Below are 57,671 nucleotides of genomic sequence, written 5' to 3' on the forward strand. Positions count from 1 at the left end.
TTCAACAATGCAAAGCATTGATAAATCTGGTGATTATGGCGTAGAGGAAACACTCCTTTCCATTCCGAACAGGACAGTTAAGCTCTATAGCGCCGATAGTACTGCATGGGGAACTGTGTGGGAGGGTAGGACGTTGCCAGGTAAGATTATGTAAGACATAGACTATTGTTTATGTCTTATTTTTTTATAAAAATTGCATTATAAATCTATATGTTAAAAATGTAAATGGTATCATAGAAAAATTAATTAAATTTTCACAATTATATTGATTTTTGTAAAAAAAAAGAGTATGATAAAAAGGTGCAAAAAATAAGAGATAGAGGTGCATTATTTAATAGTAGTATTATGGAGCAAAGCAGTGATGAAATAATATGAAAGGAAATATTGCCGAAGGATAAGATTAAAGCTTTAATATTTTATTCTGGGTATACATAAAATATATGTATAACTGTCACAATAATGTGGGGTGCTATCCGAGTTTACTAATAAATATGTAATATTATATTATGTAATTTAATAGCCTTGGATATAACCAAGGCTTTTATTATATATAAAAAATTGTTTTAATAAAATTCTAGGAGGATTGTATATGGAAAAAAAATTAAGAGTTGGGGTTCTTGGAGCTACAGGCTTTGTTGGGCAAAGATTAGTTACATTATTAGATTCACATCCATATTTTGATGTTACAGTACTTGGAGCAAGTTCAAGAAGTGCTGGTAAAATATATGAGGATGTAGCAGGACCAAAGTGGAAATTAAAAACACCAATGCCTGAATATACAAAGAAAATGGTTATAAGAGATTTACATAATATAGATGATATAAAAGATGATGTGGATTTCGTATTTTGTGCAGTAAATATGGACAAAGAAGAAATTAAAAAAATAGAAGAAGCTTATGCTAAAGCAGAAGTGCCAGTTGTTTCAAATAATTCAGCACATAGAATGACAAAAGACGTACCAGTAATTATACCAGAAATTAATTCTGATCATTTAAAAGTTATCGAATCACAAAAGAAGAGACTTGGAACTAAAAAAGGATTTATAGCTACAAAGCCAAATTGTTCAATACAATGTTATGTTCCACAATTAACTGCATTACTTGAATATAAGCCAACTAAGGTTTTAGTTTGCACATATCAAGCTATTTCTGGTGCAGGAAAGACATTTAAGGATTGGCCTGAAATGGAAGATAACATAATACCATTTATAGGTGGAGAAGAAACAAAGAGTGAAGTTGAACCATTAAAAGTGTGGGGTAAAGTTGAAGGAGACGAAATTAAGCTTGCTGATGATGTAGTTATTACATCACAATGTTTAAGAGTTCCAGTATCAGATGGTCACACAGCAGCTGTTTTTGTATCTTTTGATAAAAAACCAACTAAAGAACAAATACTTGAAAAATGGAAGAACTTTAAAACAGTTCCTCAAGAATTAGGTTTACCTTTAGCACCAAAACAGTTTATAACATACTTTGAAGAGGAAAATAGGCCACAAGCTAAGTTAGATAGAGACATTGAAAAAGGAATGGGAATTACAGCAGGAAGACTAAGAGAAGATACATTATTTGATTACAAATTTGTAGGATTAGCACATAATACTCTAAGAGGTGCAGCTGGTGGAGCTGTTCTTATGGCTGAACTTCTATATAAGAAAGGATATTTATATTAATTTGAATTGGTAAATTTGAATAATAATAAATAGTTGACTAAAATTTAACAAAGAGTTAAAATTACATTTAAGTACAAATAAAAAATAAGAACATAAATTTTTAAGGGGGCACAATAAAGTGGGAAGAGTTTACAATTTTTCAGCAGGTCCAGCAGTTTTACCAGAAGAGGTTTTAAAAGAAGCTGCAGCAGAAATGTTAGATTATAATGGCACAGGAATGTCAGTTATGGAGATGAGTCATAGATCTGATGCATTCAAAGAAATAATTGAAACAGCAGAACAAGATTTAAGAGATTTAATGAAGATACCTGATAATTATAAAGTATTATTTTTACAAGGTGGAGCATCTCAACAATTTGCAATGATTCCAATGAATTTAATGAAAAATAGAGTTGCAGATTATATTATCACAGGTCAATGGGCTAAAAAGGCTTATAATGAAGCTAAGAAATATGGTAAGGTAAATGCTATTGCATCTTCAGAAGATAAAACATTTACTTATATTCCTGATTGTTCAGATTTACCAATATCAGAAGATGCTGATTATGTTTATATCTGTCACAATAATACAATTTATGGTACAACATATAAAACTGAACCAAATACAAAAGGTAAGATATTAGTTGCTGATATGTCATCAGATATATTATCTCAACCAGTTGATGTATCTAAATATGGAATGATATACTTTGGAGTTCAAAAAAATGTTGGACCAGCAGGTGTTGTTGTATGTATTATAAGAGAAGATTTAATAACAGAAGATGTTCTTGAAGGAACTCCAACAATGTTAACTTATAAGACTCATGCAGATGCTAAATCATTGTATAATACACCACCAGCTTACGGAATATACATTTGTGGTAAAGTATTTAAATGGTTAAAGAAACAAGGTGGTCTTGAAGCTATGAAGGAAAGAAATGAAAAGAAGGCAAAAATTCTTTATGATTTCTTAGATTCTAGTAAATTATTTAAGGGAACAGTAGTTCCAAAAGACCGTTCATTAATGAATGTACCATTTGTTACTGGAGATAAAGATTTAGATGCTAAATTTGTAAAAGAAGCTGCTGCTGCTGGTTTTGTTAACATTAAAGGACACAGAACTGTTGGTGGAATGAGAGCTAGCATATACAATGCTATGCCAATTGAAGGTGTAGAAAAATTAGTTGAATTTATGAAAAAATTCGAAGCTGAAAACTAATATTAAACGGAGGCGTAAATATGACTAAAATTAATTGCTTAAATCCAATTTCAAAAGTTGGAACAAATCTTTTAAAGAGTAATTATGAAATTACAGATAAATTTGAGGAAGCAGAAGCAGTTTTAGTTAGAAGTGCTGCAATGCATGATTTAGATTTGCCAGAATCTCTACTTGCAGTAGGAAGAGCTGGAGCTGGAGTAAACAATATTCCTTTAGATAAGTGTGCAGATAAAGGTATAGTAGTATTTAATACACCAGGTGCTAATGCAAATGGTGTTAAGGAAGCTGTAATAGCTGGACTTTTACTTGCATCAAGAGATTATATTGGAGGATATAATTGGGTAAAATCTACAAAAGATGATCCAAATCTTAAGAAACTTGTAGAAAAGCAAAAGAAACAATTTGCAGGGTCTGAAATAATGGGCAAAAAATTAGGAGTTATTGGACTTGGTGCAATAGGTGTTAAAGTTGCTAATGTTGCTAATAGATTAGGTATGGATGTATATGGATATGACCCATATTTATCAGTAAATTCAGCATGGAATTTATCTAAGCATATAAAACACATATCAAATGTAGAAGATATTTATAAGGAATGTGATTTTATTACAATACATGTTCCATATATGGAATCTACTAAGTATATGATTAATAAAGATGCAATTGCTTTAATGAAAGATGGAGTTAAAGTATTAAATTTTGCAAGAGGCGAATTAGTTAATGATGATGATATGATAGCAGCACTTGAAAGTGGTAAAGTATCAAAATATGTAACTGATTTCCCAGATGATAAAATTGCAAAAGCAAACAATACTATAACAATTCCTCATTTAGGTGCTTCAACTGCAGAATCTGAAGATAATTGTGCAGTAATGGCTGTAAATGAATTAATGGATTATATTGAAAATGGTAATATTAAAAATTCAGTAAATTATCCTGCTTGTGATATGGGTGTTTGCCAAAACGTAGCTCGTATAGCAATTCATCATAAAAATATTCCAAATATGCTTGGTCAATTTACTTCATTATTTGCCAATGAAGGAATAAATATTTCTGACATGATTAATAAGAGCAAAAATGATTATGCATATTCATTATTAGATTTAGGACAAGCTCCATCAGAAGATGTAGTAAATAAAATAAAAGCTATAGATGGTGTTTTAAGAGTTAGAGTAATTAAATAATTTTCACATAAAAAGTTCCCCAAAACTTATTGTTTTGGGGAATTTTTTTATATATTATCAGATATTTACGATATTGTTATACTTGATATAATGATTCCCAAAATGAATGGGCTTGATGTATTAAGAAATGTTGGTTACAAATTAGAATTTGAAGATGGTAATGCCTATTTTTAAAATATTCTGATAATAATTATGTTTATGCTTTTAGAAAGACTCCTTTTGGAACAGATATTGTTTTTCAAGAGTGTAATAGCTATAATTCATATTTAAATAAACTTATAGTGGAGTTTATTATAATTGGTGTTATAAGTCTAGTAATATTATTTGCATTAAGTGTTATTATAGCAAGAAAATCAATAAAGCCTGTAGAAGCTGCTTACAATTCTCAAAAGAGGTTTATAGGTGATGCATCTCATGAACTTAAAACTCCTTTAGCAGTAATTAAAACAAATATTGATGTATTAAAAGCTAATGAAAATGATACAATTAAAAATCAAGAAAAATGGTTTAATTATATATCATTTCAAACTGATAGAATGTCAAAACTTGTTTCTAATTTACTATATTTGGCTAAGTCTGATAATAATGAAGTACTTGGCAAGGAATCATTATTTAATGTAGGTGATTCTATAATGAATCAAATATTGTCTTTTGAAGCTATTGCATATGAAAATAATTTAGAACTTAAATGTGATATTGATGAAAAAATAAATTTTTATGGGGATAAGGAAGCAATTAATCAGCTTATAGGTATACTTGTAGATAATGCTATAAAGCATTCTTTTAAAAATACAATTGTAAGAGTAAAATTAGAAGAAATTAAACAAAGAATGTGTATAAGTGTGCAAAATACTGGTGAGACAATTCCTAAAGAAGATATAGACAAAATCTTTGAAAGATTTTATAGGGTAGATAAATCAAGAGAAAGAGAAAGAGGAGGATATGGTCTTGGCCTTTCAATTGCAAAATCTATTGTTACAAGATATAAAGGTAAAATATATGTACAAAGTGAAAATAATTTAACTAAATTTAGTGTTGAATTACCAATAAAATAAAAAATAATAGTATAAAATTTTTTGAACGGTTAATAATATTAGTGAAAGAAATTTACTTTTTTTAAATATCAAGGAGGCCTTTTTTAATGGAAGATAAAACTATTAAGTGTAAAGATTGTGGTAAGGAATTTGTATTTTCTGTTGGTGAGCAGGAATTTTATAAGGAAAAAGGTTTTACAAATGATCCAGTAAGATGTCCTGAATGTAGAAGAGTTAAAAAAGAACAAAATAGACGATAATTAAACTATTATATAAAGGTTCCTTGTGACCTTTATATTTTTATAAATATATACATGCTTATGTATAAGAATGTGAAATTAAACTTCTACTTTAATAAATTTCATTAATGTGGTATAATTCATATGAAAGTTTAGATGATAGGAGAAGATATCATGAAACATATAAAAACAATTAATAAAACAAACATCAAAAACAGTTTATGTAAACCAGGATGTAAAGAATGCGCTAACTCTTGCCAATCTGCTTGCAAGACTTCTTGCACAGTAGCAAACTTACAGTGCGAAAACTAATCAAAGCTTAAATAAGCAGTAACTATAAATGTTACTGCTTATTTAAAATTATGGAGGGAATAAAAAAAGTGTCATTAATACATAAATTTAAACAAGGTGATAATTATTTTGTATTAGATGTTAATACAGGAGCGGTTCATGTAGTAGATGAACTTGTTTATGATATATTAGAAGATGAAAAAATAAGACCAAAAGCTGAGGTTATGAAAGCTTTAGGAAATAAATATGATAAAGATGAACTTTCTGAAGCATATGATGAAATTCAAGAGTTAGCAGAAGAAGGAGTACTATATTCAGAAGATCAATATGAAGAAATTGCAAAAAGTTCTATGGATGATAGAGATTATATTAAAGCCCTTTGTCTTAATATAATACATGATTGTAATTTAAGGTGTAAATATTGTTTTGCTGATGAAGGTGAATATCATGGACATAAGGGAATGATGTCATATGAAACTGCTAAAAAAGCAATTGATTATGTAGTAAAAAGAAGTGGTCCTAGAAAAAATATTGAAATAGATTTATTTGGCGGTGAGCCAACATTAATGATGGAAACTATTAAAAAGATAGTTAAATATGCTAGAGATAATGAAGAAAAATGGGGCAAGAGTATAAGATTTACTATGACTACTAATGTTACCTTATTAACTGATGAAATGATGGAATACTTAGATAAAGAAATGGTAAATATTATTCTTTCATTAGATGGTAGAAAAGAAGTAAATGATAAAGTTAGGGTTAAACCTAATGGAAGTGGTTCTTATGACGATATTGTACCTAAAATTAAAAAGATGATTTCAAAAAGAAGCAAAGGAAAAACATTTTATGTAAGAGGTACTTTTACAAGAAATAATACTGATTTTTATGAAGATGTAATGGCAATGATTAATGAAGGATTTAGGCAAATATCAATTGAACCAGTTGTTTTAGAAGATGGACATCCTCTTGCAATTAGAAAAGAAGATTTACCTGAAATTTTTGCAAATTATGATAAGTTATATGAAGAAATGGCAAGAAGAAAAAAAGAAGGAGATGAATTTACCTTCTATCATTTTAATATAGATCTTCAAGGTGGTCCTTGTGTATATAAGAGAATATCAGGTTGTGGCTCTGGATTTGAATATGTAGCAATTACACCACAAGGTGATGTTTATCCATGTCATCAATTTGTTGGAAATGAAGATTTTAAATTAGGTTCAATATATGATGATTCTTTTGATACTGAACTTAGTAGAAAGTTTAAAGAAGCTAATATATATAATAAACCTAAATGTAGAGATTGCTGGGCTAAGTTCTATTGTAGTGGTGGATGCCAAGCTAATAATTTTAATTTTAATGGTGATATGAGAGAACCTTATGAAATTGGATGTATAATGCAAAAGAAGAGAATTGAATGTGCTATTGCATTAAAAGCAATTGATTTAAATAAATAAAATATAAAGAAAAGCCTAGTGCTTTTCTTTTTTTATGAAAAGGAATAGAAAAATGAAATATGTATTTGATAATGGATTAACTTTAATATATGAAAAAAGACAATCAAAAATAACATCAGTATCTATAGCACTTGAGGCAGGTGCTTGCGCTGAAAAAAATATGTTTGGTGTAGCTCATGCTACAGAACATATGGTATATAAAGGAACATTTAAACTAACAGAAAACCAAATAAATAAACAGTTATCTGAAATTTTTGCATTTCAAAATGCTATGACTAATTATCCTTATGTTATATATTATGGAAGTCTTTTAGAAGAAGATTTTAATAAATCAATGGAATTATTTTCTGATATATTAATAAATCCTGCATTTACTGAGGTTGGATTTAATGAAGAAATTGAAGTTATAAAACAAGAACTTAGTGAATGGAATAGTGATTTAGAACAGTATACAGAAGATAAGCTTTTTTTTAATGCATTTAAAGGAAGGCTTAAAAATCCTATTATAGGAACAAAAGAATCATTAGATAATATGACTGTAGAAGATGTAAAAGAATTTTATAGTAAGTATTATTGCCCAAACAATACTACTATAGCTGTTGTGTCAAGTATAGAATTTGATAAAGTTGTAAAAATAATAAATGATTGCTTTAGTAAATGGAAAGTAAATAAATTAATAACAATTAATGAATGTGTAGAAAAATTAAGTGAAAAGATTTACACTAATTATAAGTATGGAATATCTGTATCTAGAGCGGAAATAATTTTTTCACTTACAGATTTTTCTGAAAGAGAATTAAAAAATATAATTATATTTGATGAGTTATTTGGAAAAGGTGTTAATTCAATATTATTTGATTGTTTAAGAACTAAAAATAGTCTTGTATATGATGTAATTACAAATGTATCCTATGAAAAAAATATAAAACTTTACAAAATTACCTTTAATACATCTAATAAAAATATAGATAGAGCAATTAAGTATGTACAAGAAATAATAAAAAATATAGATACTTATATAGAAAAAATAGATAATAATTTTATTTCTAAGGTAATAAAAAAAATTAATCTAAAGAGAATGTTTATGGAAGAAAAAAGCATTAATTTGGCTAAAAGTCTTTCGACAAACAATGTTATGTTTAAAAATGAATACATGTGTAGTTTTACTAATGATGACAATGAAGTATTTAGCATAGAGGAAATTAAAAATACAATAAAACTTTTAGTGGGTAAATATGAAATACAAAAGATTATTTGTAAATAGGGGGTGCAGTTTATGAGAAAAAAGCTTCCACTTTTAAATGCATTACTTGAATATAGTAAGGAAAATAATACTATATTTTCTATGCCAGGAAATAAATGCGGAAAGGCATTTTTGCGTGATGATATTGGAAAAGAATTTAAAGAAAATATGGGCAGTTTAGATATTACTGAGGTTGATCCTTTAGATAATCTTCATCATCCGCAAGGAGTAATAAAAGAAGCACAAGAACATTTGGCTAATCTTTATAAGGTTAAAAAAGCATTTTTCTTAGTTAATGGAAGTACAAATGGTAATTTAGCTGCAATATTTTCTGCTTTTAAAGAAGGAGATGAAATTTTAGTAGAAAGAAATTGCCATAAATCTATTTATAATGCTATTATATTAAGAAAACTTAAGGTTACATACATAGAACCATGGATATTTGAAAAAGGTGGACTTTTTTTACCTCCTAATGAAAGTAATATTTATGAAGCATATAAAAAAGCTAAAGATCCTAAAGGAATAATACTTACATATCCTAATTATTATGGAATATGTTATGATATTCAGGACACAATAAAAGATTTAAGAAAAAAAGGACTTAAAGTTATTATAGATGAAGCTCATGGAGCTCATTTTGGAGTAAGCAGTAAATTGCCTAAAAATATGGCATCTATTGCTGATTATACAGTAGTTAGTGCTCATAAGACACTTCCTGCATTAACAGGAGGTTCTTATTTGCTTGTTAATGATGATTCAAATGATATAGAATTTTATGTTAGTGCATTTATGACTACATCTCCATCATATTTAATAATGGCTTCTTTAGATTATTCAAGATACTATTTAGAAATGTATGGCAAAACTGATTATGATAAGTTAATAACGAATTCAGAGGAAAAGAAAAAAGTAATTAATAGTTTTAATAAGGTTAAAGTTTTATCTGAGGAAGACCTTCCGGCTGGATATACTATAGATAAAACAAGATATGTATTAGTTTTAAGAGAGGGTTATAGTGGTGAAAAGCTTCTTCAATATTTAAAATCTAAAGGTATTCAATGTGAAATGAGCTTTTATGGAGGAGTAGTATTGATTCTTTCTCCATCTAACTGGGATGAAGGAATAGAAAAACTTATTATAGCTATAAAAGATCTTGATATTGAAACTTTAAAAATGCATCAGACAATTGAAAATGTAATAATAGATAATCATGATAAAGCATTAGAACCCTTTGAAGTATTTAAATTTGAAGAAGAGAAATGTGAACTTGATAAAAGTGAAGGAAGAATATTAAAAGAAAATATAGTGCCTTATCCACCAGGAATTCCACTTGTTTCAAGTGGAGAAATAATAAAGAAAGATCATATAAAAAAAATAAAAGCATTAATAGAAGCTGGTATAGAAATTCATGGTATAAATAATAATAAAATAAAAGTAGTAAAAATAGAATAAAATACTTTTTAAAATAATTTACAGTAAAGTTAATTAAATATATAATTAAAGTGTTGTAATTTTTATAATTCTTTAATTATATATTTTTTTATATATAATTAATTTTAATATATTTTATGAAGGAAGGGAAATAGCATGATATCAAAGAAGATGGAGGCTTTAGTAAAAAACAGTTCTGTTATTAGGGCGATGTTTGAAGAGGGAAAACGTTTATCAGATATATATGGGGAAGAAAATGTGTTTGACTTTAGTATAGGTAATCCTAATGTTTATCCTCCAGATGAAGTTAAGGAAGCAATAATTGATATTGTAAATAATGAAGATCAAAATTTAGTACATGGATATATGAATAATGCTGGTTATGAGGATGTAAGACAAAATATAGCAGAATTTTTAAATAAGAAAAATAATAACAATTTGTCAATTGAAAATATAGTTATGACATGCGGTGCAGCCGGTGGATTAAATGTAATATTAAAAAGCATATTAAATCCAGGAGAAGAGGTAATTGTAATAGCCCCATATTTTGGAGAATATAATAATTATGTAGCAAATTACGATGGAAAAATTGTAGCAGTTAAAGCTGATACAAAAACATTCCAGCCAGATATGTATAAACTTGAAAAAGCTATAAATAAAAATACAAGAGCACTAATAATAAATAATCCTAACAATCCAACAGGTGTTGTATATACACAGGAATCAATTAAAAAGATGACAGATATATTAAAAGAAAAACAAAAGGAATTTAACACAGATATTTATTTAATATCTGATGAACCTTATAGGGAAATAGTATACGATGGGGCAAAGGTTACTAATTTACTTGACTATTATGAAAATACTTTTATAGGCTATTCTTACAGTAAATCATTATCATTACCTGGTGAAAGAATAGGATATATTGTAGTAAATAATGAAATGAAGGATTTTGAAGATGTTGTATCAGCATTAAATGTTGCAAATAGAATACTTGGTTTTGTAAATGCACCTTCATTGTTTCAAAGAGTTATTGGTAAGACTTTAGGTGCGGAAGTAGATGTTAATATATATAAGAAAAATAGGGATCTTTTATATAATCATTTAATATCTATTGGTTTTGAGTGTGTAAAACCTGAGGGAGCATTTTATTTATTTCCTAAAGCGCTAATAAGTGATGATGTAAAGTTCTGTGAAATAGCAAAGAAGTTTAATTTACTTCTTGTGCCTGGAAGTTCTTTTGGATGTAGTGGTTTTGTAAGAATATCATACTGTATATCTTATAATAAGATAGAAAAGTCATTACAGGCATTTACAAAGTTGGCTGATTATATTAAAGAAAATAAATTATCATAAAATAGAAATTATATGAGGTGAGAGATTATGGAGGAAATTCTTGAAATTCTTGAACAAAATAGTAGATATACAGATGAAGAAATAGCATTAATGGTTGGAAAAACAAAAGAGGAAGTTAGAAAAGCTATAGATGAATATGAAAAGAGTAATATAATAGCTGGATATACTTCTTTAATAAATTGGGAAAATACAGGAAAAGAAACTGTAACAGCTTTAATAGAGGTTAAAATCACACCACAAAGAGGTGTTGGTTTTGATAAGGTTGCAGAAAGAATATATAAATTTGATAAAGTAAAGGCATGCTATTTAATGTCTTCAGGAGGATTTGATTTAACTGTAATAGTAGAAGGAAAATCAATGAAAGAAGTGGCATTATTTGTATCTGGAAGTCTTGCATGCCAAGAATATGTAACAGGTACTGCAACACATTTTGTTCTAAAAAAATATAAGGATCATGGAAGAGTATTTAAAGAAGAAAAGAAACCAGATATGGAGGCTATTTTTGTATGATTTTAGAAAACATGATAAATGATAATGTTAAAAATATGCCTCCTTCAGGAATAAGAAAATATTTTGACATTGTAAATGAAATGGATGATGTTATATCCTTAGGTGTTGGAGAACCTGATTTTTTAACACCTTGGAATATAACTGAAGCTGGAATATATTCTTTAGAAAAAGGACATACACATTATTCTTCTAATGCTGGATTTGTAGAACTTAGACAAAGAATATCAAGATATTTAAAAAGAAGATTTGATTTAAGTTATAATCCAAAGGATGAAATAATAGTCACAGTAGGTGGAAGCGAAGGAATTGATATAGCTTTAAGAGCATTAGTAGGACCAGGTGACGAGGTGCTTGTGCCAGAACCAAGCTTTGTTGCATATAAAGGTTGTACAAGCTTTACAGGGGCTAAACCTAAAATAATTAATTTAAAAGCAGAAAATGATTTTAAATTAACTGCAGAAGATTTGGAAAAAGCAATAACTGAAAAAACAAAAGTAGTTATTATACCATTTCCTAACAATCCCACTGGTGCCATAATGACAAAAGAAGAACTTAAACCAATAGTAAATGTGTTAAAAAATAAGGATGTAATAATAATTTCAGATGAAATATATGCAGAATTAACTTATGATAATAAGCATGTGTCTATTGCAAGTTTTGATGAGATTAAGGAAAAAACTTTAGTAGTAAATGGATTTTCAAAGGCATATGCTATGACAGGCTGGAGACTTGGATATATTTGTGGCAATTCAGTTTTAATTAGTCAAATGAAAAAAATACATCAATATGCAATAATGTGTGCACCGACAACAGCACAATATGCGGCTATTGAAGCCTTAAAGGAACATTGTGATGATGATATTGCTAAAATGATAAGAGAATATAATAGAAGAAGAAGAGTTCTTCTTAATGGATTTAGAAAAATGGGGCTTGAGTGTTTTGAACCTAAAGGTGCCTTTTATATGTTTCCTTCCATTAAATCTACAGGTATTTCTTCTGATGAATTTTGCGAAAGACTTCTTAAAGAAGAAAAAGTTCTTGTTGTTCCAGGAAATGCCTTTGGTGAATGTGGTGAAGGTTATATAAGGGCTTGTTATGCATCATCAATGGAAAGTTTAATGGAAGCTTTAAAGAGAATTGAAAGATTTTTAAAGAATATAAAAAAATAAGGCTACTAGATGTGTAGAAGGCTACTAGGGTGTAGCCTTATTTTGTGACACATCTAAAGGAGATGAAATTATGACGAAAATAAACAAAAATGAAGATAATCAAAGTGTTGATGAAAAAAAAGATAATAAAGCTAGTGCTATTTGCAAAGTTAAAAATTATATAAACTTAGAAACAACACAAAACACCATATATGATTTTATACAATCATTATTATTAGTGGTTATGATTGTAGTTCCATTTGTAGTAATAAAGTATGGTCAAAGATATTACATAGATGCAAAGGTAACATTACTTTATGCAGCTGCTTTTATTATATTTGTAGCTATGATGTTTTCAAAAAGAATAAAAATAAGGCGAGAAATTGAAGTGGCACTGATTTTTTTAGGAACCATTTGTATATCAGCAATTTTTTCTAGCTTTTCTTCTACAGCTATCTGGGGAAGTATTGAAAGAAGAGAAGGCTGTGTAATGTTTTTTGTATACATAATATTATTTATTGCTGCATCATCATTTTTTTCTGTAGATAAAAGAACAATAAACGTAATGCTTATAGCAGCAAGTCTTATGTCTTGTTATACTATATTACAGATGTTTAAAATAGATCCTCTTCAAGAGTATTTATATGGTAAGATAGTAACTCCGGACACGTCTATAGCTACTATAGGAAATAGCAATTTTGTTTCCTCCTATTTAAGTATGTTTCTTGTAATTGCTTTAGGACTTTATATTTATAGAAAAAAATTAATATATCTTTTATATTCAGGCATTATTTTCCTTGGATTTTTAGCAGCAAGAACTAGAGGGGGATGGATTACTTTTGTATTAGTTGCAGTGGTTGCATTAATATTTATTATTAAAAGTAAGGAAAAACTCATAAGAGCTGGAATTGTGTTTGTTACTTTTGCAATACTTGCTTTTTCATTAGATGTAGCAACAGATGGAATGATATACGGTAGGGCAAAACTAAGTAACATTTTTGAAAGAACCAATACAGAATCTTCAGAAGTTACAGAAAATGTACAAGAAGAGAGCAAGAGCTCTAATGAAGAAAGCAGTAATGATGAGAATACTAATAATAATCAAGATAAAATTGAATCAGATAATAGCAGCTTGTCTAATGAACAAACAAACAATAATGAAGAATCTAATAGCAGTATAAAACTTTTGGGGTCATTTTCTTCTAGAGCCAATATATTAAAGATAACCTTTAAGGCATTTTTAGATAAACCTCTTTTAGGTGAAGGACCAGATACATTAGGACAAAGATTAAAGAGAGATTATAGTAGTGAATATTATAATCATGTCAAATTATATAATGAAGGAATAGATAAAGCACATAATGAATATTTAGAATATGCAACAAGTTGCAGTATATTTACTCTTATAGCTTATTTAGTTTTAGTAGGAATGATATTATTTAAATTATTTAAGGAAAGAAAAAATGATAAGAAGGTAATATTATTTCTTACAATATTAATGTATTTATCACAAGCTTTCTTTAACATAAGTGTTATTATGGTAGCACCAGTATTTTGGATAATTATGGGGTATGCAGTTAAAGTTATATATAATGATGATAATGGAAACTGTGAAATGTTAGAAGAATAAAAAATGTATATTTTTGTTGAAATTTTAACAATAATATGATAGTCTAGCATAGATTGCATAAATATTATTAGGGGGATAAAAATGAAAAAAATTAAAAGTAAAATTATTTTACCACTTTGTATGGCAATACTTATGTGTATGTCATTTATGGGGTGTGGTACAGAAACAGTTAAGGGAGATAAAGTTGCTAATGCATTTTACAATATGTTTGTAAAGCAAGACCTTTCAGAAATAAAAAAAATTGGAATAACTGATGAAAATGGTCAAAAGGCTATTGAAACATATAAAGATGAAATAAAAAGTCAAACTAAATTGAATTTTACTAAATCTTCTCTTACTATATCTGATGAGGATCTGAATAGAATTGTAAATGCTGAGCTGGATTTATTTAAAAAGTTAAGTTCTGAAATTACAATAGAATCAGAAGATAAAGATTCTTGTACAGTTAAGGTATCAACTACTTATGCTGATATAAATACATTAGATGAAAATGCAGCAAATGAAGCAGCAAATGAAGTACTTGCAATGAATTTAAAAAGTCAGAAAGAAATTAATCAAAAGCTTGTGTCAACTTATATAGATAAGCTTGTATCAGCCTTTGAAAATGCTGAACCTTCAACTGAAAAAAACGAAAAAACTTTTACATTTAAAAAAGAAAAGCTTGATTGTAATGGAACAGTAAAAAATGTATATACTCCAGAAGATTATTCTTCCTTTGGTGAAGCTCTTGGAAATATGATTACATCAGCACAATAAAGTATAATAAGTTAAAAAAATGTGGCCTAGGTCACATTTTTTTTAAATAAAAGCTAAAAACATTAAAAAATACGGTGTTATATAAAATGTCGAATTACCAAAAAATGCTGATATTAAATAGCTTAGTGAACATAAAAATCCAAGAAGTTCTATATTAGATAATTGAGTTAATTTTTTTAATTTACTAGCTAATATTTTTACAAGCCATGTAATATAAAATATAAATGCTGGAAAACCAGATGAGGCTAATATATAAATATATTCATTAGCTGGTTTTGTTTGAATAAATCCTAAATTTTTATAGTAAGGTGCAAGTTGTTCAAGACCTGAACCTAATATAGGGTTATTTAGTGAAAATTTTATAGCAGCTTTCCACAGTTCTATTCTAGCAGTTCCTGTACTTTCTTCATTTTTTTTATAAGATGAAGTGTTAAATCCAAATATTTTCGAAAATAGTGAATTTATATCTGAAAATAAACTAGAAAAGTTATCTACAAAATGACCAATGCCTAATATATTAAAAAATACTGTAACTACAATAAAAATTAAAATTGGTATAAATATAATAAAATTGCTTTCACAAGTATTTATAAAATCTTTATTAAGTTTAAATATCAATATTAATAAAAATAGTGAAATTAAAATAGCAAGATATGCCCCAAAGGTATCATTAATTACAAGGGCTGAAACTTGTATTGTCATTAATATTGAATAAAATATAGATTTTTTTGTGTCATTATTTATAACAATTAATACAGAAGTTACAATTGTAGAAATTGAAAAATAGTATCCAAGATGATTAAAATGAAAAAATACACCAGTTAAATTAGTAGATACATATCTACCATTAAAAGGATTAATATATTGATAAATTACCATAATTGATATTAAAGTTGCACATATAGAAATTATTTTAGCTAAGTTTAATTTTTTTTTATAATCTTTAATAGATAAACTTATTAAAAAGAAAACTGTATAATAAATATACATAAAGAACCCTTCATGACGGTAATCAGAGCCATGAAAAGCTAAGGATAAATCTTTTGATAAAATTGAGGATATAAATACACAAATTAGAAAAAGTGTTAAAAATATTAGAGATTTGTTATTTTTTATACAATTAAAAATAAATTTTTTGTCTTTATATGTATTATATAAAATAAAAATAATAAGACAAATTAAGGAGATTTGTGCAATTGACGCTATAAATAAATTATAATTAAGATACCAATCAAAATTAGAGATATAGTATATGGGTATTTGAAGTATTGGAACAAATATAAGTGTTATAAGTAAAGCATAAAACAATTTTTTAAAGAAATTTTTGTAATTACATGTAATGTTACGATTTTTCATAAAGAAATCCCCCCTATATAATATTAAAATACAACAAATTACAAATTAAAACAATATAATTATCTTTTAATAAATTTACAATAAAAAAGGAAGAAATTGAAAACAAATATATATACATAAATATTATAAAAAAGGTTGATTTTTACTATGATATCAATTACAATGATATAAGCAAGGAGTGGAATTTATGGAATATTTGTTAATTTTGTTACTAGGATTAGTAATTGGAAGTTTTTTAAATGTTTGCATATTTAGGATTCCCAGAGAAGAATCTATAGCGTTTCCAGGTTCTCATTGTATGAAATGTGGATACGAACTTAAATGGTATGATTTGGTGCCTGTAGTTAGTTACATAATATTGCATGGTAAGTGCAGAAAATGTGGTGATAGGATATCACTTCAATATCCCATAATTGAAATTGCAAACGGTTTAATGTATATAGCCCTATATTATAAGTATGCTTTAAGTCTAGATTGCATTAAGTACATGATATTATGCTCTTTAATGATAGTTATTGGTGTAATTGATTTTAAAACAAAATATGTATATATACAAACTACTATTTTTGGAGTGACAGCAGGTATTGTTTTTATTGTATGTGATTGGGTTATTAATAAATCCTTTCCTTTAGATAACATACTAGGTGGTCTTTTGGGTTTTGTATTTATTTGGCTTATAGTGGTTATTACAAGAGGCATGGGTGAAGGTGATATAGAAATTTCGTTAGTTGGTGGTTTGTTCCTAGGATTAAAAGGAACAATATTTATGCTTTTTTCAGCTATTATTTTAGGTGGAATTGTTTCTGGAATTATATTGTTACTTAAATTAAAAGACAGAAAAGCAGAAATAGCTTTTGGACCTTATTTAGGCATTGGTGCAATAATTTCTGTGTTTTTTGGGACTCAAATAATTAATTTATATCTAACTAAATTTATAGTCTAGTTGTATTATAAATACATTTATTTCGAATATTACAAATATAACAAATATAGTGGAAATTTATATAAAAAAGTTATATAATCTTTATATAGGTAAATCTATAGTAAATTTGGGGGCGATAGTTAATGGCAATAATACAAAAAAGAAAGCTTGGTGAAATACTAGTTGCAGCAGGCAAAATTACACCAGAGCAGCTTCAAGATGTTTTATCTAGACAAAAACAGCTTGGAAAGAAAATAGGCCAGATATTAGTAGATGAAGAGATTGTTACAGATTCAGATATTATTGAAGCAATTGAAACACAAACAGGTATAAAGAGAGTTGATTTAACTGAAACAGGATGTGATAAGAAGGCAATAAAAATGGTGTCACAAAAAATTTGTGATAAGTATGACTTAGCACCATTTGGCTTTGAAGGTAGTAAAATTAAAGTTGCTTTAGCAGATCCTTTAAATATTTTTGCTATAGATGATATTTCAATATCAACAGGGCTTGAAGTTCAGCCTTATATTGCAACAAGAAGAGAAATAAGAAGATTTGTAGAAATTCATTACAGTAATGAACAAATGTCAAAAGCTGCAGAAGAACTTAAAAAAGAATCTTTAGAAACAAAAGCTCAAGCAAGTAATATAGTAGATATTGAACAAATAGATGATGTTAAGAATGCTCCAGTTGTAAAAATGATAGACAGATTATTTAGAAATGCAATTGAAATGAGAGCATCTGATATTCATATTGAACCATACGAAAAAATTGTAAGAATTAGATATAGAATAGATGGTAAGCTTCAAGTAGTAAATACACTTGATATTGAAAGTTTAGGACCATTAGTTACTAGAATTAAGATTCTTGCATCATTAAACATTGCAGAAAAAAGAATACCACAAGATGGTAGAATAATTACAAGAGTAGGGGAAAAAGAAGTTGACCTCAGAGTATCAATACTTCCAATTGTATATGGAGAAAAAGTTGTTATAAGAATTCTAGATAGAGATGGATTTAAGTTTGGTAAAGAGCAGCTTGGAATGAGTCCTGAAAATATTAAAAAGCTAGAAAGAATGATTTCAAGTCCATATGGAATTATACTTGTAACAGGACCAACAGGTAGTGGTAAGTCTACAACTTTATATACTGTATTAAGCGAACTTAATGAATCAAATGTTAATATTGTAACTGTTGAAGACCCAGTAGAATACTCACTTGACGGAATTAATCAGGTAAACGTAAACAACAAAGCTGGTATGACTTTCGCAAGTGGACTTAGAAGTATACTAAGACAAGACCCTGATATTATAATGATTGGAGAAATTAGAGATAATGAAACTGCAGAAATAGCAACTAAGGCCGCTATAACTGGTCACCTTGTATTAAGCACATTACATACAAATGATAGTGCTTCATCAATTACAAGACTTGTTGATATGGGAATTCAACCATATTTAGTTTCAACTTCAATTGCAGGAGTAATAGCACAAAGACTTGTTAGAAGAATTTGTCCACATTGTAAAGAAGAATATGAAGCAGATGCTCATGAAAAGAAAATATTAGGTATTGATCCAAATTCGTCTGTAAAACTTGCTAGAGGCAAGGGATGTGGTCATTGTAACAATACAGGTTATATCGGAAGAATTGGTATATATGAAATAATGGAAATTACAAGAGAACATAGAGATTTAATAAATCATTCAAATGATGCTAATGTATTAAAAGATTTATCAATAAAAAGTGGAATGACAACACTTGGTGATGAATGTAAGTCCTTAGTATTGCAAGGCACAACAACAATTAATGAACTTGCTAATATTACTTTAATAAAAGAAGCTTAAGAGGGGTGAAAGTAAAACATGAATACTTATAGTTATAGGGCTATGAAAGATGATGGGAAAAAGCTAGAGGGGATGTATGAAGCTAATTCTCGTGATGAAGTAGTTGAAATGATTACTGCAAATGGATTTTATCCATTAAAGGTAGAAGAAGTTACTAAGGGGAAAAAAACAGAAATTAGATTAAACAACAGAGTTACTACAAAGGACTTGGCTATTTTCTGTAGACAACTTTATACAATGCTTGATGCAGGTGTATCTATTACTAATTCATTAAATATGCTTGCTATGCAGCTTCCAAGTCCTAGATTAAGAACTATTCTTTCTGAAATTGAAGAATCAGTTAAAAAAGGTGAAATGCTATCAGTAGCAATGAAGAGATATAAGGAGTTTCCACAACTTCTTATTAGTATGGTAGAATCTGGTGAATCAACAGGTAATATCGATACAATGATGCTTAGAATGGCAAGTCACTTTGAAAAGGAAACAAAAACAAACAATAAGGTAAAATCTGCAATGATATATCCTATATGTTTAGCAGTAGTAGCAGTGGCAGCAGTAATGTTTATTTTAACATTTGTAATGCCAACCTTTGCAGAATTATTTGAAGAAAATGGCGCTGATTTACCATTTATTACAAGTGCTATGATAGGCGCTAGCGATTTCTTGAAAAGCTATTGGTTTATAATAGTAGCAATTATTGCAATAATTGTAGTAGCAATTAAAGCTTATGCAGAAACTGAAGATGGAAAAGTAAGATTTAGTGCACTTGCACTTAAATTTCCTATAGTTGCAAATCTTAACAAAAAAGTTATAGTTGCAAGATTTACAAGAACACTTGCTACACTATTATCAGCTGGTATATCACTTGTACAAGCACTTCCAATTGTTTCAGCCGTACTTGGAAATAAAATAGCACAGCAAGATCTTGATAGAATAAGAGAAAGAGTTGTAAGAGGTGATGGTTTAAGTGCACCAATAGCAGAAAGTGACATTTTTCCAGATATGCTTGCTTCAATGGTAAGAATAGGTGAAGAATCTGGAGCATTAGACGATATATTAAATAAGACAGCAGATTTTTATGAAGAAGAAGTTGACCAAGCTATTACTCAAACAACAGAACTTATGCAACCAATAGTTATAGTTATAATGGGTATAGTTGTTGGAATAATGGTTATGGGAATTATGCTTCCAATGTTTGATATGTACACAATAATGTAAAAAAATTAACCAATAATTTAATTATTGTTAATACCTAGATTACAATTAATTATTACAATTAATTTATAATAAAAAATAACAAAAAGTAACATTTTGGGAGGGGTCTTTATGATTACAAATTTAAGAAAAAAATTACAAAACAAAAGTAAAAAATCAGGATTTACTCTTATAGAGTTAATCATAGTTATTGCTATTATTGCAATACTAGCTGCAATTGCATTACCAAAGTTTGGACAAGTTAGAGAAAATGCAAACAAGAAATCAGATATAGCTAATGCAAAGGATATTCAAAGTGCAGTTTTATCATTAATGAATGATGATAAAATCAAAGTTTGGGATTCAACTAAAAAATATGATTTAGATGAAAATTTTGGTAGTGATAAAACAGTTAAAGATTACATGCAAACAGTACCAACAGGAAAATCAAAAGCTATCAAAGGAAAAAGCTTCTATTATCAAATAAGTCCTGAGGGTGATGTTACAGTCTATGCTGGTGAAGGTGGAAATACTAAAGTATATCCTGATCCTGATTCAGAATTAGAATAACATAATAGTAAAATTATATTAATATTGACATAAAGTGTAAAGCTAAGATTAGCTTTACACTTTAGCCATTAATTTAAAGAGGTGAAAGTATTGGCAAAGGGGAATTCAGTGCTAAGCCAGGACATTACAATGGATAGCATAAAACAATTATTTTCAAAAACAAAAAATGGGGCAAAAAAGGAAAAACCATACAAACCAAGAGATATAGTAGCATTTGATATAGGAACAAATACAATAAAAGTTGTTGAGGGGAAATATACAAAAAGCAGATTACAAGTTTATAAAATGTTTGAATTTGCTACACCAGAAGGAACTATTGATGATGGTAAAATTGTAAATGAAAAGGACTTAGTAAATGTAATTAAGGCTCAACTAAAGAAAAATCAAGTAAAAGCAAAGGAAGCAACTATTACTACAAATTCATCTACTATTATTAGTAGAGAAGTAACAATACCAGTTGTAGCTGATGATGAAATGGAAACCGTAATAAGATATGAAGTAGAACAATATCTTCCTATTAAACTTGATGATTATATAGTACAATATGTAGTACTTGATAGAGTTACAGAAAGTGATGGACCTAAATTTAAAGTTAATGTTGTAGCTTATCCTAAGATTACAGCAAGATCATATTATGATTTATTAGTAGAATTAGATTTAACTCCATTTGTACTTGATGTAAATTATAATGCACTAAAGAAAATTTCAGATTTTACTGGATTAAATAGTAATGCAGGTACTGTTGCTTTTGTTGATATGGGGGCAACATCATTCAATGTTACAATCTTTAAACAAGGTAAATTTGATTTTACAAGAATAATCAAATATGGAGGAGATAGCATTGACTATGCATTAAGTAATAAACTTAATATGTCAGTGAAATCAACAGAATCAGAAAAAATACAAAAAGCTAATCTTTTAAATGTTGGAGAATATGATGAATTAAACATTACAATAAAGGAATCAGTAGATGAAATATTAGGAGAACTTGAAAGAATTCTTCAATTCTATAACAACCAATCAGTTGGTAATAGAATCCAAAAAGTTATGATATATGGTGGAACTTCTGATATTAAGGGTATGCAAGAATATATGGAAGAAAAAATAGGTGTTAAGACTGAAAAAGTTAAAAGACTTAACAATGTAGAATTTGGTCAAAGTGCTAGTTCTATAGGAAAATATATTAATGTATTAGGATCTTTTATAAGAGTATAGGAGGGAAACCATGAGAAGAGACATGAACTTCTTTAGTGAATTTTCACTAAAGAAAAAAACACAGGACGATGGAAGTTCTATATTAATAAAAACATTGATAGCAATAGTTGCTGCATTTGTTGTAATTACTGCTATATACCTTGGTGGTAATATAGCATATTGTTCAGTTAAAATAAAAAGTACTGAAAATAAATTAAATGCATCTGATGTTCAAGAAAAGCTAAAAGAATCAGATGTTGTAAAAGCTAGAACAAGTGCTCTTACAGAATATGATACAGCTATTTCAACAATAGTTAAATCAGTAGCTACAAGAAGTGTTGTAGATACAACATTAATTAATGAAATATGCTCTACTTTACCTACAGAAGTAGAAGCAACAAGCGTAAATATTGATCATTCAGCAATAGTAATTCATGGTACATCAACTAAGAGAGAAGCTATAGCTGAACTTGAACATAATTTAGGCGAAAAAGTTGAAAGAATAGATACTTGTCAAGTTACATCAGTTGCAGGTGATCAAGTATTAACTTTCGATATAAAATGTGTGTTAAAGGATGTTGAATAATATGAGTAATGGAATGAGTAAAAGAGAAAAATCATTAGTGGCAGTTGCTTTAACATTAATTGTAGGTGTAGGATATTATACTTTAGCTTATGAGCCATTAAGTGAAAAACTAGATCAAAAACGAAATGAAAAGACACAAATAGAAGCTAAATATCAAAAGGCAATGGATGATATTCATAATTTAGAAACAAACAAGGCTAATTTAAGAGAGCTGTTAGGTTCAACTACAGTAAAATCTTCAGGATTTTATCCAAAAATAATACAAGAAAAATTAATATTAGAACTTGAGAGCATGATATCTACTTCACAACTTAAGGTCACTTCAATGACTTGGGGTGAACAAAAAACTCAGCCTATTGAAGCATTTAAACAGGAAACTGAACAACAAACTGGTGTTACATTAGATAGAACAGTTGATTCATATAAAGGCGATAAATCATCTTCAAGTACAGATAGTAAAAGCACTAATAAAACAACTACTAATACAGCATCTAGTGATAGCCCAGCATGTGAAACTATATCATGTACAATAAATGTACAATCAAGTTATGATAGCATAAAAAAATTCATGCAATCTATAGAAGCTAGTGGAAGAAACATTGCAATAACAAATACAAATTTAGCACCAATAAATGAAGGAACAATAAATGGAACAATTGTATTAGAATTTTATGGCTTACCAAAGGTTGACGATTCTGATGATAATTATGATTTATGGTCATATAATAAGGATGTTAAATATGGTAAGGATCAATTATTTGGAAAAGGTGCTGCAACAGGTGCCTATGAAAATTCAACATCTGATGCTACAGCAGCAGCTTATGATATTATAGGAATATTAAAGTCATCAAGTTCAGAATTACCACCTGTAACACTTGGTAAAGCTGGTGATGATACATTTGCTAGTTATCTTTACGGAAAGGAAAATGATTCAAAGGAGGTTGAAATTGAATTTACTGAAGAAGATGGTAAACTTTATTACTCACTTAAAGTAGGCTCTGAGAAGTATCCAACTGATTCAACAAAAGGAAAGGAATTTGTACCATATGGAACAGATATCTTAATTGCAATTCAAAGTGAAGCCAGATCAGGATCATCTGATACATCAGAAATTTCTTTAAATGTAATAAACAATACTTCAAAAACTGTAAATGTTAAAATCATGGGAGATGATAAGAGTAATCCTAGAGTTCCAAAGCCATCAAGCGAAGGCTCAGGTACAGTAAACTGGATAAACGAGTAGGTGATAAAAAATGTTTTTTAAAGCCAAAAAAAAGAAAGGTGTTACATTAATAGAAGTATTAGCAAGTTTGGCTATATTAGCACTTTTAATAATACCAATTGCAAATCTTGTAATTAATTCTTCTAGTACAGCTAAAAGATCTCAAGATAAGCAAAAGGCATATTTAGCAGGGCAAAGCGTATTAGAGCAAATTGGAAATATTGATAATTCAAAAAAAATAGATTCTTATGATCTTAAGTATACAAATATGTCAGGAGATTTGGTAACAGGGGATAAAATATCTTTTCCTAAGGGTAGCGATGCTGTAACTAGTGAATTATCTAATGCTGGAAATGCAAGATATAAAATGTTTGTTACATTAAAAAAGGAACTTACAAATGAAAGCCCAGAAGAAAGGAGAATATCCGTTGATACTGGAGAAGACTTTATGACTAAGTATCCACAGTCAGCATTAGCTCTTCAACTATCAAAAACAAGTGAAAGTGCTCCAATTGATGTATATAACCCTAATGATCCAACTAGAAGTTATTCATTTGTTAACAATGAATCAAAAGGTTATGTAATATATATTGCTAGTGATGGCACTTGTGATTTATATGAAGATAGAAATTACGGAACAGGTAGTCCTGAAATAGGAACTAAATTAATGAGTGGTATTGGTACCATAAATAATTCTTATAATAAATTAAGAATTTATCTAGCAGGCAACAAGAAATTAAATACTTCTAATGGTACAGTGCCAAGTATTCCTCTTAGTGGAAATTTAAATTTATCAGTAGTATCTGATTATGCTGGAATAAATGATCTTGAAGTAGAAGTAACTAAGGGAGAAGATGTTTCAACTATTCTTTCAATGCCAGTAAAATTAGGTGATTCTGTTCCAGGAAGCATACATGTAAATGAATATTCTGCAGAAGGAGATTTAAGCAAGAAAATAGGAGATTTATATAAGGTAACAGTTGAAGTAAGACCTATAAATGGTAAAGATGCAGGTGATGATATTTTTTCAGGTTCTACTACATGTAATGTATTAGTAAAATAAAATTAATATTTTATTCTGCAAAAAAATGTTATAATTATTATAATGTAAAATTAATAGGGGTGGTGAATAAAGTGAAGAGATTTAAAAAGAAAAAAGGTTCATCATTAATTCTTGTAGTTTTTATAACAGCAATTGTGTTTACATTAGGTACTACAATGGTTGCTGTAGTTACAAATGATTATAAAACAAGGGTGAATGAAAGCAAAAAGTTACAAAACTTATATCAATCAGATGCTCAGCTTGATGTTGTTTATAATGTTATTGCTAAAAATGCCGATGTAGCAACAAAGTATGCTTATAATGTTGCAAAATATGATTATAATAATAACAATGTAAAATCTAAAAGTGATTTAGAAAAAGTTTTTAAAAAGGCTTTTATTAATTTCTTGATGAATGACTCAATGCTAGAAAATGCTATAAAAGAAAGAAGATTGATAAAGTTTGATAGCACTAATAATACTTGTGAAGGATACAAGACTTTAAGCAATTACAAAATAGATACTTCTGATGCTGCTACAAATTTAAATGTTGATACAGGTAAAAATGATTTACAAAAAAATGATTTACAATTAACAGTAACTCCTAATGAAGCTAAAGGTAATATTGTAGTAGAAGTTACTTCAACATTTACTAGTAATAATCAAGTAAGTGACACTAATCCTACAGAAATTAATGGTAAATTAAAGAACAAAAAACAAATAAAAACTAAATTTACTGTTGAAGCACCAAGCTATAATAACGACAAAATTTCAGCATCTGTAAGTAATAAACAAACTAATCAATATGCAGTTGAAAAAGCTATTACTGCTGATGGAAACTTAAATATTGAAGATGGTGCATCACTTGATATATCTGGTAATAATTATGATGATAAAGATAACTTTAAATCTAATGGAAATGCAGATATATGGATAAAAGGTAATGACAAATCAATACAATCAAAATATAATGTTGAAAATGATAAATATGCTTATGGTGTAGTACTTGGTAATGCTACATTAAATGTTAAAGGTAATGTATACACAAATGGTTCACTTTCATTAAGTAATGGAAGTAATGCAACTATTTCAAATGACCTTTATGCGTATAATGCATATTTAGGACCAATAACATTTAATCAAAAGTATAATGCTGCTGGAAACAACAATTTACAAGCTAATGGAATTTATACAAATAATGATTTAGTTATGAATTCAGTTTCAAGTAGTATTAATGCAAATGATTATGTTGGAATGAGTGACTTTAAAGAAGACGAGAAAGACAAAGATATGAGTAAAAATGATGCTGCTAAAAATTCAAGTAGTATAATTGTTAACTCTAATAAAAATACTGATGGTACTAATACTGCATATAATTCAACTATTAAATTAAATAATGCTACTGTAGCAGGTATTGCTTATATGAATACAGATGGAAATTCTTATTATAAAACTGGTGAATCTGTTGCAGTTAAAGGTAATTATGTTGCATATTCAGATACATTAGGTAAAAATACTACTGCATATAATTTTGAACAATATGATCCATGGCAATTAATTAATGGTAATAAAGATGATAAAGCTAGCTATTTTGAACAATATTTTAATGTTAATTCTTCAAAAATAGAAGATGGCGGTATTGAAATTAAAAACTTATTATCAACAGGTGCAGGAGTAAATAATGGAGAATTATCAAAACATGCTACTGCTGAAGAACAATATCAAATTACAAAAGTTCAAAATACTTCAAAAACAAATTATGGTAGAAATGTATATGCAATGGGCAATTCATCTTATTTAGCAGAAATTAATAGTGATGAAGATACAGCTGCTTTAACTTGCTATAATGATACAAAAAATATGATAACTGTATCACATCAAAATCCTATGGTTGAATTTAGTAAATTAAAAGATAACTTAGGTACTGATGGTATGGATGAGTTATATAAGAATATAAAATTAGGTACTATATATAATAACTATAATGGTTATGCACTTTTAAATACAGAATCTTCTGATGACTTAACAATTGAAAGAGCAGATAATGGAGTTATAATTACATTAGGTTCTAGAAGCTTTGTTATAAGCGAAGGTGATATGCCTACAGATCCTGCAACTTCAGAAAAAACACTTAATGCAGTTATTATTACAAATGGAAATGTTACATTAAAATCAACTGGTTCTAAAACTTTAAATATTAATGGTACTATTATAAGTGGTGGCGATGTTAATGTTGAAGCTGGTTCAAAAGTTTCTGTTAAACATGATACTACTGTAATTAGTAAAACAGTAGCTCAAAATAGTAAATATTTTGATGGATTATTAAATGGTAAACCAATTGAAAATTCAACTAAGGTTGAACCTGTTGAAGTAGGAGTAGAATATAAGGATCAAGATAGTAAATCTGCTAGTGATGGATGGTATGATGCAACTAAATATTTAAAGAAAGGTTTATGGAAATTAGAAGGTGAAAATGGTGGAGTTCTTGGAAAATAATATTATAAAAAACGATCATAATATTAATAATAAATACAAGAAAAAAGGATTCACTTTAATAGAAGTCGTAGTAGTACTTGCTATCACTGTAATGATAGCAGGTGTTATCTACACCTTTTATAATTCCAATAACCGAACTTTAACAGCTGCAGAAGCTAAGTCTATTTTACAAACAGAAGCTAATCAAATACAAAAAGAATTAATTAATATAGGAACTCAAGCAACATCTGTAACCATTAAAGAAGGTACTGCAGATGATTTGAAAAAACTTGAATTTACTGTTTATGATGATATGAATAAACCCAATATGACAACATATGTTTTTGATTCATCAAATGCAAATTCAGAATTGTCAAGAAGTGGTCAATTACATGATATGTATATATATAAAGACGGCTCAAGCACAGGACAAGCAAAATCCAAACATGTAAAACAAGTTAAAATTGAAGCGCTAGATAGTAGTGCTAATATTAATGATTCTTCAAATGTTCAAATAACTGTAAATTTGTATATTAAAAAAGGATTAAATGAATATGAATATCCTATAACAACAATTGTTAAGCTTAGAAATAAGAATAAGTAATAAAAGGGGGATAGATAGAGATGAAATTTAAGATTAAGAAAGATTTATTTTTAAAGAAATCTACTTGGGTTGTACTTGGAATTTTTGCAATTACTCTTGTTAATATTCCAAGATTTAAAACTCAAGCAACAGGTACTAAAGATTCGCTTAATTTTGAACCTGATACCTTAAAAATCTTAGAAATTGTCCCAGGTGATGCCTATTCGTTACTAAATGGTAATGAAGTTGCAGAAACTGAATTAAAAGGTCAAAAAATTCAAGTTACTCATATGAATATGTCAAAATTCATAAGTACAGTTGATGATATAACTGGTGAATATGATGTTGTAGCATTAACAAATGAAAAGAGCAATAATATGGCAGCTGATGGCAATTACTGGGTTGATAGAACATACAGAACATATACTAGTCCTTTTAAACAAGAAATGGGACATGCTGCTTATACAAATGATAATGGATACAAAGATGGGTATAGTGAATACTACCCAGAAAATGATATTACTTACAAAAGGGGTAAACTTATTGTTGATATGATAAATAAAGGTCAACTAGTTTATGTGGATAATACAGCTACTCAAGTTTCAGGAACTAAACTTAATGCTATTTTTACTGGAAATGGTTCTAGTGATAATGGAACTAAGATAAATAATTTACAAGCTAGCAATTTGAAAATAGTATCTGGTGATAATATTACATTAGATAAAATTGTTGATGATTTTAAAGCATTATCTACTGATAATAAGAGAGTTAAAGTTGCAGCTGCTAAAGGTCCAAAATCTGAATCTATAAATTCAGATGGAACTGTAACTAATGAAAGAACATTAAATTTCTCTGTTGAAGCTAATGCAGAATTAAATGAAGAATTAACATTTAATGTTTATTTAGATTTTGATGGTGATGGATTATTTACTGGTAAACCATATGAAACATTTACCAGAACCGGTAAAGCTGACTATGATACTTATAATTTTAGTGTAGAAATTAATAATGGATTTATTGGATATCTTGGATGGAAAGTTGAAGTAGTACGACCAAATGGTGTTAAAACTAATATTCAATCATATGCTACTTACCATGCACAAAAAGGTAAGAAGGACATAAGGGTATTACAAATATATCCAAATGATGATAAATGTACTTTCCATGATAATATTAAGAAAAGACCAGGTACTGGTATTACTAAATTAACAGATAATAGTACATTTATGGATATGTTATCAAGTTTACAAGATTATAATGTTACAATAGATAATATTAGTGCAAGAGAATTTAGTGACCAATATGGACAAACTAAAACTTTAAAAGATAATTACGATATGGTTATTGTTGGATTCTCAGATTCATATTCTGATGCTGATATTGATACTGATACTGCTTTAGCAGATTTAGATGCATTTATAGCAGAAGGTAAAAGCGTAATGTTTACTCACGATACTATAGGTCTTGGAATACTTGGAGAATCAAGTGGACCTACTAAATTTGCACAGCATTATAAGGATTATGTAGGACAATCTAGATATTATGATCATTTTAGAGGTGGAGAAACTACAAATCTTTATACAAATAAGTATGATGATGGTACATCTGCTAAAACTTCAATTCCTCATGATAATACAGGAGGTATAAAGACTTTAGGTCAAACAGCACTTGCAACAAGTGGTGATTCTAATAAATGGATTAGTACACAATCTAATCAAATTAAAAATATTAATGATGCACAAATTACTACTTATCCATATGATTTAAGGGATTATAATAATGGTACTGGTACTTTAAATGTAAGTTTAACTCATACACAATGGTTCCAATTAAATTTAGAAGATCCAGATGTAGTACCATGGTACAATCTTGTAAGTAACAGTGCAGTTGCTGGCGAATTTAAGGGATATTTAGATAGTAATGATTCTAGAAACTTCTATTACACTTATTCAAAAGGTAATATAACTTATTCTGGTACTGCTCATAGCGGTGTTGCTACAAGTCAACAAGAACTTGAATTGTTTGTTAACACTATTATTAAAGCTGAAAGAGGTGGAAATGCAACACCAACAGTTAAAAACTATACTGATTCATCATTATCGGACGAAAATTTTGTGGAAAATGGTTCTACAGTAAAAGATAAAATAAATACTGATAATGATTATGCATTCTATACTTTACCAGAAGATGCTGATGGTGATAAAGTAACTGTTAAGGTTACTGTAAACGGAACTGTTTTAGATAATAGCGCTATTGAAATAGCTGAAACTGGGGCAACTTATGATGGTAGCAGAATTAATTCTGATACTAAACTTAAAGTTACTATTCCATCATCTGTATATAATGCAGTACCTAAAGGAACTGGAATTCCAGTAGAAGTAACTGCCGTAGACCCATTAAAGAAAGAAGGTAAATCATCATTTAATTTATTATCAGATGGTAACCAAGCTCCAGATATTACAAATATGAAGGGTGATACTATAATTGATGATAACCAAGAAGTTAATGCACCTAGAACAGCAGAATATACATTTACTACAATTCCTACAGATCTAGATGATGAAGATAAGGATAACTTAACAGTAAGTGTTAAGGTAGATGGACAAGATGTTGCTACAGTTAAAGATGAAAAAGGAAATGAAGTAAAGGCTGATACTAAGGTTTCTAAGGATAGTAAATTAAGCGTTACAATTCCAGAAGATTATTTACTTGGTAAACAAACTGGTGATAAAGTAACTGTAGAAACTACAGTAAATGATAATCATACAGCTGTAAATGAACCTAATGGTAAGTCAGCAACTAAGAAGTTTGTAATAGTTATTGATGCTGAAACACCACATGTTAATTTATCAATAGTTAATACTGTTGATGATAAAGGAGCTTTCGTATATAATGCAACTACTTTTGACAAAGATGGTAAGGAAGTTGGTACTACTGTTTTAAATGAAAATACTGTATTTACAAGTACAACTTCATTATTTGATGGATCTAATATTTGGACTGGTTATGGTCAAGATCCTATATTCTTAAAAGCAAATACTATAAATATTGCTGGTAAAATTACTAATGTTTATGATAATTCAGGAACTATAAGTCTTGATATTCCAGAATATGAACAAGTTCAAGGTAATGTTACAGTTCAAAGAATTGTAGATGGTAAATTAGCTCAAACATCATGGAATATGACTCCATCTACAGATGGCAAGAAGTATACATTAGATTTAGCTTCTGTAAATCCAATATCTCTTGGAGCAGTAGAAAAAGAAGGTATGCAATTTGTTGTTAGATATAGTGTTGTAATTAATAATCAAAATGATCCAGGTTTACAAAATGCAGTTAAGAATCCAGAGACACAAACATTACTTGGAGAAACTCAAAAGAAAGTAGTAGTAGATGGCAATAAGATTATTACAACTATAACTACTCCTAAAATTATCATAAAAACTTATGATTACTCTAGCATTCATATTAATAAATTATCATTTAATAATATTGAAAGAACAATTAATGTAAATACTAGATTTTATAAGAAAGACAAAAATGATGGTGAACCTGATAAGAGTGAAAATATAGATATTATTCCAAAAAAGAATTATGGATATCCAAACTTATTCTAAAAAATGATAAAAAGCAGTTTCATTTTATATGAAGCTGCTTTTTATTTTTATTTAAAAAACTTACTAAAGGCTAAAAGCATAAGCAAAAATCCAGATAGCCAGGAAAGGTCTAAATTTGTTTTTTCTGATAATTTTGTTCCTATAAATACTCCTACATATATAAGAATTATTCCCATTACAAAACATAGAAATATAGTTAATATATAGCTATCTATTAAAGCACTACCTGCTATACCAGTAGCTAAACTGTCAAAGGAAAGTGCTATAGATAAATAAAAGGCTTCTTTAAGTGTTAAGGTTTTTGATTTATCAAAATCTGCCTTTACTTCATCTGCATATACTTGAAGTACAAAATTTATATCAAATATTTTAAATTTTATAGGTCTGTCAGTTTTTCTTCCCTTACGTATAAATGCTTTAAAAAGTCCTTCAAAAAGTTTATATATTCCTATTATCATTAATACAGAGAAACTAAAGAATATTGAAATTTTCTCTGGAAGAAAATCTTTTAAAAAACTTCCAAAGAAAAGTGAAATTCCAAGCATAAAGCTTCCAATAAAGCTTATTAAAAGTGATGATGTAAATGGAATTTTAATTTTAGATGTTCCATAGGCCATACTTGCTATAAATGCATCGATACATACGGAAGCAATAAGTAAAAAGGCCGGTATCATTAGTTTTTCACATCCTATTTAATGTTTTATATAGTATATTCATTACAAATCTTTATGTTTCTACAAAAATATACTTTTATGAATGGATAAACCTTAATTGTAAATTTGTAAATATAAAAGTGATTATATGGAATTTGTCAATAAAGTGTAGCATATTTAATAAAATATTAACATAATAAAATTATAAAAAAAATTATATGTGTTATAATAAAGATAATATAAAAGGCATTAATAATATACAAGGAGGATTAAAATTGAAATATAAAATAGTTGCATTAGATATGGATGGAACGTTACTTAATGAACAAAAGGAAATAACAGAGGAAACAAAAAATGTGATTAGTGAAGCTAGAAATAAAGGTGTTAAAATTGTTCTATCATCAGGAAGGCCACTTGACGGACTTAAGAATTATTTAAATGAATTAAATTTAGTTGATGATAATGAATTTGTTTTAAGCTATAATGGCTGCCTTGTGCAAGAAACTAAAACTTCAAAAATAATACACGAAGTTGGACTTAAAGGCAGTGATTTGAAATATATGTATAATTTAAGTAAAGAAATAGGGGTAAATATACATGCATTCTCACCGAATATAGGACTTATGTCACCTAAAATAAGCAAGTATACAGAAGTAGAAGCAAATATTAATAAAATAAACATTAATATTATTGATTTTAATAAAATAAATGATAATGATGATATTGTTAAAGTTATGATGGTTGATGAACCTGAAATATTGGATGAAGCAATAAAAAAACTTCCACAATCTATTTATGATAAATATACTGTAGTAAAAAGTGCTCCATTTTTTCTTGAATTTATTAATAAAAATGCAGATAAGGGAAAAGGTCTAGAAGCTTTAGCAAAGTATTTAGGGGTTAAAAGAGAAGAAATAATAGCTATGGGAGATGCTGAAAATGACTTAGCTATGATTAAATATGCAGGGCTTGGTGTAGCTATGGGAAATGCGGTAGAAAAAGTTAAAGAGGCTTCTGATGTTGTTACATTAACAAATGAACAAAATGGTGTCGCAAAGATTATAAAAGAATACATACTTAATTCATAGATTTTTTATAATGTATAAAAATTAAAAATTTTGTATTTAAATTTTAATTTTGTACATTTTAAGGTTAAAATTGTACATTTTAAGATAATTAGTAGTTGTAAATGTTTTATATGTTATAATAACTTAATAAAAGATTGTTAAATTAAAGTGGGGGATATCATGGAGAGATATGGAGAGCGAAGTGACGAATTTTTGTATAGTGAAGAAGATGAAACTACAAATAACATTACATATAAGTTTATAAAAAGAACAATTGACATTATTGGGTCATTATTTGGGCTTATAATACTTAGTCCTATTTTATTAATTGTTATGGTGGCAATAAAAATTGAGTCTAGAGGTCCTGTAGTTTTTGCTCAAGAAAGAGTGGGATATAAGGGAAAAAGATTTAAAATGTATAAGTTTAGGTCAATGGTTGAAAATGCTGAGGAACTTAAGGAAAAACTAAAAGATCAAAATGAAATGAATGGACCAATGTTTAAAATGAAAAATGATCCAAGGGTTACAAGGGTTGGTAGAATAATAAGAAAAACAAGTATTGATGAAATACCACAATTTGTTAATGTATTAAAAGGTGATATGAGCCTTGTAGGTCCAAGACCTTCTCTTGTAAAAGAAGTAGAAGAATTTGATGATTGGATGCTTAGAAGGCTTGATGTAAAGCCAGGGCTTACATGTTACTGGCAAGTTTCAGGAAGAAATGATATTAATTTTGAAGAATGGATGAAGCTTGATATAAAATATATAGAAGAACAAAGTATACTAGTAGATATTAAACTTATTTTAAAAACAGTATTAGTGTTATTTGGGGACAAGCATGCCTCTTAATACTTATAATTTTTCATAGGAATTATAGGAGGAAAAATAATATGTTATGTGCATTAATAATGGCAGGGGGAAAAGGAACTAGATTTTGGCCTTTATCAACAGAAGAGAAGCCAAAGCAGTTTTTGAATTTAATAGGTAATAAGACTATGATTCAAATGACTGTTGATAGAATACAAAGAGAAATTCCAATTGAGAGAATTTTTATATGTACAGGTGAAAGATATGTAGAACTTGTAAAAAAACAACTTCCAAGTTTACCTGAAAGAAATATTATAGTAGAACCAGAAGGCAGAAATACAGCACCATGTATAAATTTATCTGCACAAGTTATAAAAAGATATTATAAAAATTCTACAATGGTTGTTTTGCCTTCTGACCACTTAATTAAAAATGAGGAAAAGTTTATAGAAATAGTAAAAGAAGGCAGTAAATTTTTAAATGATAATAAAGAAGCTATAATTACATTAGGTATGACTCCAGATAGACCAGAAACAGGCTACGGATATATAAAGCAAGGAAATGTAATGAAGCTTATTAATGAACATTACATTGTTAATGTTGATAAGTTTGTAGAAAAGCCAAAGCTTGAGATTGCAAAAGAATACTTGCAAAGTGGTAATTACTTATGGAATGGTGGCATATTTATGTGGCAGATAGATGAAATATTAAAAAAGATAAAAGAATTTATGCCTAAAACTTATGAAGCTTTAAAGAACATTTCAAAAGTGCCTGAGAGTAAACTAAGGGAAGAGATTAATAATAATTATAAAAATACAGAAGCTATTTCCATAGATTATGGAATACTTGAGAAGTCAAAGGATATTTATGTTATACCAAGTGACATAGGCTGGGATGATGTTGGAAGCTGGGAAGCTGTAGAAAGATATAAAGATAAGGACTCAAAGGGAAATATACATATGGGAAATATCAAGACATTAAATGGAAGTCAAAACCTTGCTATATCAACATCAAGCAAGGTAATAATTGATGGATTAAGTGATATTTATGTTATAGAAAATGATGGAAAAATAATAATAGGTAAAAAAGAAAATGTAAATAAAGTAAAGGAATTACAAAATCTTGTTTAGTAAAGAGAGTGGCATATTGGCCACTCTTTTATGATATTATAAATTCTTTTTTTGTTTGCTTTAGTATATGTGAAGAAGATTTTTCTATTAAAAAACCTTTAGATGTTTTAAATATATTTCGTTTTATGATTTCATCCATAAGATTATTAATTTCTATATCATTAAGATTTTCTTTTACTCCCTCAATATATAAAGAAAATTTTTTCCCACTTGAAGTTTTAAATATCATAACTAAAGTATATTTCATAAGAAAACTCCTTTAATTGTTAGTAAGAGTGTAATGCTCTACTATTTCGGAAGTGATAATAGTGCCTTCTAATACAGACTTAAACAAATTGGATATATATATAATATCATCTTCCTGTGCCTTAGGATAAATATTATTTAGATGTTTGTTCTTTATAATTGCAGAACCATCATCATTATATCCAATTTGAATTTTAAAATTAAGCGAAAGACAATTTAATAATTTTCGTGTCATAAAATCACCTTCTTAATTATTTGAAAAATTTTTAATGAGGCATTGTATTGAATTATTAAGATTGTTAAATGATAGTGATAAACTAGACATTTGTTTTTCAAGTCTGATTAAAACATAAGAAGTAACAGCAACAGGAAAACCAACGTTAGCAATAAGATCAAAAAAATCTTTTAAATCCATATAACTTCAACTCCTTTTTTATTCTTCAATATAAATAGACGTATTTTAAAAGAAAAAAGCACCTATAAAAAGTACTTTTTTAATTTAATTCTTCTATTTTATCTTTAATTAGGTTGCAGTATAAGGTACTTTTTTTACTCTCTGTAAAGCCATTGTTTTTTATAATTTCTATATCAGTGTTTTCTGAATCTAAAAGATCTTTTCTCATATCCATAAAATAAATATTTTTATCATCAGAAATGTCTTTTAATTTATTTATTTTAGTTTCATTTTCACCCGTTTCAACTGTAATAAATATTATGTTTTTATCATTTAAATATTGAATGTTTTCTATTAAATTTTTTAAATCTTGTATATCATAATCCTCAGCATATTTATTAAAGGAAATAAGAAATAAATTGCAAGATTTTATAAGGTTTGAATTTTGATTATTTTCATTATTATCAGTTTCATTTATTAAGTTATTTATGTTTTCTAAATTTATACTATTAAATTCATATATATTAGAATTAGAATTATATTTTCTTATGTATGTATATAGTGTGTTAAATGGATAGAAATTTGCTGTATCTTTATTACGTATAGAACTATTAATTATGGCAATATTAATTTTTTCACCATATATTAATTTTTCATGAAAGGTATAATTTTGTCTTTTTTCTTCTAATTCTTTTTGAAATTCTTCTTTTGCCTTTATATATTCTTCATCTGATATGTTAGATTTATTTGTTAATATCTTTTGATACATTATTCCAATGCATAAACAAATTAGTAAAATTACAATAAGTACTAATATGTTTTTTGACCATTTATTATTTTTAGTATTGTTCCAATTATTATCGTCTGTGTTTTTATTATCCATGTTATATGCCTCCAACATTTTTATATACTTATTATACAAAATTTAAGTCCTAATTAATATTTATATTTTGAAATTATAATATTAAATGGACTTTAAAATATAACAATAAAATTTTAAAAAAATAATTATATACATTATGGATGAAATAGCATTCTCTTTTATCAAGACTAATAGAAAAAAATTTTTTATTAGGAGAAAAAATAGGTAGGCATACTTATTATAAAAAGCTTATAGGAAAAAAAGATTATGCAGATTTTGAAACAATGGAATTTATGAAAAATATTCATAATAATTCTATTGATAGTTTAATTTCTTCATTGAAAAAAGATAAATATTTATCAAATAAGGATTTAGATAAAATTATTATTTAGGCTGCTTTTACGAGTAGTCTTTTTATTTGATGTAAAATACATGAATAAAATGTTAATAATTGATTGAAATTCTTTACATTTGTTATATAATATAAATATAGAAATTAATAGGGGGAGATTAAATGAAGTATAAAAAGATAATTTCAACAATTATCACTGCAACAATGCTTGCAACAACTTTTGTATCATTAGCAGATCCTTTTCAAAAAATCGCTTTAGCAGCTAGTACAAGTACTACATACTCAGGTGATGATTTAGGATGTACTTATACAAAGGAAAAAACAACTTTTAAAGTATGGGCACCTACAGCTAGTAAGGTAACATTAAAAAGATATGCTACAGGAAGTGATAATGCAAGTAAAGAAGCAGTAGAACCAAAATCACTTGGAAATGTTCAAATGACTAAGGATGATAAAACAGGAGTTTGGACTGCTGTAGTAGAAGGAGATATTAAAAATACTTACTATACTTATGATGTAGATGGAAGGGAAACACAAGATATTTATAGTAAATCTACTGGAGTTAATGGTGACAGATCTTTAGTAATCGATTTAGATTCAACAAATCCAGAAGGATGGGAAAATGATAAAAGAGTAGATTCACCTAATCAAACAGATGCTGTTGTATGGGAAGTCCATGTAAAGGATTTTTCTTATGATAAAAATTCTGGTATAAGTGATAAAAACAGAGGTAAATATTTAGCATTTACTGAACAAGGTACAAAATATTCTGGAACAGATATAAAAACAGGTATTGATCATTTGAAGGAACTTGGAGTAACACATGTTCAAATATTACCAATGTATGATTATGCATCTGTAGATGAAGCTGGAAGTGATGATCAATTTAACTGGGGATATGATCCTAAAAACTTTAATACGCCAGAAGGTTCATATTCATCTAATCCATATGATGGTAATGCAAGAGTTACTGAATTAAAAGAAATGGTACAAGCTCTTCATAATGCTGGAATTGGTGTAATAATGGATGTGGTTTATAACCATTCTTATGCACCTTTTGGACAAGGCGGTAATCAAAATGATTTCCAAAAGAGTCAAAAATCAGCTTTTGATATGACAGTACCAGGATATTATTATACATCAACTGACTGGTCTGGATGTGGAAATTCATTTGATACTACTAAGCCTATGTATAGAAAATTTGTTGTAGATTCTATGAAATACTGGGCAGAAGAATATCACTTAGATGGATTTAGATTTGACCTTATGGGAATAATTGATAATCAAACTTTAACAGAAGTAAGAAATGAATTAAATAAAATAGATCCACAAATAAAAATATGGGGAGAACCATGGTGTGGTGATGGATCTAAGAATTCTATGGCTGGATATGGAAATAAAGCTAATATTAAAAATTTAGATAGTAATATTGCAGTATTTAGTGATAATGCTAGAGATGCCATAAAAGGTAATACATGGGATGGTAAATTATCAAATAATGGATGGGTTGAAGGAAATGCTGCAAGACAAACTGAAGTTATTGCTGGTATAAAGGCTATGTGTGGTGACTATGACAATGTAAATAAAAATGTTTGGTCTAAGCAACCTTCTCAAGTTGTAACTTATACATCATGTCATGATAATCATGCATTATATGATATGTTATGTATGGCTACCAATAAATCTCAAAACGGTCAAAGAGATGATAAAATAGTTAATATGAATAAATTAGCAGCTTCACTTGTGCTTACATCACAAGGTGTTTCATTTATGCAAGCTGGTGAAGAATTTGGTAGAAGTAAACTTGGAGATCATAACAGTTATCAATCAAGTCCTAATATAAATAAACTTGATTGGTCAAGATTAGAAACATTTAGTGATTTAAATAGCTATTATACTGGTCTTATAAAAATAAGAAATAATTTTTCTGCTTTTAGAGATCCAACATATAATGCTGCTAATAGAATACAGTGGCTTTCAACACCTAGTACAAGTCAAATAGGATATTCATTATCTAATAATACAAAAGGTGAATGGAGTAAGGTTGTATGTTTATTTAACTCAAATACAAGTGAAAGTTCAACAATAAATCTTCCAAGTGGAAATTGGACAATAGTTGCAAATGATAAAAAGGCTGGTACTGATTCTTTAGGAACTGCATCAGGTTCAGTTACTCTTCCAGCTAGTTCTGCAATGATTCTTGTAGATAAGTCAAGCTTTGATACAACTGTTATAGCAGATAAGGGTACTGTAACTGTTAAATGTGTAGATGAAGATGGAAATTCTATTGCAAAAGATACTACTATGTCAGGAAAGCAAGGAACAAAATTTGAAGTTACTGCACCTGAAATAGAAGGTTATGATTTAGTAAATGCAAAAGAAAATATTAAAACAGGAACTTATACTGAAAAAGATCAAACTGTTACATTTACTTATAAGAAAGATACTACTCCAAAAGGTACAGTAACAGTTAAGTGCATTGATGTTGAAACTAATAAAGAAATTCAAGCTGATACTGTAACAACAAAGAAAGTAGGTACATCTTATAAAACAAATACTCCAGAAGTGGCAGGATATACTGTAGATGATACTTATATGCCAAAGAATGCAGAGGGTACTTATACAGATTCTAATATTGATGTTGTTTACTATTTCTTAAAAGCATCAGAAGCTGAAACTTCTGATTCAATAACAATTCATTATTATAATGCTAATAATTGGGCTACACCTTCAATTTATGCTTATTTAGATGGCAAGACTGCAACTGAACTTACAGGAAAATGGCCAGGTACAGCTATGACTAAGGATTCAAAAACTGGTTGGTATACATTTACTATTAAAGCAAAAGATGCGAAAGTAATAATTAATGATGGTACAAAAGCTGGAGAAAAAGAACCAGCAGGAGCGAGTGCTCCAGGATATCCTTGTCCTGCAGGGGATATTAATATTGAAAATGGTAAGGTAACTGAAAATAAAATATCTGTACAAGATAAATTTATTGTAAGATCAATTTATGTTGATGCTGAAACAAATGAAGAAATATCTCCATCAACTGCTCAAGTTCTTGAATCAGATAAAGAATATACTACTAAGGCTTTAGATGTTGATGGATATAAATTATCAGAAGCTCCAAAGAATGCAGAGGGAACAGTAAAAGATAAAAATATTTTAGTAACATATAAGTATAGTAAGGATAAACAACCACCTGTAGAGGAAAAAGGTAAGGTAATTGTATCTTATGTAGATGAAGATGGAAATGAAATTAAAAAATCAACAACTATTACAGGAAATGTAGGTAAAAAATATACAGTAACACCAGCAGAGATAGATGGATATACTTTAAAAGAAACTCCAGACAATATTAAGGGAAAATTTACAAAGGAAGATATTAAGATAACTTTTGTATATTCAGAAGATCAAATAATTGATCCTGTTATAGGAAAGGTAACAGTTAAATATTTAGATAAAGACACAAAGGAAGCTATTGCTGATAATGAGATATTTGAAGGTAATGTAGGAGAAACTTATAAAGTAAGTGCTAAGGACATTGATGGATATAAACTTGTAGAAGTTCCTGATAATGAAGAAGGAATTTATGAAGAAAATTCTCAAACTGTAACTTACTATTATACTAAAAATTCTACAAAGCCAGATGAACCTGATAAGCCAGATGAACCTGATAAGCCAGATGAACCTGATAATCCAGGAACTACAACTCCAGGTGACAAGCCATCTAAACCTGATGTGCCAGATAGTGGTGATATTACTGAACCAGATCAACCAGGTGAAGATAAACCAGGTGAAGATAAGCCAGGCGAAGATAAACCAGGTGAAGGTAAACCAGGTCAAACATCTGATACAAGTTCAGTTATTATGATACTTGTAATTATGTCAACAGCAGTAGTTGTTTTAAAAAAATTTGCAAGAAAAACAATTAAATAAAAAATAATAAAATGTCCTTCTTAATATAATTTATAACATTATTGAGAGGGACGTTTTTTTGTTAAAAAACCATAAAAATAATAAAATTTTTGTGTAAAGAATGTTACAAATATGTAAATAAAATATTGAAATTGTATACATTTTCATTTATAATAATATTAATGATAAATTGTAATTATGTTATATAAATGTAATTTTAATTATAATAATTAAAACTAAAAACTTAAAGGGGAGATTACATTGAAAAAATCAATAAAGAGATTAAGTAGTATTGTATCTATGGCTGCAATTATTTCAACTACTTTTGGGGCTAATATGGTAAGTGCACAAACTACACTTTCACCTTATAATGAAAATTCAAGACTTGAAGCTGCTGGTACTGCAGCTGAATCAGCAGGTATTTATGCAACAAATCCTAATAACGGTGTTGGTAAAGAAGCAACAATTAAAATTGATGGAGATTTTTCAGATTGGTCTGAAGATATGCTTATAGCACAAGGTGCAGCTGGTGATACTGCAACTAGATTTAAAGGATGCCATGAAAACTGGGTAATGGATACTTATTCAGTATATGGTGCATGGGATGATGAAAATGTTTATATAGGTTGGCAAAATGTAAATATTTATGATACATTTTGGAAACAAGATGGTAATGGACCACTTTCAGATAATGGAAAACCTGGTGATGCACCAATATTTATTGCATTAGATACAGGAAAAGGAAATCCAATGAATGGAAAGGTAGTAGATAAGGGGTCTGAAGTTAATATATGGGGAATGGATGTAGGATATACTACAAGAGTTGATGCAGTTGTAGGAATTAAATCTAATTTATCTGGTGTTCCTAGTATATTTAAAGCTGATTCAACAGGAGCTAGTGATTACACAAATACTGATTTATGTAAAACAATTAAAGAAGCTGGAATTGAAGTAGCTAAGGTAGATGATTGTTTTCCATCTAAGATAATGGGAGTTTGGAATCCAGGTGATGATAATGAATTAGCATCTTATGATACTGCATCTGATTGGATTGATTATAAAACAAAAACTGCGGACATGGTAAGAGCACATGATACAAAGTATGATATATTTTATGAAATGAAAATTCCATATTCAGCTTTAGGAATTACAAAGGCTGATTTAGAACAAAATGGTTTGGGTGTTATGCAAATTATAGGAAGAGGAGAATCAGGAATGGATTGTGTTCCTCATGATCCATCAATGCTTGATAATGTGCATGGTGATTATGCAGCTGATCCATCAAGCTCACATGAAAAGGATGATCATGATGACATTACAGTACCACTTGCAAGTGTTGGTAAACTTAGACAACAAGGTACAGGTCCAGTAGATCCACCAGTTTCTAAAGATCCTAAAATTACAAAATTTGAAGCAGATAAAGAAGATGTTAAAGCAGGAGATGAAATTAAATTCACATGTACAGCATCAAATGCTACATCATATGAATTTACAATAGATGGCAAGGCAGTAGATGAATCAGAAGTATCTAAAAATGTATTAACACATGCATTTGATGAAGCAGGTACTTATGAAGTTGAAGTAACAGCCAAAGGAGCATCAGGAACTAAAGATGCAACAGAAAAATTAGAAGTAAAGGTATCAGAAGTAACAGATAATCCACCAATAGAAAATCCAGAATTTGAAATAACAAAATTTACAATAGCACCAAAAGATACATGCAAAGTAGGAGAAGAAGTTAAACTATTAGCAAGAGCAGATGGTGAAGATTATTATGCATATAAATTTACAGTAGTAGATGAAGATGATAATGAAACAGTAATAAAAGATTATTCATCTAAAGAAATAGCAACATGGACACCAGAAGAGGAAGGAACTTATACATTAAGAGTATATGCAAAAGTAGATGGAGCAGATGATAAAGATGCAAAAACAAAAGAAGTAAAAGACTTTAAAGTAACTGCTAAATCAGAAGAAGAAGATAAATTAACAATGGACAGCTTTACAGCAGATGTAAAAGAAGGAGAAATAGAAACAGGAAAAGAAGTTAATTTTAAGGCAGAAGCATCAGGAAGTGATGATATAACTTATGTATATACAGTATCAAAAGATGGTGGAAACGAAGAAAAAATAGAATCAGAAGATGGAGAAGCAACATGGACACCAGAAGAAGAAGGAAAATATACAATTAAAGTAACAGCATCAGCAGATGGATTAGATGATGTTACAGAAAGCAAAACTTATACTGTTAAAGATAAGCAATCAGAAGATGAAAATGAATTTACAGCTAATATAGCTACAAAGTCATCATTAGAAGAAACAGTAGGAAACAAAGTTAAATTCACAGCTTCATCAGAAAATGGACAAGGTGATGTAACTTACAAGTTTATAGTAAATGATGAAGATTCTAAGTATTCAAATAAAGATTTTTCATCTAAGTTATCATATACATTTGAACCAGAAGAAGCAGGAGAATATGAAGTGTATGTAATAGCAAAGGATAAAGAAACAGGAGAAGAAAAAGTTTCAAATAAAATAAAAATAACATTTAAAGATAATAGCAGTACTGAAGAAAAAATTTCAACAGAAATAGATTTATCAAATAAGACACTTACAGTAGGAGATACATTAACAATTACACCATCTACAAAAAATGCAAAGGGCAGTGTTACTTATCAATTGTTAATAGATGGAGAAGAAACAGGAAAAGTAGTAGTAGATGATAAATTATCATGGACAGCAGAAAAGGCAGGAAAATATAAAGTTTCAGTAAAAGCTACAGATGAAGAAGGAAATGAAGCAGTATCAGATGAAATATCAGTAACTGTTAAGGAAAAAGAAAGTAAACCAGATACTCCAGGAGAAAATCCAGGTGATAAACCAGGAGAAGATAGTCCAACAGCAGATAATACACCAGTTAAGGCTCTTGGAATATTAGGGATTTTAGGATCAGCAATAGCTGTATTAAGCAGAAAAAAACAAAATAACTAAAATTTTAAGTTAAGCTCTGGCGTAAAGTCAGGGCTTAATTATTAATTAACCAAATTTAAAAGTGATAAAGAATAAAAAGTGAAATGAAGTAAATAATTGAGACCACATTTAAATAGTAATAAAGCAAGAAAAAATTAATATAATTAAATATAGTAAGTGTGGAGAGAATTTTATGGCTTATTATAAAAATAATTATGAAGCTTATTACAGAAGGATAAAAAGTAATTATAATGTAAAAGATGTAGAAAATAGAAAAATGAGTTTATCCCCAAAAAGCAGTATGAGTAATATAATATTTTTTGATATTATAGCAGCACTACTTTTTTTAGCAATATTAATTGGGGGTAAAAATATACAAAATAAAGAAATAAATAATATATACAATAAAATTGAAAATATGATAAAGGAAGAAAATAAATTATTAGAAAATTATAATAGGGATTTTTATAATGAAGTAGTAAATTTTTATAATAATATAATAGAAAATGAATAAGATAATTAATTAATAGGAGCTGTTATTTTGAATAAGCAATTAAAGATATTTTTATTAGAGTTTTTATTGCTCTTATGTTTATGTACTTTATTTAAAAAATTAATTATCGGATATATTTTTATTATATTTCATGAAATTGTGCACATTATAATTGCCCATATGTATAAAATTAAAACCACAAAATTTAATCTGCATGTAACTGGTTCAAGTTGTAGTTTTTCTGATTTTGCAAATCTTAATTATTATGAAAAAATTATAATATATATATCCGGACCTATGTTTAATTTATGTGTTTTTATTATTTTCTTTTTTATTAATAATTTTATATATAACAGTCAATTAATAGGTGATATATCACTTATTAATTTATTTTTATGCATATTTAACTTATTGCCTGCATTTCCACTTGATGGAGGAAGAATATTTGAAGCTTTTTTAAGCAAAGGGCTTTTATATAAGTCTGCAAAAAAAATACTAAAATACACTAGTTTATTTGTATCTTTCATGTTTGTATTTTTATTTGTTTATACAATATATATACATAAAATTAATTTTAGCTTTCTTATAGCTTCTATTTTAATAATGTATTCAACTGCTAAGGAAATGAAAAAGAATATTTTTGTACTTATTTGCAGTATACTTAAAAAGAAAGATTCTTTAATAAAAAAAGGATACATTGAAAATAAAAATATTTCAATATATTATAAATGTACATTAAATAAAGCCATACTATTTTTATGTATGAATAAATTAAATTATATATATGTGGTAGATGATAAATTAAAACTTTTAAAGATAATTAATGAAAATGAGCTTCTTGAAGCTCTAAAGTTATATGGAGATATTACCTTTAAGGATTTTATTGAAAAAACTAAAAGTGAAACTATTTTTAAAGAATGAATATTATAAAATATATAATCTTTTAAGGAGAGTTTTTTATGAATCCATATGAACTTATTATGGTTGTGCAGCAAAGAGTACAAAGTGATCCTGTGTTTGCTCAAAAATTTAATTACTTAATAGGTGAGCTTAATAGTATACCAGGACTTAGAAATGAAGTTATGAAAATTGTAAATATTAATGACCCTAAGAAAAGGGATAAGGCAGTAGAAAGGTTACCTAAAAAAGCTAAAGAAATAGTTAATGAACTTATGATGCTTTTAAATAGTTAATTATAAAATTACAAAAGGTGAAAACGTGGCATAGCCACGTTTTTTATGTTAGAATAAATAGAAAAAGTAAAGCTTTGGAGGATTTTTATGAACGTAAGTAAAGTTAATGATGACATACTTTCAAGAGTTGAAAAGCCAGTTAGATATATTGGTGGTGAATTAAATGAAGTTATTAAAGATGTTAATGATATAGATATAAGATATGCTTTTTGTTTTCCAGATGTGTATGAAGTAGGAATGTCTCATCTTGGAATGAGAATTTTATATCATACCATAAATGAAAGAAAAGATACATATTGTGAGAGAGTTTTTGCTCCATGGCCAGATATGGAAGAGCAGCTTAGGAAAAATAATATACCTTTATATGCTTTAGAAACTAAAGATCCTATTAAAGATTTTGATATGATAGGATTTACACTTCAATATGAAATGAGTTTTACTAATATCTTAAACATGCTAGATATGGCACAAATAAAAGTAAGAGCAGAAGAAAGATCAAATGATGATCCTATTATTATGGCAGGAGGACCTTGTGCTTATAATCCAGAAACCTTAAGTGGAATAATGGACCTTTTCCAAATTGGAGAAGGTGAAGAAATGATGAATGATGTAATAGATCTTTATAAAAAGCATAAAAAAATTGGATTTGACAAAAAAGCATTTTTAAGAGAAGCATCACATATTAGAGGCATATATGTGCCATCTCTTTATGATGTTGAATATAATGAAGATAATACAATAAAATCTTTTAAACCTAAATATGATGATGTGCCTTCTAAGGTTAGAAAGAGAATAATACCAGATTTAGATAAAGTATCTTACCCGGAAGATATTATTGTTCCATATACAGATATAGTACATGACAGAATAGTTCTTGAAACTTTTAGAGGATGTACTAATGGATGTAGATTTTGTCAGGCTGGTATGATATATAGGCCAGTTAGGGAAAAATCAAGAGAAACCCTTTTAAGGCAAGCTAGAAACTTGCTTGAAAATACCGGATATCAAGAAATATCCTTATCTTCATTAAGTACATGTGATTATTCAGATATTCAAAATTTAATACATGATTTAATGACTGAACATAGCGATAATAAAGTTGCAGTAGCTCTTCCTTCTATAAGAGTAGATGCTTTTTCTGTAGATTTAATAAAAGAAATCCAAAAGGTTAAAAAGACCGGTCTTACATTTGCACCAGAGGCAGGTTCTCAAAGAATGAGAGATGTAATTAATAAGGGGTTAACAGAAGAAAGAATACTTGAAGCTGCTAAATCAGCATTTGAAGCTGGATGGGCTACAATTAAGCTTTATTTTATAATAGGACTTCCATATGAAAATATTGAAGATTGTGAAGCTATTGGTGTATTAGCACAAAAAATAGCTGATGAATATTTTGCTGTTCCTAAAAATGTAAGAAGAAAAGGATTAAAAATAACAGTAAGTACATCTATTTTAGTACCTAAGCCATTTACACCATTCCAATGGGCAAAAATGACACCTATTGATGACGTTTCAGATAAAATTGATGCTGTAAAAAGGTCAATAAAGTCAAGAAGCATAACATATAATTATCATTCTCAAACAACTTCATTTATGGAAGCTGTTTTTGCAAGAGGAGATAGAAGAATTTGTGAAGTGCTTGTTAAGGCCTTTGAAAAAGGCTGTAAGTTTGATGGATGGTCACAATACTTTAATTTTGATGCATGGAAAGAGGCTATGGAAGAGTGTAATATAGATGGCAAGTTTTATGCATATAGAGAAAGAAGTTATGATGAAATACTTCCATGGGATTTTATAGATATTGGAGTAAATAAATCTTACTTAAAAAATGAAAATGAAAAAGCTAAAAAAGCCATAACTACACAAAATTGTAGAAAGGGTTGTACTGGTTGTGGAATAAATGTAAACTTTAAGGAAGGAGAATGTTTTTATGGAGCAGTTAAATAATAAAGTAATAAAAGAGCAAGAAGAAAAAAATATTCGCTATTTAATAAAATATACAAAAGAAAGTAACATTAAGTTTATTGCTCATCTTGATTTAATGAGAACTGCTCAAAAAATAGTTAGAAGAGCTAAACTTCCTGTAAAATATTCAAAGGGATTTAATCCTCATATGGCTATGTCTATAGCACAACCTTTAGCTGTTGGTATGTATTCAGCTGGAGAATATATGGACTTAGTATTTGTAGAAGAAGTAGACGAAAAAGAAATTATTGATAGATTAAATGCATGTACTGCATCAGGAATAAAATTTATAAGTGCAAAAAAAATAGTTAATGTTGTAAATCAAAAGAAAGTGCCACAGGCTATGGCTCTTATTGATGCATGCAGATATACTATAAAGATAAAATATGATGATACATCTAATCTAGAAAATGAAATAAGGAATTTACTTAATAAAGAAATGTGGAAGGCCTTGAAAAAAAGCAAAAAAATTGAAAAAGAAATAGATATTAAAGCTTTAGTTTATGACTTTAAATATTGGATAAAGGACAATTTTCTTATATTAAATGTTTTACTTCAATCAGGAAGCAGAGAGCATTTATCTGCAGAATTTTTTACTGATTACATAAAAAATAATACAACAAAAGCTTCAGATTATTTTGTAGATATAAAAAGAGAAGAAATGTATTATAATAAAAATGGCAAGTTAGAGCCAATATATAAAATTAGTACTAATATTTAAGGGGAAATAGTTTTATGAAAGAAATTTTTGTTGAAAGACGAGAAAACACCATAAGAATAGCTATTAAGGAAAATGGTAAGCTTCAAGAATGTATTGATCAAGAAGAAAAAAATGGTCCTGTAATTGGTGAAATTTATAAAGGAAAAATTAAAAATATAGTATCTGCAACTAATTCTGTATTTGTAGATTTAGGATTAGATAAGGATGGATATCTTTATTATAGTAATGATTTAAAATCAAAAGGTATAAAAAAAGGAATGGATATTGCAGTTGAAGTTATAAAAGAGCCTATAGGTGAAAAAGGACCAAAACTTACAACTAATATAAGTCTTCCATCTAAGTATATGGTTATTGAAAAATATGGTTCGGGAATAGAATTTTCTAAAAGATTTAAGGATGAAGTAAAAAAAGAAATAATTCTTGCAGAACTTGGTGATATAAAAAATGAAAAACTCATTATAAGAACTGATGCTGATTCTGTAAGTATAGATGAACTTAAGCGTGAAAAAGATATTCTAATAAATGAATATGAAGAAATAAATAGAAAAATTATGCATTCTACAAAACTTGGCAAGATTTATGGTGAAAATTTAGCCCTTACAAAAATATTAAGAGATAAGGTTGGATTATCAAAAACAAGAATAGTACTTGATAATGAGGATGATTATAATTTTACATGTAATTATTTAAAAGATAAAAATAATGAAAATGTAAAAGTAAATCTTTTTAATGATACAAGGGGAATATTCGAAAGTTATAATATAGAATCAGAGCTTATAAAACTTAGGCATAATAAAGTAAATTTACCTTGTGGTGGTTCAATTGTAATTGATAAAACAGAAGCTATGTATGTAATAGATGTAAATACAGGTCATAATGTTAAGGAGAGAACTTTTGAAAAGACAATTTTAGAAACTAATATAGAAGCTGCAAGGGAAATAGGAAGGCAAATACTTCTTCGTAATTTAAGTGGAATAATTGTAATAGATTTTATTGATCAAAGAGAAAAATCTAATAGAAATCATGTTATGAGAGAACTTAAAGAAAGTTTAAAGGAGGATGCTGGAAATATAAAGATTTTTCCATTTACAGAACTTAATTTAGTACAAATATCTAGAAAAAGAAGAGGCAAAAGTATATACGAATATATGGAAGAAAGATGTCCTTTATGTCATGGGCAAGGTAGATTATTAAAATTATCATATATTGAAGGCCTTATACATAATGAAATATTAAAATATTTTAATGAAAATGGTATAACAGAGTTTTATATTGAACTTGATGAAGTTTATGAAAGCAGAGTGAAAGGTGATATAGTATCATTCTTAACTAATATAGCAGCACTAGATTTGAAAATATATATAAATTATATTAATGGAATAGAAGGATATAGAGTAGAACCTCTTATATTTCAAAGCCAAAAGAAAAATTTAGAAAATTATTTAATTACATTAGATTAGAAATAGAAAAAAAAACTTATATTTTAAAAGAACTGTTAATGTTAATAAAACATTAACAGTTCTTTTTTTTTTTGTTAAATAAAAATTAACGAAAGGAATCTTAAGACACATACTATAGGTGGCGATATTTAAGTAAGAATGTTTTGTTTAATAAATTTTTTGCATATTTTTTAGTTTTAGGAGGCAAAAAATTATGAAGAAAAAGGGTGTAACACTTATAGAAATAATAATATCTATGGCACTTATGACTGTGCTTTTAATTCCAGCTGCTAATGTTGTTATTACAGCAAAAAAAACTAATACAACTGCTGAAATAAAGAAAGAAGCAACAGAAATAGGCCAAAATGTAATGGAAAATATAAGAGATTTAACGGGTGTCGAAATAAGTAAAAATGGTAATGGAAATTTAAAAGCTATATATACAAATAGATTTGATTTATTAACATGTATTGAAAAATCTGCAACTGGTGATGCAAAATATACAAAAAATGAAGTAAATAAGAAAGGTGAATCTTATGAACTTAATATAGATAAAACTGTTAATGGGGGAATATCGAATTATTCTTATGATGTACCTTATAAAGATTATAAAAAGAAATACAAGGTAGAAATTATTCCAGAACTAATACAAGAATATAAGAATCAAGATGATTCAAAAAATTATACAAAAAAACAATCATATGTTCCAAATATAGATACAGAAAGTGATGTAGTAAGTGATAAATGTAAAAAAGATTATGATTTAATAGTAAAAATGACAAATGATTATAACATAATTTTAGATGAAGATGATTATAAGGGTAATAAGTCATATGATGAAACAAGTAGCATTGTTTTAGTGCTTAAGGAGCAAAATGGATATGCAGTTGCAGAAATTCATAGAAATAAGGGGACACAAACTAAAATAGATGTTGATCCAGTAGTAATTTATTCAAAGAAACTTTGTAGTATGGATGAACTTAATAATAAGTATAAGGATAGTGTAAAAATATTATTTTATTTAAGTAATTATAACAGTAAAAATGAAGAGGATTCATATAATTTAAATCAGTCTCTTGTGGTGCAAAGTTCAATACATTTTGATAGTGAAAACGGACAAGATTCAGATGCAGCAGAAATTGATGTACTTTCTGGAGATAATGCACAAGGGTATCTTGATGTTACTTTTGATGATAGTAGTTATGTTCATAGTAGCAATTATTTTATGCCTGAAGGAAAAGCTAATAGAACAGGAAATTTATATTCATTTACTATAAAAGTTACTTTAGGTAGAGAAGAAAAATTTTCTGGAAAGACAACAGCTATTATAAATAAAACAAATGGCGATTTTTAGGAGGAGTTTTAAATGAAAAAGAAAAAACGTGCTTCAACATATATAATTGTCGTTTTTATGGCATCAGCAATAATCACAGTAGGAACAGCAGTATTAACACTCGTTATAGCAGATGTAAAAGCAAGAGTAGAGGAAAGCAGACAAATTCAAAATCTTTATGGATCTGATTCTAATTTGGATTTGGTTTATTCTATAATTTTAAAAAATTCTGATGCTGCAGTTAATTATGCAAATGCTAAAGTTTATAAAGAATATGGAAATAATGAAAGTATAGATTATAATAAATTAAATAAAGATTTTAAAAAATATTTTTTAGAGTTTTTAGGAGATGGTGCAAGCAGTGAAGAGTTTGCTAATATAACTACTAATACACTATATTATGGAATTGTTAATAGAAAATATATGTTATATACAAAAAGTGAAATAGAGGATAATGATGATGTAAAAAAAGAAAATAGGGCTAATAAAGGTTACTATAATATGCAAGATATTAAATATAATAATGGTGATACGGATATTCAAGAAAGCAAAATAAAAGTTACAAGCTATGTAGTTGATAGCAAAAACAACAAAATAACAATACAGGTAGAATCAACATTTAATTCAAAAATAACTGCTGTACATAAATTGTCAAATGAAAGAACAATATCTACTAAGTATACAATTAAGGCACCAGATTATGCAGATGATATAAAGAGAGATGCTGAAAAGGTAGCAGTAAATAAATATCAAGTTCAAAGTGGACTTTATGTAGATAAAAATTTATATGTAGATAAATCTGATTTAACAATAAATGGAGTAACCTGGGTTAAGGGTCAAGAAACTTCTTTAAATGAAAATTCTTACTATGCTTATGATAAATATAATAATGGAATAAAAATAAATGAAGGAACATTAAATGTAAATGGCAATTTATCAACTAATGAAACATTATCTTTAAGTAATAAGGGACAATTTAACAGTTTAAATGGGAATGTATATGTGGAAAATCTTTATTTAGGACCAGGAATGAGGGTTGAAACTTCAGAAAAGGAACTTTATAAGGATAATTCATTAAAAGTAAATAATGATGTAGTAACTAATAATGATTTAACTATGGATGCAAAAAATAGCAATATAGCCATAGATGGTAGTTACTATGGTATTAGTGATAAAAGTGAAAATAAAAATGGAAATAAGACAAAAGCTGCATATAATTCAAGTAGCATAATAATTAATACAAATGATAATTCAACTATAAATATAAATAAGGATGCATATTTATGTGGTTTAGCTTACATGGATTTTAATGATGATAAAAGCTATTATAAAACAGGTGAGTCTATAGCTATTATAGGTAATTATGAAGCTTATACAAAGAAAGTTAAAAGTGAATCATACAAAGATAGTGAATATAATTTTAGTAGTCATAAGGTAAATGGATATGATAATCCGCTAGAACTTATTGAACTTGCAAATTCAGATAATGATACTGAATTTAAAACAAATCATTTTATAGAATATTATACAAGTGAAGAAAATACTATAAGAGATGGTGGTATTAATATAGGTGGAGATGTTTATACTCTAGGTGCAGGAAATTATAAAGATTCTAAGGGAAATAAATTAATAAAAAAATCGTCATTGTTAGATAATTTTAATGTAAATGATGAAATTAATAAAAGAAAAGCTGAATATGGTATTAATGTATTTAATTTAGGTTTTGTGCCTGGTTCTGATGGAAAAGATATTTATGATTATGGAAAAGATATTTATGATAATGTAATAAATGATAATGTAATAAATGATGAAGTATCTACAAATGAAATATCAGAAAATTTAAAAACATTAGAAAATTTAAAAACATTAGAAAGTCAGATTAATTTTGACAGTTTACCAAAGAATAATGAATTTAAAAATTTTAATAAAAATAATACAATAAATGAAAAGTTTGGATATTCTGTTTTAGATGGTGATAATAAAAATAAAGATTTTAATGTGCTTATATTAGAAAATGGTGTTTTAAAATCTAAGTCAAGTAGTGGTGAAGAGGTACTTATGGATTTAAAGTCACATGATCCTAATTATTTAGGTAAAATTAAAGCTGTTATTATAACAAAGGGTGATTTTGTTATAAAAGGGAATAATGATATATATGGATGCGTAATAGTAGGAGGCAATCTTTATGTAGAGGGAGATGGAAAAAATACTATTAATTATGATAAAAATGTAATACAAAATATTATGGCTTATAATAATGATACATATAAAAATATATTTAAAAAGGATGCTTATTGTAATGCAGAAGATAAAGCCACTATAGAAATAGGTGAAAAGGACAGCATATTATATACAGAAGATGGCTGGTATGATGCAAGGACTTATTTAAAATGCGGTCTTTGGAAGCTTAAAGGTTCTAATGGAAATGTAATAAATATAAAAAATGATAAAGAAAACAATGAATCTCATAAAAATAGTAATGAAAATTAAGTGAATGGAGGTGATAATAAATGAATTTTAAGGATAATAATAAATTTAGAACATTAAGCATAATATTAATCGTTATGTTTATATCAAGTTTTATAAATATACCTTTTTCAAATACGGATAAAAATGAGGCTAAAGCTCAGGCAATTGTAAATAATAAAATTGATTATTCAGATGAATTAGATACTGTAAAGGTTTTAGAAATAGGCCCTGGTAATAATTCTCAATTAACAGGGGAATCATATTCAGATGATCAAATGCCAACTGAAACTCAAAAAGTTATAAATGGGAAAAAGGTATCTATAACATATGTTAGTATGCCATTATTTATAAGCATGGTTGATGATATAGAAGGGTTATATGATGTTGTTGTTATTTCAAATAATATTAAGGCTTTAAATAATAAATATGATAAGACAAAGAAATTTAGGCAATATACAAATCCTCAAAGTGAAGTAAGGAAAGGTAATATATGGGCAAGCGAAGAATTTTTGGAAGATAATAGTAAAAGTTTTATAGAATATTATTCAGAAAATGACATAACAAAAAAAAGAGCTAAAAATATAACCAATATGATAGATAAGGGTCAGCTTGTTTATATTGACAATAGTATATTATCAAGTAATTTAAGCAGTACAAATCTTTATAATATTTTTAATAATGTAAATAAAGATAATTTTATAAAGATTAATTCTAGTGGATTAACCACAGTTAATTTGCTTAAACAATATGAAAGTATAGGAAAAATTAGACCTGAAATAAAAGAGATAGATGTTCCAAAAGATGAAAGTATTTCGGACGGAAAAGTTAATAATGAAAGAAATATGAAATTTAAAATAAAAGTGAAATCTAAAAATAGTCAAAAAATAAGATTTAAATTATATCTTGATGTTAATTATGATGGACTTTATACTGAGGATGAATTAATGAAAACAAAAGATGAAGATAGTAGTAATGAATTCGAAGAATATGAATTTAGTTATAAAGTTGTAAAATCATATGTTGGATTGCTTCCATGGAAATTAGAAGTTGTAAATATAAATGAAGATGGCAGCGAATCAACAAAGTCATTTGCAGAATATAATGTAAAATTTAAAGCACAAAATGGTGCAAGAAAAATTAGAGTTTTGCAGATTCATCCTAGTGTATTAACTCATAAAAATGAAGGTGAAGGTGAAACAGAGTATAGTACTAAGCTTTCATCAAATACTAAATTTAAAAATTTGTTAAGTAATATTAAGGATGATTATAATATAATAATTGATGATATTTCTGATAATATTCCTAAGGATATTTCTACGGCTGAATTTTGCCAGAAATATGGATCTATTGATGGCTGGAAAGAACTTGAGAAAAATTATGAAATGATTATTATTGGATTTTGTGATAACTATAACAATGAAGATTTTGATAATAATGCATTGGAAAATATTAAAAAATTTGTTAAAGATGGAAATAGTCTTATGCTTACTCATGATACATTATCTTTTTATAAAGGAAAAGCTGTAAATCTTACAAAAAAATTTAGAGATTATTCAGGGCAATCAAGATATGCTGATCCTTTTAGAAATGGCGATGAAAGTAATTTATATAGGCAATATGAAACCAATTCATATTCATACAAAATAAAAAATATATATCATGATAGTATATTAAATAATGAAAAATATACTTATGGTGAAACATTGCTTAGTAAAGATGGTGATAATAAAACTTGGAATGGTGGAGGATTCCTTTATAATTCTACTATGTCTTTTAAAGTAAAAAACATAAATAATGGACCTATAACAGAATATCCTTATGATTTAACTAAGCAAGCTGCAAGAAGTAGTGATTTATCAGGTGTAAAAGATAAAGGGTATATAAGTGTATCAAAAACACATAGGCAATTTTTTCAATTAAATTTAGAAGATGAAGATTTAGTGCCATGGTATAATATTACTCCAACTGAAGGATATATATTGCAAGGACATGCAGGTGGCAATGCAGCAGCAGGTGGTGATTTTAGTTCTAATGATTCAAGAAATTTTTATTATACATACTCAAAAGGAAATATAACATATTCAGGAACTGGACATGAAGGTGTTAGTAATGTAGATGAAGAATTAAGACTTCTTGTAAATACAATAGTAAAGGCATATAGAGGTGCAAATCATAGACCTGATATTGAAAATACTATAGAAGTTAAAGATAAAAATGAAAATTTAGTGGAAGAGGAAATAAAAAAAGATACTACTTCTCCTGTTTATGCAAAAAGATCAGAAGATTATGTCTTTTATACAACTCCATCAGATGAAGATTTAGATAAAGTAAAGGTAAATATTACAGCAAATGGACAAGTTATAAATAATATAAAAATAGCAGATACAGATGAAAATTATGATGGTAGTCTTATAAGTTCAGATACAAAATTAAAAGTTACAATACCTAAAAGTGTATATAAAAATTCTTTACCTGGAGATTATGTAAAAATAGTAACAACTGTAACAGATGAATTTGATAAATCAAGCAGCAATGTATTTTATTTAAAGATAGATGATATAAATCCAACTGTTACTCATGGTATTATTGAATCAGAGGATAAAGATGGATATATCAGTATAAATTCAACTGAAACATCACCTAGAGTTAGAACACATGATACAGTTAAGTTTGGAGGCATAGCAACAGATGTATATTGTACAAATGGGCGAGATGCTAAGTTTAAATTAAGTATTTCAGATGATATTGATGTATCTGGTGATGTATTAGTTTATAGAATATTAAATAATAATGGAAGTATAATAAGAAGTAATGAATGGAAAATGACATACAATAATAGTGATAAATCTTATTATTTAAATTTAAATTATGATGAGGTTACCTCTATTGGAAAAGTGGAATCAGAAGGAATGACTTTTATTGTAAAATACAATGGTTATATGAAAGCTAAATCTACTAATATTAGAAGAGATTTCATTAATAAATTATATGTAAATTCAATTGAAGCAGATGCTAATGTGTATATGCAGGACTTTAATATTGATACAGTACCATTATTTTAAAAAAATAAGTCTTAGGCAAAAAGCTTAAGGCTTATTTTTTATGGTATAATTTTTATATTGGAGGCAGAACAAATATGGATAAAGTTAAATTTTATACAAATAAAATAAACATAGTAATACTTGCATGTATAAGCTGTATATTGTGGGGAAGTGCATACCCAGCAATTAAAATAGGGTATGAACTTTTTAATATTGAATCATCAGATATAGGAGGCAAACTTATTTTTGCAGGAGTTAGGTTTTTTATTGCAGGGATAATAGTACTTTTATTTGAAATAATAAATAAAAAAGAAAGTTTAATGCTTAATAAGAAAAGTTTCAAGAAGGTATTAACTCTTGGAATTATTCAAACAACTCTTCAATATACATTTTTTTATGTGGGAATGGCGTATGTGGCAGGTGTAAGAGGGTCAATACTTAATGGAACTGGAACATTTTTTAGCATAATATTAGCTCATTTTATTTATAAGAATGATTCTATTAGTTTTAATAAATTATTAGGTTGTATAACAGGATTTGCCGGAGTTGTTATAATTAACCTTAATGGAAGTTTTTTTCTTGGAAGTGATTTTACATTTAAGGGAGAAGGATGTATTATTTTAGCTGCATTAATGTTTTCTGTATCATCTATATATGGAAAAAGTATAACAAAGGAAATATCTCCTACTATAACTACAGGTTATCAACTTGCCTTAGGTGGTTTTATTTTAATAATCATTGGCTTTGTTTTGGGTGGAAGACTTACTGGCTTTACATTAAAATCTACAAGCCTTTTAATATACATGGCACTTATATCTTCAGTAGCCTTTGCACTATGGACTGAGCTTTTAAAATATAATAAAGTAAG

At 27.7% G+C, this 57,671-nt stretch carries 46 protein-coding genes, 1 rRNA gene, 1 pseudogene and 1 riboswitch (1 of these 49 running past the window's edge); of the genes and pseudogenes, 42 read left to right on the forward strand and 6 right to left on the reverse strand.

Annotated elements, in window-relative coordinates:
- Positions 1-25 precede the first annotated feature (25 nt).
- The 15 genes from rrf (at position 26) to ACTNAO_RS04310 (ending at position 15,143) form a co-directional block, all read left to right on the forward strand.
- Positions 26-142 (forward strand): 5S ribosomal RNA (gene rrf, locus ACTNAO_RS04240).
- Positions 143-309: 167 nt separating this feature from the next.
- A riboswitch (Lysine riboswitch) is annotated at positions 310-480 on the forward strand.
- A 109-nt stretch (positions 481-589) separates the two neighbouring features.
- Positions 590-1,669: an aspartate-semialdehyde dehydrogenase gene (gene asd / locus ACTNAO_RS04245; protein ID WP_441026469.1), complete on the forward strand. Its 1,080-nt coding sequence runs from the start codon at positions 590-592 to the stop codon at positions 1,667-1,669.
- 118 nt (positions 1,670-1,787) lie between these two features.
- Positions 1,788-2,867 carry a 3-phosphoserine/phosphohydroxythreonine transaminase gene (serC, locus tag ACTNAO_RS04250; RefSeq protein ID WP_441026470.1) on the forward strand — a complete coding sequence of 360 codons (1,080 nt, stop codon included), beginning with the start codon at positions 1,788-1,790 and terminating at the stop codon, positions 2,865-2,867.
- A 20-nt stretch (positions 2,868-2,887) separates the two neighbouring features.
- Entirely contained in the window at positions 2,888-4,051 is a 1,164-nt protein-coding gene (locus ACTNAO_RS04255) for a phosphoglycerate dehydrogenase (protein ID WP_441026472.1), read from the forward strand.
- Between the two features lie 281 nt (positions 4,052-4,332).
- On the forward strand, positions 4,333-5,106 hold the full coding sequence (locus ACTNAO_RS04260; protein WP_441026474.1) for a sensor histidine kinase: 774 nt from the start codon (positions 4,333-4,335) through the stop codon (positions 5,104-5,106).
- Between the two features lie 86 nt (positions 5,107-5,192).
- Entirely contained in the window at positions 5,193-5,345 is a 153-nt protein-coding gene (locus ACTNAO_RS04265; RefSeq protein WP_441026476.1) for a zinc-ribbon domain-containing protein, read from the forward strand.
- Positions 5,346-5,498: 153 nt separating this feature from the next.
- On the forward strand, positions 5,499-5,636 hold the full coding sequence (scfA, locus tag ACTNAO_RS04270) for a six-cysteine ranthipeptide SCIFF (protein ID WP_441026478.1): 138 nt from the start codon (positions 5,499-5,501) through the stop codon (positions 5,634-5,636).
- Between the two features lie 68 nt (positions 5,637-5,704).
- Positions 5,705-7,069: a thioether cross-link-forming SCIFF peptide maturase gene (scfB, locus tag ACTNAO_RS04275; RefSeq protein WP_441026480.1), complete on the forward strand. Its 1,365-nt coding sequence runs from the start codon at positions 5,705-5,707 to the stop codon at positions 7,067-7,069.
- Between the two features lie 52 nt (positions 7,070-7,121).
- Positions 7,122-8,333 carry a M16 family metallopeptidase gene (locus ACTNAO_RS04280; protein WP_441046128.1) on the forward strand — a complete coding sequence of 404 codons (1,212 nt, stop codon included), beginning with the start codon at positions 7,122-7,124 and terminating at the stop codon, positions 8,331-8,333.
- Between the two features lie 12 nt (positions 8,334-8,345).
- Positions 8,346-9,764, forward strand: coding sequence for an aminotransferase class I/II-fold pyridoxal phosphate-dependent enzyme (locus tag ACTNAO_RS04285; protein WP_441026484.1), 1,419 nt, complete (start codon positions 8,346-8,348; stop codon positions 9,762-9,764).
- 135 nt (positions 9,765-9,899) lie between these two features.
- Positions 9,900-11,099 (forward strand): pyridoxal phosphate-dependent aminotransferase, encoded by a 1,200-nt coding sequence (locus tag ACTNAO_RS04290; RefSeq protein WP_441026486.1) that lies wholly within the window; start codon positions 9,900-9,902, stop codon positions 11,097-11,099.
- A gap of 27 nt (positions 11,100-11,126) precedes the next feature.
- Positions 11,127-11,609: an Lrp/AsnC family transcriptional regulator gene (locus ACTNAO_RS04295; RefSeq protein WP_441026488.1), complete on the forward strand. Its 483-nt coding sequence runs from the start codon at positions 11,127-11,129 to the stop codon at positions 11,607-11,609.
- The gene (locus ACTNAO_RS04300) at positions 11,606-12,778 is read left to right on the forward strand and encodes an aminotransferase class I/II-fold pyridoxal phosphate-dependent enzyme (RefSeq protein WP_441026490.1); all 1,173 of its coding nucleotides are present in this window, start codon (positions 11,606-11,608) and stop codon (positions 12,776-12,778) included. Before ACTNAO_RS04295 ends, ACTNAO_RS04300 begins: the two co-directional genes overlap by 4 nt.
- A gap of 70 nt (positions 12,779-12,848) precedes the next feature.
- Positions 12,849-14,387 carry an O-antigen ligase family protein gene (locus ACTNAO_RS04305; RefSeq protein WP_441026492.1) on the forward strand — a complete coding sequence of 513 codons (1,539 nt, stop codon included), beginning with the start codon at positions 12,849-12,851 and terminating at the stop codon, positions 14,385-14,387.
- 81 nt (positions 14,388-14,468) lie between these two features.
- A complete protein-coding gene (locus ACTNAO_RS04310) occupies positions 14,469-15,143 on the forward strand; it encodes a hypothetical protein (protein ID WP_441026494.1) in 675 nt (224 codons plus the stop codon).
- Positions 15,144-15,185: 42 nt separating this feature from the next.
- On the opposite strand, the gene ACTNAO_RS04315 is transcribed toward ACTNAO_RS04310, so the two are convergent.
- Positions 15,186-16,133, reverse strand: a complete 948-nt coding sequence (locus tag ACTNAO_RS04315; protein WP_441026496.1) for an O-antigen ligase family protein — start codon at positions 16,131-16,133, stop codon at positions 15,186-15,188.
- A gap of 553 nt (positions 16,134-16,686) precedes the next feature.
- On the opposite strand from ACTNAO_RS04315, the gene ACTNAO_RS04320 reads away from it, so the two are divergent.
- The 11 genes from ACTNAO_RS04320 (at position 16,687) to ACTNAO_RS04370 (ending at position 31,747) form a co-directional block, all read left to right on the forward strand.
- Positions 16,687-17,442, forward strand: coding sequence for a prepilin peptidase (locus tag ACTNAO_RS04320; RefSeq protein WP_441026498.1), 756 nt, complete (start codon positions 16,687-16,689; stop codon positions 17,440-17,442).
- A 122-nt stretch (positions 17,443-17,564) separates the two neighbouring features.
- Positions 17,565-19,265, forward strand: coding sequence for a GspE/PulE family protein (locus ACTNAO_RS04325; protein ID WP_441026500.1), 1,701 nt, complete (start codon positions 17,565-17,567; stop codon positions 19,263-19,265).
- 18 nt (positions 19,266-19,283) lie between these two features.
- A complete protein-coding gene (locus ACTNAO_RS04330; protein WP_441026502.1) occupies positions 19,284-20,483 on the forward strand; it encodes a type II secretion system F family protein in 1,200 nt (399 codons plus the stop codon).
- A gap of 108 nt (positions 20,484-20,591) precedes the next feature.
- Positions 20,592-21,029: a prepilin-type N-terminal cleavage/methylation domain-containing protein gene (locus tag ACTNAO_RS04335; protein WP_441026504.1), complete on the forward strand. Its 438-nt coding sequence runs from the start codon at positions 20,592-20,594 to the stop codon at positions 21,027-21,029.
- 90 nt (positions 21,030-21,119) lie between these two features.
- Entirely contained in the window at positions 21,120-22,244 is a 1,125-nt protein-coding gene (gene pilM, locus ACTNAO_RS04340) for a type IV pilus assembly protein PilM (protein WP_441026506.1), read from the forward strand.
- Between the two features lie 10 nt (positions 22,245-22,254).
- The gene (locus ACTNAO_RS04345; RefSeq protein ID WP_441026508.1) at positions 22,255-22,809 is read left to right on the forward strand and encodes a PilN domain-containing protein; all 555 of its coding nucleotides are present in this window, start codon (positions 22,255-22,257) and stop codon (positions 22,807-22,809) included.
- Between the two features lies 1 nt (position 22,810).
- Positions 22,811-24,052: a hypothetical protein gene (locus ACTNAO_RS04350; protein WP_441026510.1), complete on the forward strand. Its 1,242-nt coding sequence runs from the start codon at positions 22,811-22,813 to the stop codon at positions 24,050-24,052.
- Positions 24,053-24,062: 10 nt separating this feature from the next.
- Positions 24,063-25,094, forward strand: a complete 1,032-nt coding sequence (locus ACTNAO_RS04355) for a prepilin-type N-terminal cleavage/methylation domain-containing protein (protein ID WP_441026511.1) — start codon at positions 24,063-24,065, stop codon at positions 25,092-25,094.
- Between the two features lie 71 nt (positions 25,095-25,165).
- Positions 25,166-27,568: a hypothetical protein gene (locus ACTNAO_RS04360; protein ID WP_441026513.1), complete on the forward strand. Its 2,403-nt coding sequence runs from the start codon at positions 25,166-25,168 to the stop codon at positions 27,566-27,568.
- A complete protein-coding gene (locus ACTNAO_RS04365; protein ID WP_441026515.1) occupies positions 27,558-28,151 on the forward strand; it encodes a type II secretion system protein in 594 nt (197 codons plus the stop codon). The genes ACTNAO_RS04360 and ACTNAO_RS04365 overlap by 11 nt, the downstream gene beginning before the upstream one ends.
- Before the next feature lie 20 nt (positions 28,152-28,171).
- Entirely contained in the window at positions 28,172-31,747 is a 3,576-nt protein-coding gene (locus ACTNAO_RS04370) for a DUF5057 domain-containing protein (protein ID WP_441026517.1), read from the forward strand.
- A 47-nt stretch (positions 31,748-31,794) separates the two neighbouring features.
- Here the strand turns inward: ACTNAO_RS04370 and ytaF are convergent, their stop codons facing one another.
- Entirely contained in the window at positions 31,795-32,421 is a 627-nt protein-coding gene (gene ytaF, locus ACTNAO_RS04375; RefSeq protein ID WP_441026519.1) for a sporulation membrane protein YtaF, read from the reverse strand.
- A gap of 254 nt (positions 32,422-32,675) precedes the next feature.
- Between ytaF and yidA the strand changes: the two genes are divergently transcribed.
- From yidA to ACTNAO_RS04390, 3 genes are all read left to right on the forward strand, one after another.
- The gene (yidA, locus tag ACTNAO_RS04380) at positions 32,676-33,488 is read left to right on the forward strand and encodes a sugar-phosphatase (RefSeq protein WP_441026521.1); all 813 of its coding nucleotides are present in this window, start codon (positions 32,676-32,678) and stop codon (positions 33,486-33,488) included.
- Positions 33,489-33,647: 159 nt separating this feature from the next.
- The gene (locus tag ACTNAO_RS04385; RefSeq protein WP_441026523.1) at positions 33,648-34,316 is read left to right on the forward strand and encodes a sugar transferase; all 669 of its coding nucleotides are present in this window, start codon (positions 33,648-33,650) and stop codon (positions 34,314-34,316) included.
- A gap of 41 nt (positions 34,317-34,357) precedes the next feature.
- Complete coding sequence (locus ACTNAO_RS04390; protein ID WP_441026525.1) at positions 34,358-35,404, forward strand: mannose-1-phosphate guanylyltransferase; 1,047 nt, start codon at positions 34,358-34,360, stop codon at positions 35,402-35,404.
- 28 nt (positions 35,405-35,432) lie between these two features.
- Here ACTNAO_RS04390 and ACTNAO_RS04395 read toward each other — a convergent pair whose 3' ends face one another.
- The 4 genes from ACTNAO_RS04395 to ACTNAO_RS04410 form a co-directional block, all read right to left on the reverse strand.
- The gene (locus ACTNAO_RS04395) at positions 35,433-35,651 is read right to left on the reverse strand and encodes a DUF2922 domain-containing protein (protein ID WP_441026527.1); all 219 of its coding nucleotides are present in this window, start codon (positions 35,649-35,651) and stop codon (positions 35,433-35,435) included.
- Between the two features lie 12 nt (positions 35,652-35,663).
- Positions 35,664-35,885, reverse strand: a complete 222-nt coding sequence (locus ACTNAO_RS04400) for a DUF1659 domain-containing protein (RefSeq protein WP_441026529.1) — start codon at positions 35,883-35,885, stop codon at positions 35,664-35,666.
- A 12-nt stretch (positions 35,886-35,897) separates the two neighbouring features.
- Positions 35,898-36,065 carry a YvrJ family protein gene (locus ACTNAO_RS04405; RefSeq protein ID WP_441026531.1) on the reverse strand — a complete coding sequence of 56 codons (168 nt, stop codon included), beginning with the start codon at positions 36,063-36,065 and terminating at the stop codon, positions 35,898-35,900.
- Positions 36,066-36,144: 79 nt separating this feature from the next.
- Positions 36,145-36,927: a hypothetical protein gene (locus ACTNAO_RS04410; protein WP_441026533.1), complete on the reverse strand. Its 783-nt coding sequence runs from the start codon at positions 36,925-36,927 to the stop codon at positions 36,145-36,147.
- Between the two features lie 164 nt (positions 36,928-37,091).
- Between ACTNAO_RS04410 and ACTNAO_RS04415 the strand changes: the two are divergent.
- The 13 genes and pseudogenes from ACTNAO_RS04415 to ACTNAO_RS04475 form a co-directional block, all read left to right on the forward strand.
- A pseudogene (locus tag ACTNAO_RS04415) lies at positions 37,092-37,298 on the forward strand (BlaI/MecI/CopY family transcriptional regulator); the annotation flags it as partial.
- 122 nt (positions 37,299-37,420) lie between these two features.
- Positions 37,421-41,200, forward strand: coding sequence for a type I pullulanase (gene pulA / locus ACTNAO_RS04420; RefSeq protein WP_441026535.1), 3,780 nt, complete (start codon positions 37,421-37,423; stop codon positions 41,198-41,200).
- Between the two features lie 240 nt (positions 41,201-41,440).
- Positions 41,441-44,170 carry a PKD domain-containing protein gene (locus ACTNAO_RS04425; protein ID WP_441026537.1) on the forward strand — a complete coding sequence of 910 codons (2,730 nt, stop codon included), beginning with the start codon at positions 41,441-41,443 and terminating at the stop codon, positions 44,168-44,170.
- 172 nt (positions 44,171-44,342) lie between these two features.
- Entirely contained in the window at positions 44,343-44,663 is a 321-nt protein-coding gene (locus ACTNAO_RS04430; protein WP_441026539.1) for a hypothetical protein, read from the forward strand.
- 276 nt (positions 44,664-44,939) lie between these two features.
- The gene (locus ACTNAO_RS04435) at positions 44,940-45,563 is read left to right on the forward strand and encodes a site-2 protease family protein (RefSeq protein ID WP_441048052.1); all 624 of its coding nucleotides are present in this window, start codon (positions 44,940-44,942) and stop codon (positions 45,561-45,563) included.
- Positions 45,564-45,601: 38 nt separating this feature from the next.
- A complete protein-coding gene (locus ACTNAO_RS04440; RefSeq protein ID WP_441026543.1) occupies positions 45,602-45,835 on the forward strand; it encodes a hypothetical protein in 234 nt (77 codons plus the stop codon).
- Between the two features lie 87 nt (positions 45,836-45,922).
- On the forward strand, positions 45,923-47,782 hold the full coding sequence (locus tag ACTNAO_RS04445) for a TIGR03960 family B12-binding radical SAM protein (RefSeq protein WP_441026545.1): 1,860 nt from the start codon (positions 45,923-45,925) through the stop codon (positions 47,780-47,782).
- 31 nt (positions 47,783-47,813) lie between these two features.
- Positions 47,814-48,521, forward strand: a complete 708-nt coding sequence (locus ACTNAO_RS04450) for a TIGR03936 family radical SAM-associated protein (RefSeq protein WP_441026603.1) — start codon at positions 47,814-47,816, stop codon at positions 48,519-48,521.
- A gap of 14 nt (positions 48,522-48,535) precedes the next feature.
- Positions 48,536-49,981 (forward strand): Rne/Rng family ribonuclease, encoded by a 1,446-nt coding sequence (locus tag ACTNAO_RS04455; RefSeq protein WP_441026547.1) that lies wholly within the window; start codon positions 48,536-48,538, stop codon positions 49,979-49,981.
- A 193-nt stretch (positions 49,982-50,174) separates the two neighbouring features.
- Positions 50,175-51,314 (forward strand): type IV pilus modification PilV family protein, encoded by a 1,140-nt coding sequence (locus ACTNAO_RS04460; RefSeq protein WP_441026549.1) that lies wholly within the window; start codon positions 50,175-50,177, stop codon positions 51,312-51,314.
- 12 nt (positions 51,315-51,326) lie between these two features.
- Complete coding sequence (locus tag ACTNAO_RS04465) at positions 51,327-53,783, forward strand: hypothetical protein (protein WP_441026551.1); 2,457 nt, start codon at positions 51,327-51,329, stop codon at positions 53,781-53,783.
- Positions 53,784-53,803: 20 nt separating this feature from the next.
- Positions 53,804-56,824, forward strand: coding sequence for a DUF5057 domain-containing protein (locus ACTNAO_RS04470; protein WP_441026553.1), 3,021 nt, complete (start codon positions 53,804-53,806; stop codon positions 56,822-56,824).
- Positions 56,825-56,898: 74 nt separating this feature from the next.
- On the forward strand, positions 56,899-57,671 hold the 5' portion of the coding sequence (locus tag ACTNAO_RS04475; protein WP_441026555.1) for a DMT family transporter. The gene runs 157 nt beyond the window's last position; only the first 773 of its 930 coding nucleotides appear in the window; the start codon lies at positions 56,899-56,901; the stop codon falls past the right edge of the window.

It is taken from the genome of Clostridium sp. HCP1S3_C6 (genome assembly GCF_052066735.1).
In the GTDB taxonomy this organism is placed as follows: domain Bacteria; phylum Bacillota; class Clostridia; order Clostridiales; family Clostridiaceae; genus Clostridium.

Coding starts and splice junctions, on each gene's coding strand:
- asd (WP_441026469.1), top strand. CDS start 590: ATGGAAAAAAAATTAAGAGTTGGGGTTCTTGGAGCTACAGGCTTTGTT.
- ACTNAO_RS04255 (WP_441026472.1), top strand. CDS start 2,888: ATGACTAAAATTAATTGCTTAAATCCAATTTCAAAAGTTGGAACAAAT.
- ACTNAO_RS04265 (WP_441026476.1), top strand. CDS start 5,193: ATGGAAGATAAAACTATTAAGTGTAAAGATTGTGGTAAGGAATTTGTA.
- scfA (WP_441026478.1), top strand. CDS start 5,499: ATGAAACATATAAAAACAATTAATAAAACAAACATCAAAAACAGTTTA.
- ACTNAO_RS04280 (WP_441046128.1), top strand. CDS start 7,122: ATGAAATATGTATTTGATAATGGATTAACTTTAATATATGAAAAAAGA.
- ACTNAO_RS04285 (WP_441026484.1), top strand. CDS start 8,346: ATGAGAAAAAAGCTTCCACTTTTAAATGCATTACTTGAATATAGTAAG.
- ACTNAO_RS04290 (WP_441026486.1), top strand. CDS start 9,900: ATGATATCAAAGAAGATGGAGGCTTTAGTAAAAAACAGTTCTGTTATT.
- ACTNAO_RS04295 (WP_441026488.1), top strand. CDS start 11,127: ATGGAGGAAATTCTTGAAATTCTTGAACAAAATAGTAGATATACAGAT.
- ACTNAO_RS04300 (WP_441026490.1), top strand. CDS start 11,606: ATGATTTTAGAAAACATGATAAATGATAATGTTAAAAATATGCCTCCT.
- ACTNAO_RS04305 (WP_441026492.1), top strand. CDS start 12,849: ATGACGAAAATAAACAAAAATGAAGATAATCAAAGTGTTGATGAAAAA.
- ACTNAO_RS04310 (WP_441026494.1), top strand. CDS start 14,469: ATGAAAAAAATTAAAAGTAAAATTATTTTACCACTTTGTATGGCAATA.
- ACTNAO_RS04315 (WP_441026496.1), bottom strand. CDS start 16,133: ATGTATATTTATTATACAGTTTTCTTTTTAATAAGTTTATCTATTAAA.
- ACTNAO_RS04320 (WP_441026498.1), top strand. CDS start 16,687: ATGGAATATTTGTTAATTTTGTTACTAGGATTAGTAATTGGAAGTTTT.
- ACTNAO_RS04325 (WP_441026500.1), top strand. CDS start 17,565: ATGGCAATAATACAAAAAAGAAAGCTTGGTGAAATACTAGTTGCAGCA.
- ACTNAO_RS04330 (WP_441026502.1), top strand. CDS start 19,284: ATGAATACTTATAGTTATAGGGCTATGAAAGATGATGGGAAAAAGCTA.
- ACTNAO_RS04335 (WP_441026504.1), top strand. CDS start 20,592: ATGATTACAAATTTAAGAAAAAAATTACAAAACAAAAGTAAAAAATCA.
- ACTNAO_RS04345 (WP_441026508.1), top strand. CDS start 22,255: ATGAGAAGAGACATGAACTTCTTTAGTGAATTTTCACTAAAGAAAAAA.
- ACTNAO_RS04350 (WP_441026510.1), top strand. CDS start 22,811: ATGAGTAATGGAATGAGTAAAAGAGAAAAATCATTAGTGGCAGTTGCT.
- ACTNAO_RS04355 (WP_441026511.1), top strand. CDS start 24,063: ATGTTTTTTAAAGCCAAAAAAAAGAAAGGTGTTACATTAATAGAAGTA.
- ACTNAO_RS04370 (WP_441026517.1), top strand. CDS start 28,172: ATGAAATTTAAGATTAAGAAAGATTTATTTTTAAAGAAATCTACTTGG.
- ytaF (WP_441026519.1), bottom strand. CDS start 32,421: ATGATACCGGCCTTTTTACTTATTGCTTCCGTATGTATCGATGCATTT.
- ACTNAO_RS04385 (WP_441026523.1), top strand. CDS start 33,648: ATGGAGAGATATGGAGAGCGAAGTGACGAATTTTTGTATAGTGAAGAA.
- ACTNAO_RS04390 (WP_441026525.1), top strand. CDS start 34,358: ATGTTATGTGCATTAATAATGGCAGGGGGAAAAGGAACTAGATTTTGG.
- ACTNAO_RS04395 (WP_441026527.1), bottom strand. CDS start 35,651: ATGAAATATACTTTAGTTATGATATTTAAAACTTCAAGTGGGAAAAAA.
- ACTNAO_RS04400 (WP_441026529.1), bottom strand. CDS start 35,885: ATGACACGAAAATTATTAAATTGTCTTTCGCTTAATTTTAAAATTCAA.
- ACTNAO_RS04405 (WP_441026531.1), bottom strand. CDS start 36,065: ATGGATTTAAAAGATTTTTTTGATCTTATTGCTAACGTTGGTTTTCCT.
- ACTNAO_RS04410 (WP_441026533.1), bottom strand. CDS start 36,927: ATGGATAATAAAAACACAGACGATAATAATTGGAACAATACTAAAAAT.
- pulA (WP_441026535.1), top strand. CDS start 37,421: ATGAAGTATAAAAAGATAATTTCAACAATTATCACTGCAACAATGCTT.
- ACTNAO_RS04430 (WP_441026539.1), top strand. CDS start 44,343: ATGGCTTATTATAAAAATAATTATGAAGCTTATTACAGAAGGATAAAA.
- ACTNAO_RS04435 (WP_441048052.1), top strand. CDS start 44,940: ATGTTTAATTTATGTGTTTTTATTATTTTCTTTTTTATTAATAATTTT.
- ACTNAO_RS04440 (WP_441026543.1), top strand. CDS start 45,602: ATGAATCCATATGAACTTATTATGGTTGTGCAGCAAAGAGTACAAAGT.
- ACTNAO_RS04445 (WP_441026545.1), top strand. CDS start 45,923: ATGAACGTAAGTAAAGTTAATGATGACATACTTTCAAGAGTTGAAAAG.
- ACTNAO_RS04455 (WP_441026547.1), top strand. CDS start 48,536: ATGAAAGAAATTTTTGTTGAAAGACGAGAAAACACCATAAGAATAGCT.
- ACTNAO_RS04460 (WP_441026549.1), top strand. CDS start 50,175: ATGAAGAAAAAGGGTGTAACACTTATAGAAATAATAATATCTATGGCA.
- ACTNAO_RS04465 (WP_441026551.1), top strand. CDS start 51,327: ATGAAAAAGAAAAAACGTGCTTCAACATATATAATTGTCGTTTTTATG.
- ACTNAO_RS04470 (WP_441026553.1), top strand. CDS start 53,804: ATGAATTTTAAGGATAATAATAAATTTAGAACATTAAGCATAATATTA.